This window comes from Paracoccus zeaxanthinifaciens ATCC 21588, assembly GCF_000420145.1.
GTDB classification, from domain to species: domain Bacteria; phylum Pseudomonadota; class Alphaproteobacteria; order Rhodobacterales; family Rhodobacteraceae; genus Paracoccus; species Paracoccus zeaxanthinifaciens.
Genome location: NZ_ATUJ01000002.1, coordinates 1 through 55,673, shown reverse-complemented (window position 1 = coordinate 55,673; position 55,673 = coordinate 1). Strand labels below are relative to the sequence as shown.

General features: G+C 67.1%; 55 protein-coding genes (1 of these 55 running past the window's edge). 36 read left to right on the top strand and 19 right to left on the bottom strand.

Features of this window, described 5'->3' with window-relative positions; translation table 11 throughout:
• The 5 genes from F804_RS0102135 to F804_RS0102115 form a co-directional block, all read left to right on the top strand.
• A protein-coding gene (locus F804_RS0102135) for a Hint domain-containing protein (protein ID WP_022706095.1) crosses the window boundary here: on the top strand, positions 1-200 show its 3' portion. It extends 1,780 nt beyond the left edge of the window; the window shows 200 of its 1,980 coding nt (coding positions 1,781-1,980); the start codon falls outside the window, past its left edge; its stop codon occupies positions 198-200.
• Between the two features lie 89 nt (positions 201-289).
• Complete coding sequence (locus tag F804_RS0102130) at positions 290-805, top strand: YHS domain-containing (seleno)protein (protein WP_022706094.1); 516 nt, start codon at positions 290-292, stop codon at positions 803-805.
• Between the two features lie 68 nt (positions 806-873).
• Positions 874-2,229 carry a tetratricopeptide repeat protein gene (locus tag F804_RS0102125; RefSeq protein ID WP_022706093.1) on the top strand — a complete coding sequence of 452 codons (1,356 nt, stop codon included), beginning with the start codon at positions 874-876 and terminating at the stop codon, positions 2,227-2,229.
• A 22-nt stretch (positions 2,230-2,251) separates the two neighbouring features.
• The gene (locus F804_RS0102120) at positions 2,252-3,454 is read left to right on the top strand and encodes an OpgC family protein (RefSeq protein ID WP_022706092.1); all 1,203 of its coding nucleotides are present in this window, start codon (positions 2,252-2,254) and stop codon (positions 3,452-3,454) included.
• A 4-nt stretch (positions 3,455-3,458) separates the two neighbouring features.
• Positions 3,459-4,979: an OpgD/OpgG family glucan biosynthesis protein gene (locus F804_RS0102115; RefSeq protein WP_022706091.1), complete on the top strand. Its 1,521-nt coding sequence runs from the start codon at positions 3,459-3,461 to the stop codon at positions 4,977-4,979.
• Here F804_RS0102115 and F804_RS0102110 read toward each other — a convergent pair.
• On the bottom strand, positions 4,976-6,175 hold the full coding sequence (locus F804_RS0102110; protein WP_022706090.1) for a CaiB/BaiF CoA transferase family protein: 1,200 nt from the start codon (positions 6,173-6,175) through the stop codon (positions 4,976-4,978). The genes F804_RS0102115 and F804_RS0102110 overlap by 4 nt on opposite strands.
• 1 nt (position 6,176) lies before the next feature.
• The gene (locus F804_RS0102105) at positions 6,177-7,799 is read right to left on the bottom strand and encodes a thiamine pyrophosphate-binding protein (protein ID WP_028725515.1); all 1,623 of its coding nucleotides are present in this window, start codon (positions 7,797-7,799) and stop codon (positions 6,177-6,179) included.
• Between the two features lie 178 nt (positions 7,800-7,977).
• Between F804_RS0102105 and F804_RS15360 the strand changes: the two genes are divergently transcribed.
• Positions 7,978-8,466: a DUF6789 family protein gene (locus tag F804_RS15360; RefSeq protein WP_022706088.1), complete on the top strand. Its 489-nt coding sequence runs from the start codon at positions 7,978-7,980 to the stop codon at positions 8,464-8,466.
• Between the two features lie 9 nt (positions 8,467-8,475).
• On the opposite strand, the gene F804_RS0102095 is transcribed toward F804_RS15360, so the two are convergent.
• Positions 8,476-8,844, bottom strand: a complete 369-nt coding sequence (locus tag F804_RS0102095) for a hypothetical protein (RefSeq protein WP_040595600.1) — start codon at positions 8,842-8,844, stop codon at positions 8,476-8,478.
• Between the two features lie 88 nt (positions 8,845-8,932).
• Positions 8,933-9,853: a LysR family transcriptional regulator gene (locus tag F804_RS0102090; RefSeq protein ID WP_028725513.1), complete on the bottom strand. Its 921-nt coding sequence runs from the start codon at positions 9,851-9,853 to the stop codon at positions 8,933-8,935.
• Positions 9,854-9,969: 116 nt separating this feature from the next.
• Between F804_RS0102090 and F804_RS0102085 the strand changes: the two genes are divergently transcribed.
• The 6 genes from F804_RS0102085 to cydX all read left to right on the top strand — a co-directional run bounded on the left by F804_RS0102085 (position 9,970) and on the right by cydX (position 18,055).
• Positions 9,970-11,631 carry a GMC family oxidoreductase gene (locus F804_RS0102085; RefSeq protein WP_022706085.1) on the top strand — a complete coding sequence of 554 codons (1,662 nt, stop codon included), beginning with the start codon at positions 9,970-9,972 and terminating at the stop codon, positions 11,629-11,631.
• A 150-nt stretch (positions 11,632-11,781) separates the two neighbouring features.
• A complete protein-coding gene (locus F804_RS0102080; protein ID WP_040595598.1) occupies positions 11,782-13,428 on the top strand; it encodes an ABC transporter ATP-binding protein/permease in 1,647 nt (548 codons plus the stop codon).
• A gap of 5 nt (positions 13,429-13,433) precedes the next feature.
• Positions 13,434-15,026 carry an amino acid ABC transporter ATP-binding/permease protein gene (locus tag F804_RS0102075; RefSeq protein WP_245540295.1) on the top strand — a complete coding sequence of 531 codons (1,593 nt, stop codon included), beginning with the start codon at positions 13,434-13,436 and terminating at the stop codon, positions 15,024-15,026.
• A gap of 99 nt (positions 15,027-15,125) precedes the next feature.
• Entirely contained in the window at positions 15,126-16,730 is a 1,605-nt protein-coding gene (locus F804_RS0102070) for a cytochrome ubiquinol oxidase subunit I (RefSeq protein WP_022706082.1), read from the top strand.
• 5 nt (positions 16,731-16,735) lie between these two features.
• Positions 16,736-17,899 (top strand): cytochrome d ubiquinol oxidase subunit II, encoded by a 1,164-nt coding sequence (gene cydB, locus F804_RS0102065; protein ID WP_022706081.1) that lies wholly within the window; start codon positions 16,736-16,738, stop codon positions 17,897-17,899.
• An 18-nt stretch (positions 17,900-17,917) separates the two neighbouring features.
• Positions 17,918-18,055, top strand: coding sequence for a cytochrome bd-I oxidase subunit CydX (gene cydX, locus F804_RS15355; protein ID WP_022706080.1), 138 nt, complete (start codon positions 17,918-17,920; stop codon positions 18,053-18,055).
• A 59-nt stretch (positions 18,056-18,114) separates the two neighbouring features.
• Here the strand turns inward: cydX and F804_RS0102055 are convergent, their stop codons facing one another.
• The 3 genes from F804_RS0102055 to F804_RS0102045 all read right to left on the bottom strand — a co-directional run bounded on the left by F804_RS0102055 (position 18,115) and on the right by F804_RS0102045 (position 21,039).
• Positions 18,115-18,903, bottom strand: coding sequence for an ATP-binding cassette domain-containing protein (locus F804_RS0102055; protein WP_022706079.1), 789 nt, complete (start codon positions 18,901-18,903; stop codon positions 18,115-18,117).
• A gap of 2 nt (positions 18,904-18,905) precedes the next feature.
• Positions 18,906-20,030: an ABC transporter permease gene (locus tag F804_RS0102050; RefSeq protein ID WP_022706078.1), complete on the bottom strand. Its 1,125-nt coding sequence runs from the start codon at positions 20,028-20,030 to the stop codon at positions 18,906-18,908.
• Between the two features lie 70 nt (positions 20,031-20,100).
• Positions 20,101-21,039 (bottom strand): sugar ABC transporter substrate-binding protein, encoded by a 939-nt coding sequence (locus tag F804_RS0102045; RefSeq protein WP_022706077.1) that lies wholly within the window; start codon positions 21,037-21,039, stop codon positions 20,101-20,103.
• 166 nt (positions 21,040-21,205) lie between these two features.
• Here F804_RS0102045 and F804_RS0102040 point away from each other — a divergent pair, with 166 nt between their 5' ends.
• Entirely contained in the window at positions 21,206-22,204 is a 999-nt protein-coding gene (locus F804_RS0102040) for a LacI family DNA-binding transcriptional regulator (protein ID WP_022706076.1), read from the top strand.
• Positions 22,205-22,241: 37 nt separating this feature from the next.
• Here the strand turns inward: F804_RS0102040 and F804_RS0102035 are convergent, their stop codons facing one another.
• The 3 genes from F804_RS0102035 to F804_RS0102025 are packed head-to-tail and all read right to left on the bottom strand — an operon-like array spanning position 22,242 to position 25,400.
• The gene (locus tag F804_RS0102035; protein ID WP_022706075.1) at positions 22,242-23,375 is read right to left on the bottom strand and encodes a Gfo/Idh/MocA family protein; all 1,134 of its coding nucleotides are present in this window, start codon (positions 23,373-23,375) and stop codon (positions 22,242-22,244) included.
• Positions 23,376-23,385: 10 nt separating this feature from the next.
• Positions 23,386-24,279, bottom strand: coding sequence for a sugar phosphate isomerase/epimerase family protein (locus F804_RS0102030; RefSeq protein ID WP_022706074.1), 894 nt, complete (start codon positions 24,277-24,279; stop codon positions 23,386-23,388).
• Positions 24,280-24,296: 17 nt separating this feature from the next.
• On the bottom strand, positions 24,297-25,400 hold the full coding sequence (locus F804_RS0102025) for a Gfo/Idh/MocA family protein (RefSeq protein WP_022706073.1): 1,104 nt from the start codon (positions 25,398-25,400) through the stop codon (positions 24,297-24,299).
• 116 nt (positions 25,401-25,516) lie between these two features.
• Here F804_RS0102025 and iolD point away from each other — a divergent pair, with 116 nt between their 5' ends.
• From iolD to F804_RS0102005, 4 genes are read left to right on the top strand one after another with little or no spacing between them, the layout of a single operon-like run.
• Positions 25,517-27,382, top strand: a complete 1,866-nt coding sequence (gene iolD / locus F804_RS0102020; RefSeq protein ID WP_022706072.1) for a 3D-(3,5/4)-trihydroxycyclohexane-1,2-dione acylhydrolase (decyclizing) — start codon at positions 25,517-25,519, stop codon at positions 27,380-27,382.
• Positions 27,382-28,362, top strand: a complete 981-nt coding sequence (gene iolC, locus F804_RS0102015) for a 5-dehydro-2-deoxygluconokinase (RefSeq protein WP_022706071.1) — start codon at positions 27,382-27,384, stop codon at positions 28,360-28,362. Before iolD ends, iolC begins: the two co-directional genes overlap by 1 nt.
• Before the next feature lie 11 nt (positions 28,363-28,373).
• The gene (locus F804_RS0102010) at positions 28,374-29,231 is read left to right on the top strand and encodes a 5-deoxy-glucuronate isomerase (RefSeq protein WP_022706070.1); all 858 of its coding nucleotides are present in this window, start codon (positions 28,374-28,376) and stop codon (positions 29,229-29,231) included.
• The gene (locus F804_RS0102005) at positions 29,228-30,058 is read left to right on the top strand and encodes a class II fructose-bisphosphate aldolase (protein WP_022706069.1); all 831 of its coding nucleotides are present in this window, start codon (positions 29,228-29,230) and stop codon (positions 30,056-30,058) included. The genes F804_RS0102010 and F804_RS0102005 overlap by 4 nt, the downstream gene beginning before the upstream one ends.
• Here F804_RS0102005 and F804_RS0102000 read toward each other — a convergent pair whose 3' ends face one another.
• Positions 30,059-30,886: an aldo/keto reductase gene (locus F804_RS0102000; protein ID WP_022706068.1), complete on the bottom strand. Its 828-nt coding sequence runs from the start codon at positions 30,884-30,886 to the stop codon at positions 30,059-30,061. It abuts the gene before it with no gap.
• 94 nt (positions 30,887-30,980) lie between these two features.
• On the opposite strand from F804_RS0102000, the gene F804_RS0101995 reads away from it, so the two are divergent.
• The gene (locus tag F804_RS0101995; RefSeq protein ID WP_022706067.1) at positions 30,981-31,886 is read left to right on the top strand and encodes a LysR family transcriptional regulator; all 906 of its coding nucleotides are present in this window, start codon (positions 30,981-30,983) and stop codon (positions 31,884-31,886) included.
• Here F804_RS0101995 and F804_RS0101990 read toward each other — a convergent pair.
• From F804_RS0101990 to F804_RS0101980, 3 genes are all read right to left on the bottom strand, one after another.
• Positions 31,871-32,167: a DUF6525 family protein gene (locus tag F804_RS0101990; protein ID WP_022706066.1), complete on the bottom strand. Its 297-nt coding sequence runs from the start codon at positions 32,165-32,167 to the stop codon at positions 31,871-31,873. The two genes, F804_RS0101995 and F804_RS0101990, sit on opposite strands and share 16 nt — an antisense overlap.
• Complete coding sequence (locus F804_RS0101985) at positions 32,152-33,357, bottom strand: GTP-binding protein (RefSeq protein ID WP_022706065.1); 1,206 nt, start codon at positions 33,355-33,357, stop codon at positions 32,152-32,154. The genes F804_RS0101990 and F804_RS0101985 overlap by 16 nt, the downstream gene beginning before the upstream one ends.
• A gap of 141 nt (positions 33,358-33,498) precedes the next feature.
• Positions 33,499-33,750, bottom strand: coding sequence for a hypothetical protein (locus F804_RS0101980; RefSeq protein ID WP_022706064.1), 252 nt, complete (start codon positions 33,748-33,750; stop codon positions 33,499-33,501).
• Between the two features lie 229 nt (positions 33,751-33,979).
• Here F804_RS0101980 and F804_RS0101975 point away from each other — a divergent pair, with 229 nt between their 5' ends.
• Complete coding sequence (locus F804_RS0101975; protein WP_022706063.1) at positions 33,980-35,008, top strand: sulfotransferase family protein; 1,029 nt, start codon at positions 33,980-33,982, stop codon at positions 35,006-35,008.
• Positions 35,009-35,017: 9 nt separating this feature from the next.
• Here the strand turns inward: F804_RS0101975 and F804_RS0101970 are convergent, their stop codons facing one another.
• The 3 genes from F804_RS0101970 to F804_RS0101960 form a co-directional block, all read right to left on the bottom strand.
• Positions 35,018-35,506 (bottom strand): cell wall hydrolase, encoded by a 489-nt coding sequence (locus tag F804_RS0101970; protein WP_022706062.1) that lies wholly within the window; start codon positions 35,504-35,506, stop codon positions 35,018-35,020.
• 156 nt (positions 35,507-35,662) lie between these two features.
• Positions 35,663-36,970, bottom strand: coding sequence for a dicarboxylate/amino acid:cation symporter (locus F804_RS15350; RefSeq protein ID WP_022706061.1), 1,308 nt, complete (start codon positions 36,968-36,970; stop codon positions 35,663-35,665).
• 251 nt (positions 36,971-37,221) lie between these two features.
• Positions 37,222-38,034 (bottom strand): IclR family transcriptional regulator domain-containing protein, encoded by an 813-nt coding sequence (locus tag F804_RS0101960; RefSeq protein ID WP_022706060.1) that lies wholly within the window; start codon positions 38,032-38,034, stop codon positions 37,222-37,224.
• 265 nt (positions 38,035-38,299) lie between these two features.
• On the opposite strand from F804_RS0101960, the gene kduI reads away from it, so the two are divergent.
• From kduI to F804_RS0101895, 12 genes are all read left to right on the top strand, one after another.
• Positions 38,300-39,124: a 5-dehydro-4-deoxy-D-glucuronate isomerase gene (gene kduI, locus F804_RS0101955; RefSeq protein ID WP_022706059.1), complete on the top strand. Its 825-nt coding sequence runs from the start codon at positions 38,300-38,302 to the stop codon at positions 39,122-39,124.
• Positions 39,121-39,864: a 2-dehydro-3-deoxy-D-gluconate 5-dehydrogenase KduD gene (gene kduD, locus F804_RS0101950; protein ID WP_022706058.1), complete on the top strand. Its 744-nt coding sequence runs from the start codon at positions 39,121-39,123 to the stop codon at positions 39,862-39,864. The genes kduI and kduD overlap by 4 nt, the downstream gene beginning before the upstream one ends.
• Positions 39,865-39,891: 27 nt before the next feature.
• Entirely contained in the window at positions 39,892-40,221 is a 330-nt protein-coding gene (locus tag F804_RS0101945) for a cupin domain-containing protein (RefSeq protein ID WP_022706057.1), read from the top strand.
• A 57-nt stretch (positions 40,222-40,278) separates the two neighbouring features.
• Positions 40,279-41,022 (top strand): SDR family NAD(P)-dependent oxidoreductase, encoded by a 744-nt coding sequence (locus F804_RS0101940; protein WP_022706056.1) that lies wholly within the window; start codon positions 40,279-40,281, stop codon positions 41,020-41,022.
• Between the two features lie 740 nt (positions 41,023-41,762).
• Positions 41,763-42,671 carry an L-threonate dehydrogenase gene (gene ltnD, locus F804_RS0101930; RefSeq protein ID WP_022706054.1) on the top strand — a complete coding sequence of 303 codons (909 nt, stop codon included), beginning with the start codon at positions 41,763-41,765 and terminating at the stop codon, positions 42,669-42,671.
• Positions 42,672-42,674: 3 nt separating this feature from the next.
• Positions 42,675-43,976 (top strand): 3-oxo-tetronate kinase, encoded by a 1,302-nt coding sequence (gene otnK / locus F804_RS0101925; RefSeq protein WP_022706053.1) that lies wholly within the window; start codon positions 42,675-42,677, stop codon positions 43,974-43,976.
• A complete protein-coding gene (gene otnC, locus F804_RS0101920) occupies positions 43,973-44,608 on the top strand; it encodes a 3-oxo-tetronate 4-phosphate decarboxylase (RefSeq protein ID WP_022706052.1) in 636 nt (211 codons plus the stop codon). Before otnK ends, otnC begins: the two co-directional genes overlap by 4 nt.
• 1 nt (position 44,609) lies before the next feature.
• Positions 44,610-45,401, top strand: a complete 792-nt coding sequence (gene otnI / locus F804_RS0101915) for a 2-oxo-tetronate isomerase (protein WP_022706051.1) — start codon at positions 44,610-44,612, stop codon at positions 45,399-45,401.
• 3 nt (positions 45,402-45,404) lie between these two features.
• Entirely contained in the window at positions 45,405-46,211 is an 807-nt protein-coding gene (locus F804_RS0101910) for a DeoR/GlpR family DNA-binding transcription regulator (protein ID WP_022706050.1), read from the top strand.
• The gene (denD, locus tag F804_RS0101905; RefSeq protein ID WP_022706049.1) at positions 46,208-47,176 is read left to right on the top strand and encodes a D-erythronate dehydrogenase; all 969 of its coding nucleotides are present in this window, start codon (positions 46,208-46,210) and stop codon (positions 47,174-47,176) included. The genes F804_RS0101910 and denD overlap by 4 nt, the downstream gene beginning before the upstream one ends.
• A 127-nt stretch (positions 47,177-47,303) precedes the next feature.
• Entirely contained in the window at positions 47,304-48,701 is a 1,398-nt protein-coding gene (locus tag F804_RS0101900) for a GntP family permease (protein ID WP_022706048.1), read from the top strand.
• Positions 48,702-48,931: 230 nt separating this feature from the next.
• Positions 48,932-50,038 (top strand): TauD/TfdA family dioxygenase, encoded by a 1,107-nt coding sequence (locus tag F804_RS0101895; RefSeq protein WP_022706047.1) that lies wholly within the window; start codon positions 48,932-48,934, stop codon positions 50,036-50,038.
• A 36-nt stretch (positions 50,039-50,074) separates the two neighbouring features.
• Here the strand turns inward: F804_RS0101895 and F804_RS15345 are convergent, their stop codons facing one another.
• On the bottom strand, positions 50,075-50,380 hold the full coding sequence (locus F804_RS15345; protein WP_245540294.1) for an Lrp/AsnC family transcriptional regulator: 306 nt from the start codon (positions 50,378-50,380) through the stop codon (positions 50,075-50,077).
• 243 nt (positions 50,381-50,623) lie between these two features.
• On the opposite strand from F804_RS15345, the gene ctlX reads away from it, so the two are divergent.
• From ctlX to minE, 5 genes are all read left to right on the top strand, one after another.
• Positions 50,624-51,562 (top strand): citrulline utilization hydrolase CtlX, encoded by a 939-nt coding sequence (gene ctlX / locus F804_RS0101885; protein WP_022706046.1) that lies wholly within the window; start codon positions 50,624-50,626, stop codon positions 51,560-51,562.
• 9 nt (positions 51,563-51,571) lie between these two features.
• On the top strand, positions 51,572-52,618 hold the full coding sequence (locus F804_RS0101880) for an ornithine cyclodeaminase (RefSeq protein WP_022706045.1): 1,047 nt from the start codon (positions 51,572-51,574) through the stop codon (positions 52,616-52,618).
• A 216-nt stretch (positions 52,619-52,834) separates the two neighbouring features.
• Positions 52,835-53,545 carry a septum site-determining protein MinC gene (gene minC, locus F804_RS0101875; RefSeq protein ID WP_245540293.1) on the top strand — a complete coding sequence of 237 codons (711 nt, stop codon included), beginning with the start codon at positions 52,835-52,837 and terminating at the stop codon, positions 53,543-53,545.
• Positions 53,542-54,390 (top strand): septum site-determining protein MinD, encoded by an 849-nt coding sequence (gene minD / locus F804_RS0101870; RefSeq protein ID WP_022706043.1) that lies wholly within the window; start codon positions 53,542-53,544, stop codon positions 54,388-54,390. Before minC ends, minD begins: the two co-directional genes overlap by 4 nt.
• Positions 54,387-54,668, top strand: a complete 282-nt coding sequence (minE, locus tag F804_RS0101865; RefSeq protein ID WP_022706042.1) for a cell division topological specificity factor MinE — start codon at positions 54,387-54,389, stop codon at positions 54,666-54,668. The genes minD and minE overlap by 4 nt, the downstream gene beginning before the upstream one ends.
• A gap of 45 nt (positions 54,669-54,713) precedes the next feature.
• Here the strand turns inward: minE and F804_RS16820 are convergent, their stop codons facing one another.
• A complete protein-coding gene (locus F804_RS16820) occupies positions 54,714-55,037 on the bottom strand; it encodes a hypothetical protein (RefSeq protein ID WP_022706041.1) in 324 nt (107 codons plus the stop codon).
• Positions 55,038-55,673: the final 636 nt, after the last annotated feature.

The window sequence follows — 55,673 nt, the reverse complement described above, 5'->3', positions numbered from 1 at the left end:
AGAGCCTGCATACCGGCCCCGAAGCGATGAAGTCCCTGCCGCAGAAATCGCGCCAGGAGATCCTGTCGATCTTCCCGGATCTGCTGGACGTGGACTATTCCTCGATCGCGGCGCGGATGCTGCTGTCGGGCAGGCAGGCGCGGCAGCTTGCAATGCGCCACCAGCGCAATGCCAAGCCGTTGCTGGCGGCGGTGCACTGACGGGCCCCACGATCACGAAGCCGTGATCGGTGTAACATTCCGGCCCTCCGGCACGAACCGCACGTCATGGTTCATGTCGGAGGCTGAAGATGATCCGTTTTCCCTTGAAGGCCGCTGCCCTTTCGCTCGTGATGGCCACGGGCGCATTCGCGGGCGAGCAATATGTCGACCGCACCGGATATGCGGTGTCGGGATATGACGTCGTATCCTATTTCGACCTTCCGCAGGCGGCCCTTGGCCAGCCGCAACCGACGCCCGCCAAGGGGCTGAAGCAGTTCACCGCGACCTATAACGGCGCAAGCTTCGCCTTCGCCTCGGCGGCGAACCGCGACCGGTTCCTGGCCGATCCGGCGGCATTCGCGCCCCAGTATGACGGGCATTGCGCCTATAGCGTGGCCAAGGGTGGCAAGGTTCCGGGCAATCCGAACCTGTGGCGCATCGTCGATGGCAAGCTGTATCTGAACATCACCGACAGGGTAGTAGGCTTCTGGGAAGAGGATATTCCCGGCAACATCACGCTGGCCGAGGGCAAGTGGGGCGGGATCGAGGGTGCCGCCGCATCCCGCGACCGCATTCCGGGTTTCCGCGCCTCGGTCCCCGACTGAGCCTGACGGGCATCCGCGGCAACGACCGGCGGGTGCCCCAAGAACAGACCAACAGGAAGGCCAAGCGAATGAAGACCGACATCTGCGACGGCAGCGTCAGCATCACCGATCCCACCGCGCTGCAGGAATGGAACAGGACCATCCGCGCCTTCCTTGCCCATGGCAGCCAGACGCCCGTGCATCTGGGCGCGGTGCTGGAACGCGAACCGGGCTTTGCGATGGGGCACGCCGCCAAGGGGCTGTTCACCCTAATGCTGGGCCGGCGCGAACTGATCGCCGCCGCGCAGGATGCGCTGGACGTGGCCCGATCCGCGCTGCGCCAGGGTCAGCCCGCGCTGCGCGAAAGGCTGTGGTGCCGCGCGCTGTCCGCATGGCTTGCGGGCCGTCCCTCGGGCGCGATCGCCGCCATGGAAGAGGCGCTGCTGGACAATCCGCGTGACACGCTGTCGGCCAAGGTCTCGCACGCGATCCGCTTCATCCTGGGTGACCATCACGGGATGCGGCGGTCCATCGAGCGGGTGCTGCCCGCGCATGGCCCCAACCACCCGCTGCGCGGCTTCGTGCTGGGCTGTCACGCCTTCACGCTGGAGGAGACCGGCGATTACCGCGCTGCCGAGGCGGCGGGGCTGGAAGGGCTGCGTCACGCCTCGGATGATGCCTGGGGGCTGCACGCGGTCGCGCATGTCTATGACATGACCCACCAGCCGGATCGCGGCATTTCCCTGATCGAGGAAAACTGCGGAAGCTGGCTGCATTGCAACAATTTCCGCTATCACGTGTGGTGGCACAAGGCGCTGCTGCATCTGGACCGGGGCGAGTTGGACAAGGTGGTCGAGCTGTATGACACCGAGGTCCGCCACGACCGCACCGACGATTACCGCGATTTTTCGAATGCCAGCTCGCTGCTGATGCGGCTGGAGCTTGAGGGCGTGTCGGTCGGCGACCGCTGGAACGAGCTTGCCGACCTGGCCGAGACCCGCGCCAACGATGCCTGCGTGGCCTTCGCGGATCTGCATTACATGATGGCGCTCAGCCAGCAGGGGCGGCAGAAGGCCACGCAGGCCATGCTGGAACGGTTCCACCGCGACGCCGCCGCCCCCGAGGCCGAGACGCTGCGCATCATCGCCGATCCCGGCCTGACCGCTGCCGAGGGGCTGGCCGCCTATGGCGAGGGGCGCTATGCCGCCGCCTTCCGCAACCTTGCGCAGGCCCAGCCCCGCATGCAGACCGTCGGCGGCAGCCACGCGCAGCGCGACGTGTTCGAACGCATCACCATCGACGCAGGGATGCGGGCGGGCTATCTGTCGGAAACCGAGGCCCTGATCCGCAAGCGCACCGCGCTGCGTGGCGGGGTCGAGGATGCCTTTGCCGCCGCCCGCATGCAGCAACTCTCTGCCGCGATGCGGCTTGCCGCCTCTGCCTGAGACTGAAAGAGCACCGACCCGCATGACCATGGTCCAAAACATTTCCGATGCCGGTCGCGCCCCCGCCGCGACCGTCTCGGCCCCTGCTGCGCGCGTGCGCGATCCACGACTGGATTTCTTTCGCGGGATCAACATGTTCATCATCCTGATCGCGCATGTGCCGTCGAACTGGCTGACGCTGTGGATCCCGGCGCGGTTCGGCTTTTCCGACGCGACCGAGGCTTTCGTCTTCTGTTCGGGCGCGGCCTCGGCCATCGCCTTCGGCAAGCTGTTCGAACAGCGGGGCATGGCGCTTGGGACGGCGCGGGTGGGCTTCCGCATCTGGCAGGTCTACTGGGCGCATATCGGGCTGTTCATGGCGATCGCCGCGACCATGGCGATGCTGAACGGGCTGGGCAGCTTCGAGAAGGACTATGTCGGGTCGCTGAACCTGCATCCGTTCTTCAATGATCCGTTGACGAATCTGCCCGCGCTGATGGGGCTGTTCTATGTCCCGAACTATTTCGACATCCTGCCGATGTACCTGGTGCTGCTGGCGCTGATGCCGGTGATGATCTGGCTGGCGGGCATTTCGCGGCTGCTGGCGCTGGCGCTGGTCGCGGGGCTGTGGCTGACCGCGAATATCGGCGACGTGAACTTCCCGGCCGAGCCGTGGTCGGACCGCCAGTGGTTCTTCAACCCGCTTGGCTGGCAGCTGATCTTCTTTACCGGCTTCGCCTTCTCGGCGGGCTGGATCCCGAAGCCGCCGGTCGATTGGCGACTGGCGGTGATCGCGGCGGCGGTGGTGCTGCTGACCGTGCCCTTCGCCTATTTCCGCATCATCAACGCCATCCCCGAGATCGGCGCATGGCGGTCCGACTGGCGTTTCCTGATCCAGAAGAGCGATTTCGGCATCCTGCGCTATGTCCATTTCCTGGCCGTCGCCTATCTGGCCTGGATCGCGGCGGGCGAGGCCGGGCACCGCCTGCTTCCGCCGGGTGGGCAGGGGGCCGTCACCCGCATCTGGCGTGCCTGCCTTGCGATGATCATGAAGGTCGGGCAACAGTCGCTGGCGGTGTTCATCGCCTCGATGTTCATGGCGCGGCTGATGGGCGTGGCGCTGGATCAGGCCGGTCGCAGCAACTGGACGATGTTCTGGGTCAACCTGACGGGCGCGGCGCTGCTGGTCACGGTGGCCTATGTCGCGGGCTGGTTCAAATCCCACCCCTGGCGCAAAAGGGCCTGAGCCGATGCAGCGTCGCTCCGTCCTTGCCGGTCTGATGGCCGCAGCCCTTGCCCCCCGCGCGACATGGGCCGAGGAACCGGGCCTGACCCTTGGCGATGCCCAGCCCTTCACGGTCGAGGGCCTGATCGACCGCGCGCGCCGCATGGCCGGCGCCCCTCATCGCCCGCGCCCGCAGATCCCGCAGGCATGGCACGAGATCAGCTATGACCAGTACCGGATGATCTGGTTCGACGGGCGCAACGCGCTGTGGCGCGGCGGGCAGGCCCCGCTGCAGGTGGACCTGTTCCCGCCGGGGCTGTTCTATCGCCGTCCGGTCGGCATCTCGGTGGTCGAGGATGGGAAGACCCGTCCCGTCCTGTTCGATCTGGGCGTCTTCGACACGACCGACCGCTTTCCCGATCTGCCTGTGGACGACACGCTCGGCTATTCCGGGCTGCGCCTGCGCGCCGAGATCGAGAAGCCCGGCATCTTCCAGGAATTCGCCGTATTCCAGGGCGCCAGCTATTTCCGGGGGATCGGCACGGGGCAGATCTATGGCCTGTCGGCCCGTGGCCTTGCCATCGACACCGCCGAACCAGGCGGCGAAGAGTTCCCCGAATTCACCGATTTCTGGATCGAACGTCCGGCGAACGGCGCGCGCGAAACCGTCATCCACGCGTTGCTGGACAGCCCGCGCGCGACCGGCCTCTACAGTTTCCGCATCCGCCCCGGCGCGGTTCTGGAGATGGACGTTACCGCGCATCTGTTCGCGCGCCAGCCCCTGTCGCATGTCGGTCTGGGGCCGCTGACCTCGATGTTCCTGTTCGACGAGACCATCCGCGACCGGTTCTCGGATTTCCGGCCCGCCGTCCATGACAGCGACGGGCTGCTGATCCATAACGGCGCGGGCGAGACGATCTGGCGGCCCCTGTCCAATCCGCGACAGCTGCAGATCTCGGCCTTCGTCGATGACGGTCCGCAGGGCTTCGGCCTGATGCAGCGGGCGCGGGGCTTCAGCGATTTCGCCGATCTCGAGGCGCTGTACCATCGCCGTCCCAGCCTGTGGGTCACGCCCGATGCCGATTGGGGGCGCGGGGCCGTCACGCTGGTCGAGATTCCCGCCGATCGGGAGATCTTCGACAATATCGTCGCTTATTGGCGCCCGTCCGAACCGGTCCTGCCCGGTGCTGAGCATCGTTTCGGATACCGCCTGTCATGGGGCAATGATCCGGCGCCCCCGCGCGGGCTGGCGCAGGTTACGAATACGCGGATGGGCCGCCACATGCAGACGCAGGACTGGATCATCACGGTCGATTTCGCGCCGCATCCCGATCTGGAGGGCGATCTGTCGACGGTCGAGTTCATGACCCGCAGCAGCGCGGGGCAGGTCAGCGGCGGCGTGCTGCAGCGCAACCCCGATACCGGGGGCGCGCGCCTTGCTGTCACCTTCACCCCCGGTGCCGCGACCCTGGCCGAACTGCGCGTCCAGCTGCGCGCCCCCGACCGCCCCCTGTCCGAGGTCTGGCTGTATCGCTGGACGGCCTAGTCGCCGTCCAGCCCCAGATCCCGCCTGATGCGGTCGGTATCGGCCCCGAAACGCGGCGGTGCGCTGCGATAGGTGACCGGCGTGCGCGACAATTTCAGCGGATTGCCCAGCAGCCGCACCTGACCCGTTTCCGTCTCGGGGGCGTCCATCGCGACGGTCATCTGCCGGGCCTGCGCCTGTTCCGAATTCAGCGCCTGATCCAGATCGTTGATCGGCCCGACGGGGACCTTCACGGCCTCCAGCCGCTGGACGATCCAGGCGACCGGATGGGCGGTCAGCAGCGGGCGCAGTTGCGGTATCAGCGCGTCTCGGTTCGCCAGCCGCGCAGGGTTCGTCGCATAATCCGGGTCGGCCGCCAGATGCGCGGCGCCGAACACGTCGCAGAACCGCGCGAACTGCGCGTCATTGCCGACCGCGACGATCACATGCCCGTCCGCTGCCTGGAACACGTCATAGGGCACGATGTTCGGATGGGCATTGCCGCGTCGCTGCGGCAGCTGCCCCGAGGTCAGGAAATTCGTGCCCTCGTTGATCAGCCAGGCCATCTGCGCATCGACCAGCGCAAGGTCGATATGCTGCCCCTCGCCGGTGCGGTCGCGGTGGCGCAGCGCGGCAAGGATGCCGATGGTGGCATACATCCCGCACATCACGTCCGCGATGCCGACGCCCACCTTCATCGGCGGGCCTTCGGGGGCGCCGGTCAGGCTCATGATGCCGCCATAGCCCTGCGCCATCAGGTCGTAGCCGGGCTTGTCACGGTTCGGCCCCGTCTGCCCGAACCCCGAGATCGAGCAGTAGACAAGCCCCGGATGCCGCTTCAGCAGCGTGTCGTGATCCAGCCCGTACTTGACCAGCCCGCCGGGCTTGTAATTCTCGATCACCACATCGGCACGGGCGGCCAGCGCGGCAACCAGATCGCGCCCCGCCTCGGAGCCCAGATCGGCAGCGACCGATTGCTTGTTGCGGTTCGCGGCCATGAAATACGCGCTGAGATCGCCCGTGCTGCCATCCTTTAGCGTCGCATAGGGCGGTCCCCAGCCGCGCGTGTCGTCACCGCCGCTGCGCGGGTTCTCGATCTTGATGACGGTCGCGCCCAGATCGCCCAGGAGCTGCGTCGCGGTCGGTCCGGCCAGGATGCGCGACAGGTCCAGGACGACCAGCCCCTCCAGCGCCATCGGCGTCTTGTCGTTGGTCATGTCACAGCCGCCCGTCATAGGATTTGCGGTCGATCACCGCCGCGATGACGGTAAAGCGGGTCTCGGCCATTGCGGCCTGCAACGCGTCCTGCAGTTCGGCGCGATTGCGCACGGTATGCCCCGCGCCGCCGAAGGCACGCCCGATGGCCGCGATATCCGGCCCCTCGAAATCGACCCCGTTCGAGGACAGCCCCATCTGGCGCTGCTTCAGGTCGATCAGCGCAAGGCTGGCATCGACGAAAACGACGAAGATCGCGGGCGTGCGCAGTTCCGCCGCCGTGGCAAGTTCGCCCGCGACCATCAGGAACCCCGCATCCCCGGAAAACGACACCACGTGGCGTTCGGGCGCGGCCAGCGCCGCGCCGATGGCCAGCGGCACCGCGCAGCCCATCGTGCACAGCCCCGAGGATTGCATCAGGCCGCGCGGCTCGGTGCAGCGCCACATCTGCGACAGAAGGATGCGATGCGCGCCGCTGTCGGCGGTGGCCAGCGTGCCTTCGGGCAGGGCGGTCATGCAGGTGTCGATGACGGCGGCGGGGCCCCAGTCCTCGTCGCGCGGAAAGGCCGCGGCCAGTTCGGATTTCAGCCGGGCGATGCGGTCGCCCCATGCGGCGCGGGGCGTCACCCCAAGCGCCAGCGTGGCCAGCGTGGCCCCGCAATCGGCGACGAAGTTCACGCCCGCCTGGTGCATGTAGTGGTGGTTCGGCGCGGCGGTGATGTCGATGACGGGCACGGTCGCGGCGTCCCACGGGTCGCGCCAGCCCACGCGCATCTCGATCGGGTCATAGCCCGCGCAGATGATCAGGTCGGCCTCGGCCAGCAGGGGCAGCAGCAGCCGGTCGGCCTTGGGCGACAGGCCTGCCGCGCCAAGCGACAGGGGGTGATCTTCGGGGATGAGACCCTTGGCCTTGTAGGTCGAGATGACGGGTGCGCCGAAGCTTTCGGCGAAATCGCGGATCGCGGCACCGGCATTTTGGTTCATGGCGTCCAGCCCCATGACGATCACGGGACGTTCCGCCGCCGCCAGCCATCGCCGCGCCTGCGCCAGATCGCCCCCCTCGGCGGGTTGCAGGGGCGCCGCATCCCTGCGGTCGAAGGCGGGACGGGCGGCCACGGGCGCCGAGGCGACCGAGATCGGGACGTCGATATGGACCGGACCGGGGCGGCCTTCGGTCGCGATGGCGACAGCCTTGTCGGCAATCGCCGCCGCCGCGCCTGCGTCGAAAGTGAAGCTGGCTTTGGTGACGGGGCGGAACACCTCGCGCTGGTCCAGCACCTGGTGGGTATAGGTCGCGGCCTCGGACGGGTCGATCGCGCCCGACAGCACGATCATCGGCACGCGGTCCTGTCGCGCGTTCTCGACCACATTGACGGCGTTCAGGGCGCCCGGCCCGACGGTCGTGACCAGAAGCGCGGGCGCGCCGGTGCGGTGAAAGACCCCTTCGGCCATGAAGCCCGCGGCGTTTTCGTGTTTCGACAGCACGAATTCGATCCCCGCGCGGGCCAGCGCGTCGATCAGGGCCAGCACCTCTCCGCCCGGCATGCCGAAGGCGAAGCGCACCCCCGCCCGGTACAGCCGCTGCGCAAGGATGTCCGCCGCCGTCATCTGCCTCGTATCCGTCATCAGATCGTCCACTTTCCTGTCCAAGCTTGTCCTCGCCTCTTCCATTCGTCGCGGAACCCGGTTCTCTTTCACGGACGAGGTAACAAGCGCGTGATCGCGCGCCTGCCTTGGTAACTTTCCAGCAGTTCGGACGGAATTGGAACAACAACAAACGACCAACAGAGAACGGAGAGAAAGAATGACCCAGACCCGCACCAACACCCCGCCCCTGAATGCCGATACCGTGACCGCGATGGTCATCGCGGGATCTGTCGCCACCGTCGCCTTCGACCTGTGGGGGCAGGCGATCAGCCCGATGCTGGGCTTTGCGAACCTTGCACCGGTGGGGCTGGCGCGGTCGCTTCTGGGCACGTTCGGGCTGCCGAATGCCGCATGGGCGGGCAATTTCATGCACCTGTTCCTCGTGGGGCTGATCGCCTATCCGGTGGGGTGGCTGTACATCTTCCGCCCGCTGCAGCAGAAATTCGCGCCGGGCATGCCGATGCTGCTGTCCTCGGCCATCTACGGGTTCGGGCTGTGGATCTTCGCGATCGGCGGGATCACCTCGGTCGCGGGGCTGAAGTTCTTCCTGGGCTTCACGGGCATCACCTGGGTCGCGCTGGTGGGGCATGTGCTCTATGGCATCGTCGCCGCGATCACCTTCGACTACCTCGCCCGCCGTCGCTGAGCCTGTGCCTCAGCGCCCCGGCAGGTCGAACCGGACCGTGCCCTCGTTCCAGCCGTCCACAAGGCAGCGCGCGCGGATCAGCACATGGTCCGCGTCCTGCGGGACGGCGATCCCCGACAGGCTGCGCGTGAAGGGTTGTTCGTCCACATGCGGATGCGCCAGCTCCCGCGTCCCGAGGACCGAGCCGTCCGGCGCAAGCACCTGCCAGCCATCGGCATAATGGTCCCACCCGGTATCGGGGTGGCGCAGCGTGACGTCGAAGCGCCAGCCATTCGCGCCCTCGCTGGCGCGGACATCCTCGATCGTGACCGGGTCGGCCAGCGCGGGACCGGTCAGCAGCGTCAGCGCCAGCAGCAGCGAACCCACCCGCGCGGGCATGACATGGCCTGTGCCGTTCATCGCGATCCCCCCTTGGCGTTTCGCCAAGCGTCGCGCATCGGGCGGCGCTTTGCAATGCGGCCCGCGCTCAGCGGTCCTGCCAGATGCGGGCGATGGTGTCGCCCGCCAGCGCGATGCGCGGGTCGGTCGCGCGGGCGCCGGGGGTCACGAAATGCAGCGCCGTACGAAGATGCAGGTCGGGCACGATCGCCAGGCCATGCGCGTGGCTTTCGTGCAGCGCCACGGCCTCGCGGCACAGGCACAGCCCGATCCCCGCGCGCACCAGTTCCAGCATCGAGTTTTCCTGATCCGCCAGCGTCACGATGTTCTGCTGCAGGTCCAGCGGCCCGAGGACACCGGACAGCAGCCGCGAATGCACCGATTCCACGGGCGTCCCGATCCAGGGCAGCGCGGCAAGCCCCGCCCAGTCCAGCCCGCGCAGCCGCCCCTCCCACCCGCGCGGGGCCACCACGCGATAGCTGAGGTCGGTCAGCCTGCGAAAGGCCAGGTCCTGCGCGGGATCGTCGATCAGCGCGGCAAGATCCGCAGCCTCGCCCAGGAAATAGCCCACGTCCAGCTGGTCGCGGGCGATCCGGCGCAGGATGTCCCCGCTTGTGCCATGGGTCAGCTCGGGGCGCAGCTCGGGGGCCTGTCCGACCAGCCCTTGCAGGAAATCGCCAAGCCGGATGAATTCCGGATCGATGATGGTGCCGATGCGCAGCGTGCCCCGAACGGACCGGGTAAGCTGCCGCGCATGCAGCTCGAATTCGTCCATCTGGGCGCAGACGCGCTGCGCCTTCAGCAGAAGGGCCTCCCCATCGGGCGTCAGGTCCAGCCCGTGCGGGCTGCGGGTGAACAGCTCCAGCCCGGTTTCCCTGGCCAGCCGCCGCAATTGCAGGCTGACGGCCGGCTGCGTCAGGCACAGCGCCTCGGCCGCACGCGAGACGCTGCCCTCGCGCGCGACGGTGACGAAGGCCGTCAGGATCTTCAGGTCCACCCTCGGTCTCATATCAGCAGGATTTATATCGCCCCGCGCGATTAGTCATTAGCCTTCTGCCCCCGCACCCCGCTAGATCTGGTCCCGAGGGATCGCCCCCGCGCAAGGGGACCGAGGGAGGAGCTGCCATGCCGGAAGACCGGTTCGACTATATCGTGATCGGGGCCGGATCGGCGGGGTGCCTGCTGGCGAACCGGCTCAGCGCGGACCCCGAGAAACGCGTCCTGCTGCTGGAGGCGGGCAAGCGCGACAACTATGCCTGGATCCACATTCCGGTCGGATACCTGTATTGCATCGGCAATCCGCGCACCGACTGGCTGTATCATACCGAACCGGACAAGGGGCTGAACGGGCGCACGCTGCGCTATCCCCGGGGCAAGACGCTTGGCGGCTGTTCGTCGATCAACGGCATGATCTACATGCGCGGGCAGGCGCGCGACTATGACGGCTGGGCCGCGCTGACGGGCGATGACGACTGGTCGTGGGAAAACAGCCTGCCCGATTTCAAGGCGCACGAAGACCATTACCGGCTGGATGGCGGGGCGGATCCCGCGACGGGCAGCAACAGCCGGTTTTCGGACATGCACGGGCATGGCGGCGAATGGCGGATCGAGAAGCAGCGCCTGCGGTGGGACGTGCTGGAGGATTTCACCCAAGCCATGGTCCAGGCGGGCTTCGAGCGAAACGAGGATTTCAACACCGGCGACAATGCGGGCGTCGGCTATTTCGAGGTGAACCAGCGGTCCGGCTGGCGCTGGAACACCGCCAAGGCGTTCCTTAAACCCGCGCGCCGCCGCCCGAACCTGACCGTCTGGACCGAGGCCACGGTCCAGCATCTGCGGATCGAGACCGGCCCCGACGGTGCCAGGCGCTGCACCGGCGCGACAGTGCGGCGGGGTCCCGAGACGCTGACCGTCCATGCCCGGTCCGAGGTGATCCTGTCGGCGGGCGCGATCAATTCGCCCCAGATCCTGCAGCTCTCGGGGATCGGTCCGGCGGAGCATCTGCGCGATCACGGGATCGAGGTCGCGGCGGACCTGCCGGGCGTCGGGGCCAACCTGCAGGATCATCTGCAGATCCGCGCCGTCTACAAGGTCACGGGCGCGAAGACGCTGAACACGCTTGCCGGAAACGGGTTGGGCAAGATGCGGATCGGGCTGGAATACATGCTGCGGCGGTCCGGTCCCATGAGCATGGCCCCCAGCCAGCTGGGCGCGTTCACCCGCTCGGACCCGGCCCGCGCGCATGCGAACATCCAGTACCATGTCCAGCCGCTCAGCCTCGAAGCCTTTGGCGAGGGGCTGCATCCTTTCCCCGCGATCACGGCCAGCGTGTGCAACCTGAACCCGACCAGTCGCGGCCATGTCCGTCTGCGGTCGGGCCGCGCGGGCGATGCGCCGCTGATCGCGCCCGGCTATCTGTCGACCGACGAGGATCGGCTGGTCGCGGCCCAGAGCCTGCGCCAGGTCCGCAAGGTCGTGTCCCAGCCCGCCTTCGCAAAATACCGGCCCGAGGAATGGAAGCCCGGCCCGCAGTTTTCCACCGACGAGGATCTGGCACGGGTGGCGGGCGACATCGCGACGACGATCTTCCACCCCGTCGGCACCGCGAAGATGGGCCGCGCCGACGATCCGGACGCCGTCGTGGATTCCCGGCTGCGCGTCCGCGGCATCAAGGGCCTGCGCGTGGTCGATGCCAGCATCATGCCCCGCATCACCAGCGGCAACACGAACGCCCCCACCCTGATGATCGCCGAGAAGGCCGCCCGCTTCATCCGCGAAGACGCCTGAGTCGAGTGACTTGACCGGTAGGTGGCGCAATTGGTGCCCCTGACACTTCCCATGGCCATTTGCCGCATTGTCGACAGCTCGCCTACGGTAGAGTAGCGATCGGCATCGTAAGGGCGGCGAATGGTGAACGATATGCGCAAAGCGGCAGGAATGCGGTCACCGCGCGCGATGGCGCGGGACCGGATCATCGCGCCGGTCGATGGCCTGCTGCGGCGCGCGGGCATGCTGTCGGTCGCGGCGGGGCTGGTCTGGCCGGTGCAGGCGGCGGCGATCGCATGGGCCGTTGCCGGTTGGGTCGGGGGTGATGCCGACGCGGCACGGACGCTGACCGCCGCCGGGATCATCGCGGCGGGGGGCATCCTGCGCGCGGCCCTGGATCACCGTGCCGGTGCGCTTCTGTTCCGTGCCGCCGATGCGACCGTCGCCCGCGAACGCCGCGCGCTGATCGGGCGCGAGGCCCGCGCAGTCACCGGCGCAGGCTCGGCCGCCATCGCCTCGCTGGCGGTCCAGAAGCTGCCGCTGCTGCAGCCCTGGATCACGCGCTATCACGTCGCGATGACGCGGGTCTCGGTGTTGCCGCCCGTGCTTCTGGTGCTTGCCTTCTGCCTGTCATGGGTCGTGGGCCTGACGCTGCTGGTCGCGGGGCCGCTGATCCCGCTGTTCATGGCGCTGGTCGGAATGGCCGCCGAGCAGGCATCTCGCCGCCAGATGTCCGAGATCGGCACCATGAACGAGATGCTGATGGACCAGCTGGCCGCGCTGTCCGACATCCGCCTTCTGGGCGCGACCGAACGCGCGGCGACGGGCTTTGCCGACCGCGCCGAGGGTTTGCGCCAGCGGACCATGGCGGTGCTTCGGATCGCATTCCTCTCCTCTACCGTGCTCGAGCTGTTCTCGGCCCTGGGGGTGGCGATGGTCGCGGTCTTCGTGGGCTTCACCCTGCTGGGAGAGATCGGCTTCGGCAGCTGGGGCACGCCCCTGACCCTGGCCGAGGGGCTGTTCCTGCTGCTGATCGCCCCCGAGTTCTTCCAGCCCCTGCGCGATCTTTCGGCGGCCTGGCACGACCGCGCCGCGGGCTTTGCCGTCGTCGAGGAGCTGGAGGCGCTGGACGCGGCCGAGCGTGTCTCGATGATCGGCGATGGCCGGGATGCCGTGCCGCTGCCGGGGGCCTTTGCGCTGCGGCTGTCCGGTGCCGTGGCCGCGCTGCCCGGACGTCGCGTCCGCCTGCCCGATCTGGAGGTCGCGGTCGGCGGGATCGTCGCGGTCACCGGCCCAAGCGGCGCGGGCAAGAGCACGACGCTTGCGGCCATCGCGGGGCTCGTGCCGCTGGATGCGGGGCGGATCGCGGTCTGCGGCACCGATCTGACGCCCGATACGGCGGATGCCTGGCGCGCGCGGCTGGCCTTCGTCCCGCAGCGCCCGCATTTCCCGGACCTGCCGCTGCGTGCCTGGCTGGACCCGCGCGGCACGGGGGCCGATCCTTGGCCCGCTTTGCGCATGGCCGATGCCTGCCGCATCGTCGAACGCCTGCCCGCGGGGCTGGACACCCGACTGGGCGAAAGCGGCGGCGGCGTATCAGGGGGCGAGGCGCGGCGGCTGATGCTGGCGCGGGCGGTCATGGCGGGCGGCGACCTGATCCTTGCCGACGAGCCGACCGCCGACCTGGACGGGGCGACCGCCGCGCGCATCATCGCATCGCTGCGGCGCATCGCGCAGGCGGGCCGCGCGGTGGTGGTCGCGACCCACGATCCCGCGCTGATCGCGGCAGCCGACGCCCGCGCGAGGGTGTCGGGATGACCCGGATGCTTCGTCTTGTCCGCCTGCTGATCGGCGCCGCCCCCGGCGCGATGATGCGCGGGGCTGCGCTGTCGGTGATCGTCCTGCTGATGGGCGCCGCGCTGCTGGGGCTGTCGGGGTGGTTCATCACCGCGACCGGCGTGGCGGGGCTGGCGGGCATCGGCATCGCCTTCGACGTCTTCCGACCCTCGGCGGGGGTGCGGTTCCTTGCGCTTGGCCGAACGGCGGCGCGTTACGGCGAACGGCTGCTGACACATGACGCGATCCTGCACGCGCTTGCGGCGCTGCGCGTGGCGATCCTGCGGCGGCATGCGGGCCTTGACGCCCGCGCCCTTGCCCGACTGCGCGGAGAGACGATCCTGACGCGGATGATCGCGGATGTGGATGCGCTGGACGGGCTGATCCTGCGGCTGGTCCTGCCCGTCGCGGCGGGGCTGGTCACGCAGCTTGCGGCCCTGGCCGCGCTGTGGTGGCTGGTCGGGCCGTCGGTGGCGCTGACGGTCGCGGCGGTCCTGCTGCCGGGTGCGGTCATCGTGCTGACCTGGCTGGCGCGGCGCACGCTGCGGCCCGCCGACATGGCCGAGCGTGGCGCGCAGGCGTTGCGGCGCGGCATGATCGACATGATCCGCGACCGCGAGGCCCTGATCCTTGCCGGTCGCCTTCCGGCCCGCGAAACTGCGCTGACCGAGATCGACGATGCGGCCCGCCGCGATGCCGCGACCCTCGACCGGGTCGAGCGTCGGGCAGGGCTGGTCATGTCGGCCCTTGTGGCGCTGGCCGTCGCGGGGGCGCTGGTCGCGGGCGGGGCGCTGGTCGAGAACGTGGGGCCCGCCCGTGCGGCGATCGGTCTGTTCGTGGCGCTGGCCCTGGCCGAAACGCTGCTGCCCCTGCGGCGCGGCCTTGCCGAGATCGGTCGCCTTGCGGGCGCTGCCCGCCGCATCGGTCCCGACCGGGGGCGACCTGCCCCCGACGCGCGCCCCGAACTGCCCGACCGGCCCGATCTGGCGGTGTCCCGCCCCGATATCGCCTTCACGCTTGGGCCCGGGCAGGCCCTTGCGCTGACCGGCCCGAGCGGCGCGGGCAAGAGCACGCTTCTGCTGGCCGTCGCGGCCATGCTGCCGGGTGACGGCATCCGCATTGCGGGGCGGCCGCCCTGCGAGTGGAACGAGGCATCGCTGCGCGCGCGCGTCGTGATGCTGCCTCAGCGCAGCGCCCTGATCGGCGGCACCATCCGCGAGAACCTGACCCTTGCGGGGGATTTCGACGACGATGCCCTGTGGGCCGTGCTGGATGTCGTGGCCCTGACGCCCGCCATCCGCGAACGCGGGGGGCTGGATGCGCGGCTGGCCGAGGGGGGCGCGGGCCTCTCGGGCGGGCAGGCCAAGCGGCTGGCCCTTGCGCGCAGCCTGCTGCCCCGCCCGCAGATCCTGCTGCTGGACGAACCGACCGAGGGGCTGGACCCCGACACCGCGGATGCCGTGCTGTCGAACATCCGCGCCTTCCTGCCCGATGCCGCGATCCTGACGGCCATGCACCGGGGGCAGGACCATCCCGTCTTCGATGCCTGCGTCGCGCTGTCGCAACCCGGAAGCCGCTGAAACGCCGCGCGATTTGCGCCAGATCAAATCGCGCGGTCGGCAGGGCTGCTAGAAGATGCGCGCCGCCCCGGCGGCACAGCATCGAAGGAGCCTGCCGCAATGGAACTCGACGTGGTCGAGCTGTCACGCCTGCAATTCGCGATGACGGCGATGTATCATTTCCTCTTCGTGCCGCTGACACTGGGTCTGTCGATCCTGGTCGCGATCATGGAGACCGTCTATGTCATGACGGGCCGCCCGATCTGGCGGCAGATGACGAAATTCTGGGGAACGCTGTTCGGGATCAACTTTGCCCTGGGCGTGGCCACGGGCATCACCATGGAATTCCAGTTCGGCATGAACTGGAGCTATTACAGCCACTATGTCGGGGACATCTTCGGGGCGCCGCTGGCGATCGAGGGGCTGATGGCCTTCTTCCTCGAGGCGACCTTCGTGGGGCTGTTCTTCTTCGGCTGGGACAAGCTGAGCCGCGTGGCCCATCTGGCGGTCGCGTGGCTGGTGGCCATCGGGTCGAACTTCTCGGCGCTGTGGATCCTGATCGCGAACGGCTGGATGCAGAACCCGGTGGGCGCGTCCTTCAACCCCGACACCATGCGGATGGAGATGGACGATTTCTTCGCCGTCCTCTTCAACGAGGTGGCACAGGCCAAGTTCGTGCATACCGTGTCGGCGGGCTACGTCACGGCATCCGTCTTCGTGCTGGGCGTGTCCGCGTGGTACCTGCTGAAGGGCCGCCACACCGCGCTGGCGCGGCGCTCGATCACGGTCGCGGCGTCCTTCGGGCTTGCGGCGTCGCTGTCCGTGGTCGTGCTGGGCGACGAGAGCGGCTATGCCGCCAGCCACACGCAGCGCATGAAGCTGGCCGCGATGGAGGGCATGTGGGAGACCCACGAGGCCCCCGCGCCCTTCACCGCCTTCGGCATCCCCGACATCGAGGCGCGCGAGACCCATTACGCGGTCGAGATCCCCTTCGTCATGGGGCTGATCGGCACCCGGTCCCTGGGGACCGAGATCCCGGGCATCAACGACCTGGTGGCCGAGGCCGAGGACCGGATCGAGAGCGGGATCCTCGCCTATGACGCGCTGATGTCGATCCGCGAGATGCGCGATGCGACCCCGCCCGCGATCCGCGACACGTTCGAACGGCACTCGGGCAACCTGGGCTTCGCCTTCCTGCTGCTGCGTTACATGGACGACCCGCGCGACGCGACGCCCGAACAGATCGCGATGACCGCCAACGACACCATTCCGGGCGTGCTGCCGCTGTTCTGGTCCTTCCGCTTCATGGTCGCGCTCGGGTTCCTGTTCATCGGGGTGATGGCCTATTTCTTCTGGCGGTCGTCCTTCCGTCAGCAAAGCTATCCGCGGTGGGCGCTGCGGGTCGCGGTGGCGATCATCCCCGCGCCCTGGATCGCGGCCGAGCTGGGCTGGTTCGTGGCCGAATACGGTCGCCAACCCTGGACGGTGGACGGCGTGCTGCCGACCGCGCTGTCCGTCAGCCACCTGAGCGTGCAGGACCTTCTGCTGACGCTGGCGGGCTTCGTCACCTTCTACACCATCCTCTTCGTCGTCGAGATGGGCCTGATGCTGAAATACATCCGCAAGGGCCCCTTCCAGGACATCGACGAGACCGAAGCCTGGGAGGCCCGCCACGAGACGCGCCTGCGCGGCGGTGCCGCCCCCGTTCCGACCCCTGCGGAGTGAGCAAGATGATCCTTCACGAACTGATATCCTATGACGTGCTGCGCGTGACCTGGTGGCTTCTGCTGGGGGTCCTGCTGATCGGCTTCGCGCTGACGGACGGCTTCGACATGGGGGTCGGCGCGCTGCTGCCCTTCGTCGGGCGCACCGACACCGAACGGCGCATCGCCATCAATACCGTCGGCCCCGTATCGGAGGGGAACCAGGTCTGGTTCATCCTGGGCGGCGGCGCGATCTTCGCGGCCTGGCCGCCGCTCTATGCGGTCAGCTTCTCGGGGTTCTACCTTGCGATGTTCGCGGTCCTCTGCGCGCTGATCCTGCGGCCCGTCGCGTTCAAGTACCGCTCCAAGCGGCCGTCGCCCGCCTGGCGGAACGGCTGGGACTGGGCGCTGTTCGCGGGGGGCGCCGTGCCGGCGCTGGTCTTCGGGGTCGCGGTCGGCAACGTGCTGCAGGGCGTCCCGTTCGAGCTGACGCCCGATTTGTTCTCGCGCTACGAGGGCAGCTATTTCGGCAAGTTCCTGGGGCTGCTGAACCCCTTCGCGCTGCTGACCGGCGTGGTGTCGCTGGCGATGCTGGTGACGCATGGGGCGGCGTGGCTGTCGCTCAAGGCCGAGGGCGTGGTCGCCGATCGCGCCCGCCGCATCGGCGGTGTGACGGGCGTCGTGACCATAGCGGGCTATGTCCTGGCGGGGCTGTGGCTGGCCTTCGGGATCGAGGGTTACGGCATCATCGGCGAGGTGGTGACCGACGGGCCGTCGAACCCGCTCTACTCCGAGGTCGCGCGGACGGACAGCTGGCTTGCGGCCTATGTCGCGCGGCCCTGGATCGTGGTGGCGCCGGTGATGGCGCTGGCGGGCATGTCGCTGGCCGTGGCGGGCCTGCGCGCGGGCCGCGAGGTCTCGACCCTTGTCTGGTCCAAGCTGGGAATTTTCGGGGCCATTGCAAGCGTGGGGCTGACGATGTTCCCGTTCATCCTGCCGTCGTCGCTGCATCCGCGTTCGTCGCTGACGGTCTGGGACAGCTCGTCCTCGCATCTGACGCTGTTCATCATGCTGGTCGCGACGGTGATCTTCATGCCGATCATCCTGGCCTATACGGCCTGGGTCTATCGCGTGCTGTGGGGCAAGGTCGGCGAGGCCGACGTGACCGCCAATTCCGACAGCCTGTACTGAGGGAAAGGGAAAGCAACGATGTGGTATTTCGCCTGGCTTCTGGGGCTGCCGCTGGCCGCGATCTTCGCGGTGATGAACGCGATGTGGCTGGAAATGCAGCGCGACCGCGTGCTGGCCGACGAACATGACGACCGCCCGCCCGCGGTCCGTGACTGAGATGCGACGCGGCCCCGGCATCGCTGCCGGGGCCGCGTTGGTTTCGGGGCAGGGGGCCGTCAGACGGTCCCGCCCAGGCTTCCCTCGAGCGCGGCGAGTTCCTGGCCGCCCGCCATCATGTCCTGCAGTTCCTCGGGGGTGATTTGCCCGCGCTGCGCGGTGCCAAGCGTCTGGCCCCGGTTCAGCACCGTGAAGCGGTCGCCCACCGCCATCGCGTGGCGCACGTTGTGGGTGATGAACACGACCGCGATGCCCTGCTTGCGCACCTTGTCGATGGTCGCCAGCACATTCGCCGTCTGGCGTACGCCAAGCGCGCTTGTCGGCTCGTCCAGGATCAGCACCTTCGCGCCGAAATGGACGGCGCGCGCGATGGCGACGGTCTGACGCTCGCCGCCCGACAGGGTGCCCACCGCCTGATCGGGGCTGCGCAGGTTGATGCCCATCTTGCGCATCTCCTCCATCGTCACGCGGTTGGCGTAATCGTGGTCGAAGAACCTGAACGGGCCGACCTTCTTCTCGGGCTCGTTGCCCATGAAGAAGTTGCGGCTGACCGACATCAGCGGGATCATCGCCAGATGCTGGTGGACGGTGGCGATCCCCGCGGCGATGGCGTCGCGCGGATCGTTGAAATGCATCGGGCGGCCTTCGAACAGGATCTGGCCGTGGGTCGGCTTGTGGACCCCCGACATGGTCTTGATGAAGGTCGATTTGCCCGCGCCGTTATCGCCCAGAAGGCAATGGCATTCGCCGGGAAAGATGTCGACCGAGACGCCGGCCAGCGCGATCACGCTGCCGAAATGCTTCTCGATATCGGTCATCTGGATAATCGGAGCGTTCCCGTTGGTCATGATCAGCGCTCTCCGGTGATGATGCGGCGGATATTGGTGTTCAGGATCACGGCGCCCAGCAGGATCACCCCCAGGAACACCCGGAACAGCGAGCTTTCGACATCCGCGAAGAACAGGCCCTGCTGGACGACGCCGAAGATCAGCGCCCCAAGCGCAGCACCGATGACCGAGCCGTAGCCGCCCGTCAGCAACGCGCCGCCGATGACGACCGCGATGATGGCCTCGAACTCCTTCAGAAGCCCGCGATCGGCGCCTGCGGATCCGAACTCCATCACCTGGCAGACGGCAAAGACCGTCGCGCAGAAGGCGGTGAACATGAACATCAGGATCTTGACCTTGTTGACGGGCACGCCGGAATTGCGCGCGGCCTCGGCATCGCCGCCTGCGGCGAAGATCCAGTTGCCGAATTTCGTGCGCGTCAGCAGCACATGGCCGAAGACGATCAGGACCAGCGCCCAGACGATCAGCATGGGGATGCCGTCGACCACCGGCTGACCCGCGCGGGTGCCGCGATCGAACACCGAGATCAGCCCCATGTCGCCCAGCCAGACGAACAGCCCGCCCAGGATCTTGCCGCCGAACGCCGCGGCCAGCCAGTCACCCTGCGCCGCGTCGCGGATGCCGCCGATGATGGTCTTCCGCTCGATCATCTGGGGCAGGAAGATGGTGAAGCCGCGCAGGATGAACAGGAAGGCCAGCGTCACGATGAAGCTGGGCAGGCCCGTGCGCACCACGATCCAGCCGTTCAGCGCCCCGATCGCCATGCAGAGCGCGAAGGTCGCAAGGATCGCCATCCACATCGGCCAGCCAAGCGTGACGCCCAGGATCGCGATGATCATGCCCGCGAAGCCGATCATCGAGCCGACCGACAGGTCGAATTCGCCCGCGATCATCAGCAGGCAGGCGCCGACCGCGATGATCATGAACTGTGCCGAGACGACGGCCCAGTTCATCACGCCCTGGCTGCTGAACATGCCGCTGTCGAATGCGAACAGCAGGAAGAAGGTGAAGACCGCGACCGTGCCGACCATGCCGCCCAGTTCGGGCCGGATCAGCGCGCGGCGCAGGGCCGATATTTCCTTGATCCGCTCGTCCTGCGACGGCGAAGTTGAAGCTGCGTCGCCCATCAGCGCGCTCCTGTCGATGTTGCTTGTGGGGAAGGGGCGCCCGATGGCCGGGCGCCCGGATCGTCGCGGCTCAGCGATACTCGCCGGCGAACTGCTCGATCTTCTCGAGGCCCTCTGCGGTCACGAAGCCCGGACCCGCATTGATGTTGTTGCCCGGAAGCACGCCATAGCGGTGATAGTTGGTCATGATCACGACCGGCAGATAGGCCTGCAGGAAGGGCTGCTGGTCGATGCCCCATTCGATGACGCCGGACTTGATCGCCTTCACGATTTCCTCGCCCAGGTCGAAGGTGCCGAAATAGATGTCGCCCGCCATGCCGTTTTCCTCCAGCGCCAGCAGGGTCGGATCGGCCGAGACGGGCCCGAGCGTCAGGATCGCGTCGGTGTCGGGATTTGCGGACAGGTAGGCCTGCACGCGGTTCTTGATTTCCGCGGGGTCGGCGCCGCTGTCCAGCATCGAGGTGCCCAGCTCGATCCCCAGCCCGTCGGCAAAGCCCTGGCAGCGTTCGGCCAGGGTCGGCTGCTGGATGGCGTGGTTCACGCAGAGGAAGCTTTCGATCCCGTCGCCCTTGGCGCGCTGCCCGGCGGCAAAGCCCGCGTCGTATTCGGGCTGGCCCACATACATCAGGGCGCCGACCTCGCGGGCCTGATCGCCGCTGCCGGTGTTCATGATGATCACGTCCACGCCCGAGGCCACGGCATCCATGATCGGCTGCTTCAGCACGTCGTAATCGGCCAGCGTGGTGATGATGCCGTTCGGCCCCGAGGCTGCGGCCTGTTCGATGATGCGCGCCATGTCCGCGATGTCGCCGGTGGGCGGGTTGCGGTATTCGACCTCGACATCCAGCTGCTCGCCGGCCAGGGCGATGCCGTTCTTGATGGTGTTCCACCAGCTGTCGCTGTCGGGGGCGTGGCTGACAAGGATGTATTTCTCGCCCTCGGCCATGGCGGCAACGGGGGCAGGGGCGATCGCGGCGGCGATCAGAAGCGTGCGAACCGTTCTCTTCATTGAACCCTCCCAGATTCGTTCAGGCAGGCCGTTCGGCCCATCCTCCGCAGAAAAGATAACCACACGTCACGTCATATTGCAACCGGTTGCAATATGGACGCGCGAAATCTAATGTCCAAAGCTGCACAGACAGGGTATCGGAATGCCAAATCGCAGCGGAGCCGGCATGGTCGTCACATTGAAAGAGGTCGCGGAACGCGCGGGCGTCAGCCGCTCGGCCGTGTCGCGCGCCTTCACGCCCGGCGCCTCGGTCAGCGACAAGACCCGCCGCAAGGTCGAGAAGGCCGCAAGGGATCTGGGCTACAGCCCGAACGCGCTGGCCTCGTCGCTGACGACGGGGCGGACGCGGATGATCGGGCTGGTGTCGAACAACTTCCACAACCCGATCTTCCTGTCGATCTTCGACCAGTTCACGCGCGGCCTGCAGGCGCGGGGCCTGCGCCCCCTGCTGGTCAACCTGACCGACGAGGTGGAGCCCGCGAACTCGGTCCGGATGCTGCGGCAGTATTCGGTGGATGCGGTGATGGTCGCGTCATCGACCCTGCCGCCCGAATTCTCGCAGGCGTTCCGCGATGCGGGCGTCCCGGTGGTCAACGCCTTCGGGCGATATTCCAGCGCCCCGGACGTGCATGTCGTGGGGATCGACAACGTGGAATGCGGGCGCATGGCGGCGCGGACGCTGATTGCGCGGGGCTATGTCGATCTGGCCTTTCTGGGCGGACCCGAGGCCGCGACCTCGACCCAGGACCGGCAGGCGGGGTTCCTGTCCGAACTGGCGGCGCATCCGGACGTGCGCGTCACCTGCAGCCATGCCCGCGCCTACAGCTTCGAGGCCGGGCGCGAACGGATGCAGCAACTGCTGAAGGATCGGCCCGCGCAGGCCTATTTCTGCGGTGACGACGTACTGTCCATCGGGGCGATCTCGGCCATCGCGGATGCGGGCCTGTCGGTGCCGGACGATATCGGCATCCTGGGCCTGAACGACATGGAGGTCGCGGGCTGGGAAAACATCGCCCTGACGACCATCCGCCAGCCCATCCGCGAGATCGTGAATTCCTCGATCGAGCTGATGGTGGCGACGATGGACGATCCCGACCGCTATCCCGAGGCGCGGCTGTTCCCCTGCAGCATCGTCGAGCGCAAGACCCTGCGCCCGCTGCCGTAACCGGGGTGGGGCGGCCCCGAAGGACCGCCCGCATCGTTCATCGGAAGATCGAGGGGCGGGCCTCGACCCATTCGCCCTGCCGCTTGGCGGATGCCACGGCTGCATGGACCGCCGCCATCGACCGCACGCCATCCGCCGCAAGGGGCAACCCGTCGCGGTCATGGCCCGCGATGGCGTCGGCCAGATCGCAATAGATGTTCGCCACCGCCAGCGGGAAGCCTTCGGGATGGGCGATGGCCACGCGGCTGAGACGCTGCGCATCGGCGTGCAGGCCGCCTTCGCCCTTCTCGATGATCTGCGTGCGACCGCCGACGGGGGTATGGATCAGCTGGTTCGGCTGTTCCGATGCCCAACGCAGCCCGCCGGTTTCGCCGAAGACCTGGATGTCGAAGCCGTGCTGACGCCCGATCGCGACCGAGGATGTCCAGAGACGCCCGACCGTGCCGCCCTCCATCCGGAAGTTGACCATGGCGTCGTCTTCCAGTTCCCGGCTGGGAATGGTCGAGGCGAAATCCGCCGACAGCCGCTCGACCTGATCGTCGGCGATGAAGCTGGCCATGTGCAGCGCGTGGATGCCGCAATCCGCGAACTGCCCCGACACCCCCGCCATCGCCGGGTCATAGCGCCAGCGGACGCGCGGATTGTCCGCATCGGTCGCATCGCCGTGATGGCCGTGGCTGAAGTTCGTGACCACCAGCCGGACCTTGCCGATCTCTCCGTTGCGGACCATCGCGCGGGCCTGCCGGACCATCGGATAGGCCGAGTAGCAGTAGTTCACCGCACAGATCTTGCCCGTGTCGCGGGCGATGCGGACGATCTCTTCGCCCTCCTCGACGGTCATGGTCATCGGCTTTTCGCACAGCACGTTGAAGCCGGCCTGCAGGAACGCCTTGGTGATCTCGAAATGGGTCGAGTTGGGCGTGGCGACGGTCACCAGATCGATGCGGTCGTCGCGGTTGCGCTCACCCTCCAGCATCTCTTGCCAGCCGCCATAGGCGCGGTCGGCGGCGATGCCCAGTCGGGTCGCATATTCGCGCCCGATCTCGGGGCGGTGGTCCAGCGCGCCCGCCACAAAGTCGAAGCGGCTGTCGGCAAGGGCGCCCAGACGGTGCGCCGGGCCGATCTGGCTGCCTTCGCCGCCGCCGATCATGCCCCATTTCAGTTTCGTCATGGCCTGCCCCCTATTTGAAGCCGATTGATTCAAGGTATTCGCGATTGGCGCGGCTGTCCTCCATGGGGGTCACGTCCATGGTCGGATCGCAATCCTGTTCGACCGTGCACCAGCCCTGGAAGCCCGCATCCAGCAGCACCTGCCGGACCGCCGGGAAATCGACATCGCCCTGGCCCAGCCTGCAGAAGATGCCCTGACCGCAGGCGTCGTAGAAGCCGGTGCGGTTCTGGATCACCGAAGCCTTCACTTTCGGATCGATATCCTTGAAATGCATGTAGGAAATGCGATCCATGTGGCGCTTCATGAAGGCGATGGGATCGAAGCCCGCATATGAATGGTGGCCGGTGTCGAAGCAGATCTTCAGGATCTTTTCGTCGACCTCGTCCAGCAGGCGTTCCAGTTCGGGTTCGAAATCCATGAAGCCCGCGGCATGGGCGTGGATGCCGACGGTCAGGCCGTATTCCTCGGTGCCGATGCGGGCGGATTCCGCGATGCGGTCGCGGAAGGACTGCCATTCGGCGCGGTCCATCTGCTCGGCCTCGGAGGCGCGTCCGGCGGTCGGCGCGCGGCGCGGCGAGATGGAATCGATCAGCACCATGTGCTGCGCGCCATGCGCCTTCAGCGCGCGGGCGGTGCGGTGGGTGGCGTCCAGCACCTCGTCCCAGGAAGCGGGGTCGTGATAGGGGCGGAAGACCACGCCGCCGATCAGTTGCAGGTCATGTTCGGCCAGCGCATCGGCAAGCACCGCGGGGTCTTCGGGCATGAAGCCGACGGGGCCAAGCTCGATCCCCTTGTAGCCGGCCTGGGCGCATTCCTTCAGCACCTGCCGCCAGTCGGGATTGCGCGGGTCGCCGGCAAATTCCACACCCCAGCTGCAGGGCGCGTTTCCGATACGAATGCTCATCTGGTGTTCTCCGGTGATCAGATGTCTTGAATGTCGATCCAGCGGCGGTCGCTGGCGGATCGCAGGGCGGCCTGGACGACGCGCGTCACCTCCAGCCCGTCGCGGAAGGTCGGCCAGACGGGGTGCCCCGTCTCGATCGCCTTCAGGAAATCGCGGGCCTCGATGATGATCTGGTCCTGGTATCCGGTGCCGTGACCCGGCCCCAGGCAGAAGGGCTGATAGTCGGGATGCGCGGGGCCGGTCAGGATCTTGGTGAAGCCGCGCATCGCCTCGTCCCCCTCCATCCGGTACAGCCAGATCGCGTTCTGGTCTTCCTGATCGAAGCGGATCGCGCCCTTGGTTCCCGAGATTTCATAGGCATAGCCCATCTTGCGACCCGTCGCGATGCGCGAGAAATACATCTGCCCCATCGCGCCATTGTCGAAGCGCACCATCATCTGGGCGTGGTCGTCATTCGTCACCTCGCCGCCGGGGCGGGTGGGGTGGACGGTCTCGATCTCGGCCATGACGCTGCTGATCGGGCCCAGCAGGGCAAGGGCGCCGTTGATCATGTGCGGGGCCAGATCGCCCATGGTGCCGTTCGCCATGCCCGTCGTGCGCCATGTCGCGGGGGCCTGCGGATCGGCATAGAAATCCTCGGTATGTTCGCCGCGGAACATGGTCACCTGGCCGATGACGCCATCCGCGATAAGCTTGCGCGCATATTGGCTGGCGGGCGTGCGGATATAGTTGAAGCCGACCATGTTGGCCTGGCCGCTGGCCTCGGCGGCGGCGACCATCGCGCAGCTGTCCTCCAGCCCGGCGCCCAGGGGTTTTTCGCAGAAGACCGGCTTGCCAAGGGCAAAGGCGGCCTCGGCGATCTGGCGGTGCGTGTCCTGCGGCGTGGCGATCACGATGGCCTCGACCCGGGGGTCGTTCACCAGTTCGCGCCAATCCGCCGTCGCGCGGGCAAAGCCGTATTCGCGCCGGTATCGTTCCGCGCTCTCCGGGCGCGAGGCGCAGATCATCTCCAGTCGTGGCCGCAGCGTCGTGGCAAAGACCGCGCCCACCGCCGCCATCGCGACAGAATGCGCCTTGCCCATGTAGCCGCCGCCAAGAATTCCAATTCCGATTTCGCGCAACTTTCGTCCCCTCCCCGAAAATCAAATTGCAACCGGTTGCAAAAGTTGTATCGTCAGATTCGACCACCTGCAAGATGCAATCACCCCAAGGCTGCAAGATTAACGAGGCCAGCACCATGACCCAACCGACCATCCGCCTGACCACGGCGCAGGCCATCATCCGCTGGCTGGCGAACCAGTATATCCAGATCGACGGGGCCGAGCATCGCGTCTGCGGCGGCGGTTTCGGCATCTTCGGCCACGGCAATGTAACCTGCCTGGGCGAGGCGCTGAACACCATGCGCGAGGAACTGCCGCTGTATCGCGGCCAGAACGAACAGAGCATGGGCTTTGCCGCCGCAGGCTATGCCAAGCAGTGGCTGCGCCAGCGGTTCATGTTCTGCACGGCATCGGCGGGACCGGGCACTTCGAACCTGCTGACCGCGGCGGCGCTGGCCCATGCCAACCGGCTGCCGATGCTGCTGCTGTGCGGCGACAGCTTCGTGACGCGCCTGCCCGATCCCGTCCTGCAGCAGATGGAGAATTTCAACGACCCCACCTTCGGCGTGAACGACGCCTTCAAGCCGGTGACGCGGTACTGGGACCGGATCGCGCATCCCGCGCAGATCCTGCAATCGCTGCCGAACGCGCTGGCGACGATGCTGGACCCGGCCGATTGCGGGCCCGCCTTCATTGGGCTGCATCAGGATGTGCAGGGCTGGACCTACGATTATCCGGCGGTGTTCTTCGAGAAGAAGGTCCATCGCATCCGCCGCCAGACCCCGGACCAGGCAGAGATCGCGGATGCGATCGCGCTGTTGTCTGGCGCCAAGCGTCCCATGATCATCGCGGGCGGGGGCGTGCAGTATTCCCGCGCGGTGGCCGAACTGACCGCCCTGGCCGAGGCGCACGACATCCCGGTGGTCGAGACCATCGCGGGCCGCGCCAACATGCTGGACGCACACCCGCTGAATATCGGGCCGATCGGGGTCACCGGATCCGACAGCGCCAACGCCATCGCGGCGAAGGCCGACGTGATCCTGGCGGTCGGCACGCGGCTTCAGGACTTCACCACCGGGTCCTGGACGGCTTTCGCGCAGGACGCGCGCTTCGTGTCGGTGAACGCGGCGCGGCACGATGCCAGCAAGCACCTGTCGCTGCCCGTGGTGGGCGATGCGAAGCTGTCGCTGATCGCGCTGCGGGCGGCCCTGGGCGGATACCGCGCCCCGACCGAATGGGTGGAATTTGCCAAGGCCGAACGCGCAAGCTGGAACGATTACGTGGCCGAGAACACCCGCGCGGGGAACGGGCCGAACAGCTATGCCCAGGCCATCGGCGTGGTGAACGCGCTGTGCGACAGCCGCGACCGGATCGTGGCGGCGGCAGGCGGTCTGCCCGCCGAGGTCACGGCCAACTGGCGGACGCTGGACATCGGCACGGTCGATGTCGAATTCGGTTTCAGCTGCATGGGTTATGAAATCGCGGGCGCATGGGGCGCGCGCATCGCGCAGGCGCAGCAGGAACCGGATCAGGACACCATCACCTTCTGCGGCGACGGCTCCTATCTGATGCTGAACTCTGACATCTACAGCTCGGTCCTTAGCGACAAGAAGCTGATCGTGATGCTGTTGGACAATGGCGGCTTCGCGGTCATCAACAAGCTGCAGAACAACACCGGTAATGACAGCTTCAACAACCTGATTGCGGATTGCCCGACCGTGACCCGCCCCTTCGGCGTCGATTTCGCGGCCCATGCCGCGGCGATGGGCGCCACCGCCGAGCGGGTGGAAAACCCCGCCGAACTGGCCGAAGCCTTCAAGCGCGCCAAGGCCAGCGACCGGACCTATGTCATCGTGATGAACGTCGATGCCTACGAGGGTTGGACCAAGCAGGGCCATGCCTGGTGGGAGGTCGGCACCCCTCATGTCACCGACAGCGACAAGGTGCACCAGGCGCATCTGGACTGGGAATCGGGCCGCGCGAACCAGCGGAGGGGCGTCTGATGCAGGCGCTTCTGGACGCCATCGCGAAGCGCAGCTTCGTGGTCTTCGGGCGGGCGGGGATGGACCTGTTCGCCGCAACGCCGGGCGTGAAATCGGAAGATGCCGGGATGTTCCAGGCCGATCTGGGCGGCTCCTCGGCCAATATCTGCGCGGGTCTGGTCAAGCTGGGCTGCCGCGCGGCGCTGGTGACCAGCGTATCGGACGACGCGGTCGGGCGCTTTGCCGTCAACCGGCTGCGGCATTACGGGGTCGACACGACCTATCTGCAGGTGGTGGGGGGCGAATACCGCCTGTCGCTGGCGGTCTATGAAAGCCGGATCGAGGGTTTCCAGAACGTTATCTATCGCAACGGCGCCGTCGATTTCCAGGTGACGCCGCAGGATGTCGAGCGCGTCGACTACGCCGATTTCGGGGCGCTGATCACCGCGGGCACCGTTTTTGCCGCCGACCCCGCGCGCGAGGCGACGTTCCACGCCTTCGACCTGGCCCGTCGGGCCGGGCTGCCGATCATCTTCGACATCGACTATCGCCCCTATTCCTGGCCCTCGCCCGAGGTCGCGGCGCAGGTCCTGTCGCGGGCCGGCGCCGAAAGCGACATGATCGTCGGCAATGACGAGGAATTCGGCTTCATGGCGGGCGGGATCGACAAGGGGCTGGCCAAGGCGCGCGAACTGGCGGCCCAAGGCAAGCTGGTCGTCTACAAGATGGGCCACCAAGGCGCGATCACCTTTGCAGACGGGCAGGAGATCCGCACCGGCATCTTCCCGGTGACCGCGATCAAGCCCAACGGCGCGGGCGACAGCTTCATGGCAGGGCTGCTGGCGGGCATCGCCGATGGCCGCCCCCTGCGCGAGGCCGTGCTGCGCGGTTCGGCCTGCGCCTCGATCGTGGTGTCGCGCCCCGGCTGCGCGCCCGCCATGCCCGACACCCAAGGATTGAACGAATTCCTGGCCGCCCATCCGGGCGCGACGGATTGCTGAAGGAAAGACCCATGCATATCGCCCCCTATGATAACCGGAACGAACCCATCGTCGATGTCGATGACGCGCTGGTTCCGCTGAACTATTTCAACATTGTGAAGCTGACGCAGGGCCAGCATTTCGACTATGCCGTGCCGGGTTACGAGACCTGCGTCGTGCCCGCGACGGGCACCGTCGATGTCGCGGTCGATGGCGCGCATTACCCCGATCTGGGCAACCGGACCGAGGATGTCTGGGACGGAGAGCCCGAGGGCGTCTATGTCCCGGTCGGGGCGAAGGTCCGGCTGAGCTGCAAGTCGCCGCAGGCCGAGATCTTCGTCGCGGGCGCGAAATACGACCGCGTGCTGGAGCCCTTCGACGTCCGCGCCGCCGATCTGGACGTGGTGCAATACGGGTCCGACGACACCAAGACCCACCGCAAGATCAAGCACATCCTGGGGTCGAACCATCATGACCGTGTGGGCCGCCTGCTGGTCTCGGAACTGTTCACTGTGGGCGAGGGGGGCTGGTCCGGCTTTCCCAGCCACAAGCACGACACCGACCGCAAGGCCGACGATGGCAGCATGGCCGAAACGCGCCATGACGAGACTTACAATTTCCGCTTCAAGCCGAATTACGGCTCGGGGGTCCAGATGCTCCAGCGCGAGGACGGCAAGCCGGGCGATGCCTATCACATCGTGGACGGATCGACGATCTGCCTCGACAAGGGCTATCACCCCTGCGCGGTGCTGCCGGGTTACCAGATGTATTACTTCACCATCCTCGGCGGCCTCAGCCAGCGCAGCCTGAAGCAATATTTTCAGCCGACCCATGCGCATCAGTTGCACACGATCCCCGGCATCATGGACATGGTGAGCAAGTTCAAATGAGCCTCGTGACCCTTGCCGACGTGCTGCAACCGGCGCTGCGGGGCGGATATGCGGTCGCGGGCCTCGTGACCCTTGGGTGGGAGGACATGCGCGCCTTCGTCGCCGCCGCCGAGGCCGAGGATTGCCCCGTGATCCTTCAGGCCGGCCCCGGCTGTCGCGCGCATACGCCGCTGCCGGTGCTGGGCGCGATGTTCCGGCACCTTGCGCAGCACGCCTCGGTCCCCGTCGTGGCGCATCTGGATCACGGCTATACCGTCGAGGAATGTCGCGAGGCGATCGCGTGCGGCTTCACCTCGGTCATGTTCGACGGATCGCGCAAACCCCTGGACGAGAACATCGCCCAGACCCGAGAGATCGTGCAGATGGCCCATGCGGCGGGCGTGTCCTGCGAGGGCGAGATCGGCTTTGTCGGCTATTCCGGCGGCGACGATTCCGCCGGGACCGACCCGGACGAGGCCGCGCGCTTTGCCCGGGAAACCGGCGTGGACGCGATGGCCATCTCGGTCGGCAATGTCCATCTGCAGCGGCAGAAGGAGGGCGGCCTGGACGAGGGCCGCATCCGCGCGATCGAGGCCGTGACCGATGTGCCCCTGGTGATCCACGGCGGATCGGGCGTGCCGGTGGCGCAGCGCACCGCCCTGGCGCGGGGTTCGGCCATCTGCAAGTTCAATATCGGGACCGAACTGCGCATGGCCTTCGGTCAATCGCTGCGCGAGGCCGTCACCCGCGATCCCGACCGCTTCGACCGGGTCGAGATCCTGCGCGAGACGCACGACCCGGTCGTGACGGCGGCGCGTGCCGTCCTGAGGGCGATGAAGCCCGCCTGATCAGTCGTCCCAGTCGGGGGCCAGCGTCTCGGGCGCGACGATCCGGCCATCGGGGCCTGCAAGCGCGTCGATGCGCGCGATTTCGTCGGCGGTCAGCACGATTTCGGCGGCACGCAGGTTGCCGGCCAGCCGCGACGCCTTGGCGGTCTTCGGCAGGGCGATCATGCCCGGCTTGGACAGCAGCCACGCGACCGCGATCGCGGCGGCGGTGGTGTCGTGGGCCTCGGCGATGGCGGCCATCGTGTCGTCCTGCATGACGCGCCCCTGCGCCAGCGGGGCATAGGCGGTCAGCGGGATGCCCGCATCCTGCATGAAGGACCGCAGGCGGGTCTGGTCGATGAAGGGATGCATCTCGACCTGGTTCGTGGCGATGGGCGCGCGCATGATCCCCTGTGCCTCGGCCAGCATGGCGGTGGTGAAGTTCGACACGCCGCCGAACCGGACCTTGCCCTCGTCGATCAGCGCGTCCAGCACGGGCAGCGTCTCGGACAGGGGAATGTCCCTGGACGGCCAGTGCAGCAGCAGCAGGTCGATGTGATCGGTCCCAAGTGCGCGCAGGCTTGCCTCGGTCGCCTTGCGGAAATCGGCGGCGGCGAAGTCGCGCGGCAGGATCTTGGTCGTCAGGAAGATCCGGTCGCGCGGGGTGTCGGCGGCGCGGATGCCCTCGCCGACCTCGGCCTCGTTCTCGTAGGCCTGCGCGGTGTCGATATGGCGGTACCCTTCGGCCAGCGCGGCCTTGGTGATCTCGCGCGCCTCGCCCGCATCCATCCTGAAGGTTCCCAGCCCCAGGCTGGGGATCGCGGCGGGGCCGATATTTCGGATCGTCATGTCGTCTGCTCCTTCCAAAGCGTCTTTCGCGGCCAAGATGGATGCGCTAGGTCTTTGCGTGAACGGAAGGTTTGGCAAAGGGGCTTTGCGCCGGATGCACGAATTGCCACAGACGCGCGACCTTGCGGTCTTCGTCGCCGTGGTCGAAGGCGGCGGCTTCGCCGAGGCCGGGCGCAGGCTGGGCGTCGCGCCCTCGACCCTCAGCCGGACGGTCACGCGGCTCGAGGAGTTGCTGCATGTCAGCCTGCTGCGCCGCTCGACCCGCGCGATCGAGCTGACGCCCGAAGGCCGCCAGCTGCTGCAATTGGCGCAGGAGATCGTGCGCCAGACCGAGGCGCTGGCCGATCTGGCGCAGGGCAGCCGGACGCCGCGCGGTCCGCTGCGCGTCAACGCGCCGGTGCCCTTCGTCCTGCACGTGATCGCGCCGCGCCTGGCCGAATTCCACGCCCGCCACCCGCTGGTCGAGGTGACGCTGGACATGACCGACCGAACCGTCGACCTGATCGAGAGCAGGGCCGACATCGCGATCCGCTTCGGCCCCCTTGCCGACAGCGACCTGCTGCATCGCCCGCTTGGCCGCGCGCCGTGGAAGCTGTGCGCCGCGCCGGATTATCTGGACCGGCACGGCTGGCCGCGCGAACCTGCCGATCTGGCGCGCCTGTCGCAGGTGCGTTTCACCGCGCCCGATCACATCAACACGCTGCGTTTTCGCGGGTTGGACGCCCCCGTCGCCGTGCCCGCCGCCGTCAGCGCCGCGAACGGAGAGGCGGTGCGCAGCCTCGTGATCGGGGGCATGGGGATCGCCCGCTTCTCTGATTTCATGGTGGCCCGCGACATCGCCGAGGGGCGCCTGGTCGAGCTGTTCCCCGACCGGCTGGAGGCCGCGCCGCTGGACATCACGGCGCTGTTCCTGACGCGCAGCTCGGGGCTGCGGCGGCTGGCGGTCTTTCTGGACTGGCTGGCCGAGATCCTGCAGGACCGCGATCAAGCCGCGGGGTGATCGCTGCCATAGAGGCCCGCGGTATCGCGGCGCAGCTGCCGGTTCTCGACCTGCGCAAGATAGCTGCGCGCAAGATCGACATCGCCGCGCCCCTCGCGCAGCGCCTTCTGCCACAACCGCAACGCCGAGCGCGGCGACCAGGGCAGCGCCGCATGGGCCAGCCAGTCGCGCAACTGCCCGGGCAGGCGGTCGTATTCCGCCATCGGATCGACGGTCCTGCGGCGTTGGCGCAGCTGGCTACGCGTGTTCCGGTCGGTCGCCTGCATCACGCGATCCTCCATTCCGGGAAGGGGTCGGGCAGGGCGGCCCATTCCTTCGGGCGCAGGCGGTCGACGCCTTGCAGCAATGCGCCGTCCAGCGCCGCCGTGATCGCGGCCCGGTCCATCGCGATGCCGATGAAGACCAGCTCTTGCCGCCGGTCGCCGAAAGGTTCGGACCAATGGCGGTCCAGGTAATCCCGCGCCTGCGCATGGTCCGGCCAGCGGTCGCGTGGCACCGCCGCCCACCACGTCCCCGACGGGCGTATGCTGGCCATCGTCCCTGCCAACGAGAACTCGGCCAGCCAATCGGGCCGCGTCGCGATCCAGAGATGACCCTTGGCGCGGATCACTCCGGGCAGATCGCCCGCAAGAACCTCGTGGATGCGGTTCGGATCGAAGGGCCCGCGCGCGCGATAGGTGAAGCTGTCGATGCCGTATTCGAGGGTCTCTGGGGTGTGATCGGCAAAGCCGTGCAGCTCCTTGGCCCAGGTCGAATGCAGATGCGCGCGGTCGAAATCGAAAAGGCCGGTATCCAGGATGCGGTCCGCCGCCACCTGCCCGTGATCCGCGGCCAGAACCTGCGCATCGGGGTTCAGCGCGCGAACGATGCGCTGCGCAAGGGCCAGCCGATCCGGGCCGGCATCGGTCGCCTTGTTCAGCACGATCACGTCCGCGAACTCGATCTGGTCGACCAGCAGATCGACGATGCTGCGCCGGTCCTGTTCGTCGGCGGCCTCGCCCCGGTCGCGCGCAAGGTCCTGGCTGTCGAAATCGCGGGCCAGCGTGATGGCATCGACGACCGTCACCATCGTGTCCAGCCGCGCCACGTCGGTCAGGCTGTCGCCTTTCTGGTCGCGGAACTCGAATGTCGCGGCGACGGGCAGCGGCTCCGAGATGCCCGTGCTTTCGATCAGCAGGTGGTCGAAGCGCTGTTGATTCGCAAGGCGGCGCACCTCGGTCAGCAGGTCGTCGCGCAGCGTGCAGCAGATGCAGCCATTCGACATCTCGACCAGCGTTTCCTCGGCATGGCTCAGTTCCGCGCCGCCGTTCCGGATCAGATCCGCGTCGATGTTCACATCCGACATGTCGTTGACGATCACGGCGACGCGGCGGCCTTCGCGGTTGTGCAGGACCCGGTTCAGAAGCGTCGTCTTGCCCGCTCCCAGAAAGCCCGAGAGGATCGTGACGGGCAGGCGGTCGTCGAGGGGCATGGGGTCTCCGTTACGTGATACTGTAACGCACATACCGCCGGAGACGAATGGCCGCAAGACCACCGCAGGAATGAAAAGGACCGCCGGCCCCGGTCTGGGGCGGGCGGTCCATCGGTTCGGGGCCGGATCGCGGCGCGGCGATCAGAAGTAGCCGTGGCTCGAATTGTCGACCGGGCCTTCGGGGGCCTGGATCTTGGTCACGGTGACCGTATCGTCGGCGGACAGGCCCGCATCGACCAGTTCGCGGGTGGTCATGACGCTGCCTGCGGCGACCTCGACGGTCGTGGCGGTTTGGGCTTCGCGGTTCGATCCACCGATCGGCCCCGAGCTGCTGGCCTGGGCGACACCGGTGGCAAGGGCGAGGGCGGCGATGGCGTAGGTGACGGTTTTCATTTTATAAACTCCTGGCTTTCTGGTGGCGGGCCGTGTCCGGTCCGTCTTCATGAACAGGAGATAGGTTCCGACCCCGCCCGTGATTACCCGCCGGATTCGATCTTCAGAGTTCGCCCTCGGGAAACAATCGCGGGGTTGAAATTCGGGGGTGCGTGCACTGGCGCTGTCTCGACAGTCATGCATCCAACCGCTAGGCAAGGCGCGATCAGGGGTTCAAGGGGCCGACGCGATGCTCATCGTTCACGCAGGCATGCACAAGACCGGCAGCAGCTCGATCCAGGAAACCTTCTTCGGGCTGCGTCGGAATGGCGTCAGCTACTTCAATCCGGGGCGCAAGAACCACGGCGTGGCCTTCGAGGCGCTGACCAATCCCGACGCCGAGAATAACTTCGCGTTTCGTCAGCTCGGGATATCCGGCGACAGGCTGACGGATATGAAGCGCGAGACATATGAGAAATTCGATGCCTTCCTGCGGGAGCTGAGCGGGATCGGCATTTTTTCTGCCGAGGCGATCAGCCTGCCCCAGGACGACGGTCGGATCATCGCGTTCCGGGATATCCTTGCGCAGTTCGATCTGCCACTGCGGGTGGTCATGTATCTGCGATCACCGCATTCCTTCATGGAAAGCGCCTTCCAGCAGCGGGTGAAGGCGGGCGGCCTCGGTCGGATAGAGCCGTTGGGTCTGTGGCCGCAATATCGCAAGCGGGTCGAGCGTCTCGATCAGGCATTCGGGCAAGACCGGGTCGAGCTTCGGATGTTCGACCCGTCCCGTTTCCCGCAGGGCGATGTCGTGCGCGATTTCGCGGAACTGGTGGGTGTCACGCTGCAGGACCACGAGATCCGGCGGGTCAACGAGGGGCTGAGCGCCGAGGCTGTCGCCCTCATCTACTTCCAGCGAAAATTCGGCGGGGGGCTGGAGACCGAAGGCCCCGGCCGACCGGCGCGGAACGAACGGTGGGTTCAGGCCCTGAACGGGATCGGCAGGCGGAAGCTGGGTCTGTCCGACAACCTTCTTGCGCCCGCGTTCGAGCGTCATCGGGCGGATCTGGACTGGATCGAAGGGCGGATCGGCTCGAAGCTTGTCGATCCGGCCAGCAAGGACCGCGTCGTCATCGACAGCGAGGGCGATCTGCTGGACCTTGCCGCCGACAACCTGAAGCACGTCCAACGCATCCTGGCCGAGCGGCTTCGGGAAACCGAGTTCTCGGATCAAGCCCCGGCGGTCGGCATGCTGGAGCTGCTGCGGACGCTGGCCTGATCTGTGGCCCTATCGCCCGGTGATGCCCTCGAGCGGGGGCAGGGGGCGCGGTTGGGTGACCAGATGCGGCTTGCGGCGTTCATAGAAGGCGTTGCCCCCCGCCGTCACGACATAATGCATGTTGTCATAGCCCGCGCGATAGCTTGCGGCATGGAAGAATTCGGCCCGCCCGACCAGCGGATGGCGTTCCCCGCGCAGGACCGAGGCCGCGGCACCCCGGATCTGGGGGGCGGTGCGCAGGTCCATCCTGCGCGTCATCACCCCGCTTGCGAACTGGTTCTTCTGCCCGACGACGGCGCAGACGCTGTTGGGATATTCGGGCGACCTGACGCGGTTCATCACCACGCTGCCCACGGCGATCATCCCGTCGCGGCTGGAGCGGATGGATTCGAAATACATCGCCCGCTCCATGCATTCCTGCGCGGAGCGTTTCGAGGGCATGCCGCAACCGGCAAGGGCAGCCACGAGGGCCAGTGTCGCGGCGTGGGCGAAGCGCATCCTGTCATCCATTCGCTGGTGTTCGTTGCGCGACACTGCCACGGCTCCCGCGCCCATGCCAGCGGTTCGGAAGAATGCGACGGATCCTCGGCGGTTCCTCACCGGTCGCGGGCTGCGCGGGGCGCGACGGATGCCGCCCCGCGCGGGTCTGCGCGATCAGCCGCGCATTTCCTTCAGCGACGCGCTGTCCAGAACGTGCGGCGTGTCGTATGCGGCCTGGTCCAGCTCGCCCTCGCTTTTGGCGACGAGGACGGTCACGGCGGCATCGCCCGTGACGTTCAGCGCGGTGCGCGCCATGTCCAGGATCCGGTCGATCCCCGCGATGATCGCAACGCCCTCCAGCGGCAGCCCGACCGAGGTCAGCACAAGCGACAGCATGATCAGGCCCGCGCCCGGAACGCCCGCGGTGCCGATCGAGGCCAGCGTCGCCGTCAGGACGATGGTGACGTAATCGCCCATCGCCAGATCGACGTTGAACGCCTGCGCCACGAACAGCGCGCAGACGCCCTGGTACAGCGCGGTCCCGTCCATGTTGATCGTCGCGCCAAGCGGCAGCACGAAGCTGGACACGCCCTTCGACGCCCCGAGGTTGCGCTGCACCGCCGTCATCGAGACCGGCAACGTCCCCGAGCTGGAGGTGCTAGTGAAGGCCACCATCTGCGGCTCCAGCACGCCCTGGAAGAAGCGCACCGGGTTCAGCCCGCCGCCAAGGCGGATCATCCCGCCATAGACGACCAGCGCGTGGATGACGCAGCCCAGATAGACGGCGAAGATCACCGCGCCCAGGGGTAGCAGCAGCTCCAGCCCATAGGTGCCCGCGACCCAGACCATCAGCGCGAAGACGCCATAGGGGGCGAAGCCGATGATGATGCTGGTCAGCTTGTAGATCACCTCGGACAGGCTGTCGAAGAAGTCGCGGACGATCCGCCCCTTCTCGCCCGCCATGTTGATCGCGATGCCGAACAGGATGGCGAAGACGATGATCTGCAGCACGTTCCCCTCGGCCGAGGCCGAGACCGGGTTCGTCGGCACCAGCCCCACGATCGTGTCGATCAGGCTGGGGGCGTCCTTGGCCTCCATCGCGGCGGCGGCCGACATGTCGATGCCCGCGCCCGGCTGGATCACCGCGCCCAGCACCAGCCCGATGGTGATCGCGACGGCGGTCGTCATCAGGTACAGCGCGACCGTCTTCAGCCCGATCCGCCCCATCTTGGACATGTCGTGCATCGAGGTCATGCCGACGACCAGCGACACGAAGATCAGCGGCACGATCAGCATCTTGATCGCGTTGACGAAGATCGTGCCGATGGGCTTGATCGCCTCGGCGGCGGCTTCGTTGCCGGTCTGGTTCAGCACGACGCCGATGACGACGCCCGCCGCCAGCGCCAGGAAGATCTGCTTCCACAAGAGCATGGACCGCCAGCGCCCCCAGAGGCCGCGCGGTGCATCAGATCTGTCGTTCATGTCTCACTCTCTTCTGTTGGTATTTTTCCGGTGCCTGCATCGGGATCGCGCTGCCCGATGTCGGGGTTGCTGCCACGGATGGCTGACGTCCTTGCGATCGGGGCATCGCCCGTCGCTGTCCTTCCTTCCCCCGCCGGGCCGTGTCGAGCCCGGGCATTCCCCTTTGGCCGATGCATGCGCCGGTCTGCCCCCAATAATCCGATCCGGTGACATAATCTATGTGAATTCGGATGGCGCGGGGCGCCGGCCTGCTAGGCGCGCGGCCCCGCCTCGTGGCCCAGGGCCGCCGACACTTCGGCACCCACCGCTAGCAGTTGGGCCAGGTATTCCCGGTGGCGATTCTCGTCGAAGCGGAACAGCGGGAAGGCGATCGAGATCGCGCCGATCGACTTGCCCAGGTGATCGCGCAGCGGCACGGCCATGCAGCGGACGCCTGCCTCGCTCTCCTCGATCTCCTCGGCATAGCCGCGGCTGCGCGTCAGCTCGATCTGTTCGCGCAGGGTCGCGGCATCGGTGATCGTGTTCGGGGCCGAGGCCTCGAAACGCATCGCCGCGATCCTCTCCTCGATCTCGTCGGGGTCGCGAAAGGCCAGCAGCGCCTTGCCAAGAGATGTCGAATGCAGCGGGTTCCGCATTCCCGTCGTGCATTTCATCGACAGGTTGAAGGTCGAGGGATAGCCGTGGACATAGACGACGCGCTGGTCCTGATCGTCGATCACGCCTAGGTTCACCGATTCCCCGAAGGCGCGCGACAGCTTGCCCATGCCGCGATCCGCGACATGCAGCAGGTCGGTGTCCCGCTTCAGCGCCCGCGCGGCGACGGTGAACAGTTTCATCGTCAGGCCGTATTTCTCGGTCTCGGGGTCCTGGGTGACATAGCCCAGATCGACCATCGTCTGCAGCAGGCGGTGGGTCGTGCTTTTGGATGTCATGGCATGCTGTGCGATGGTCGCAAGCCCCGCCTGCCGATCCTCGGCCAGCGTCTCGAGGACGGAAAAGACCTTGAGGACGGATGCCACGCTGTCGGTTTTGGCTGCGTCGGGTTTCTGCGAAGTCGGGGCCATGCGTGCCTGTCCAATCCTTGTGCGGTCCTGCGCGCCCTTTGGGGCGGCCCCCATCATGGCATGCCCGGAAAAAATGGACCAGTGTTCCATTTCGCTTGCGACGGGCGGGCATCCGTGCTTCGATGATTTCGGAACGGCGTTCCGGAAACGGGCGCCCAAGGGGGAATATCGAAGGTGCGCAGCCCTGAAATGGCATCGTGATGCCACGGACGGCGCGTGCCCTAGAAGGATCGCGGAGGAGCCCGCGGGGATCCGAGGAGAGAAGATGCTGAATGTCGAGACACGCCACGCCGTGCATCCCGAACACGCTAGGGGCATGGACACCGACGCGCTGCGCGCGGCCTTCATGGGGCAGGGCCTGTTCGCGCCGGGACAGATCAACCTGATCTATACCCATTACGACCGCTTCGTCCTGGGGGGCGCCGTGCCGGATGGCGGGACCCTGACCCTCGACCGGGTCGAGGAGACGCGCACGCCGTCCTTCCTCGACCGCCGAGAGATGGGCATCGTCAATATCGGCGACACCGGAACGGTCGAGGCCGAGGGCGCGACCCATACGCTGGAACGGGGCGACGTGCTCTATCTGGGGATGGGCAGCGGGGCGGTGAGTTTCGGCGGGCAGGGGCGGTTCTACATCACCTCGGCCCCGGCGCATGCGCGCTTCCCGTCGCGGCTGGTCACGCTGGCCGAATGCAAGCGGGTCGAGCTGGGCGAGACCGCGACCTCGAACAAGCGGGTGATCTACCAGTTCATCCATCCGCAGGTGATGGAAAGCTGCCAGCTGATCCTCGGCTATACCTCGCTGCAGGAAGGGTCGGTCTGGAACACCATGCCCGCCCATGTGCATGACCGCCGGATGGAGGCGTATCTCTATTGGGGGATGTCGCCCGAGGCCCGCGTCCTGCACCTGATGGGCGAACCGCAGCAGACGCGCCACCTGTTCATGGCCAACGAAGAGGCCGTGATCTCGCCGCCCTGGTCGATCCATTCGGGGGCGGGGATCGGGGAATACACCTTCATCTGGGCCATGGCGGGCGACAATGTCGACTTCACCGACATGGACTTCGTCGAACCGGCGGACCTGAAATGAGCGGGCCGTTCCGGCTGGACGGTCGCCGCGCACTGGTGACCGGCGCGAATACCGGCATCGGGCGGGCAATCGCGGTGTCGCTGGCGGCCCAAGGCGCGCGCGTGACCTGTGCGGGCCGGCGCAGCACCGCGCAGACGGTGGACGCCATCCGCGACGCCGGGGGCGAGGCGCAGGAGCTGCTGCTGGACCTGTCGGACCCGATGGCCGCGCGCGATGTCTTCGCGGATGCGGGATACACGATTCTGGTGAACAACGCGGGCATCATCCGCCGCGCCGACAGCGTCGACTTCACCGAGGCCGACTGGGACGAGGTGATGGACGTCAACATGAAGGCGCTGTTCTTCACCTGTCAGGCCTTCGGGCGCGAAGCCATCGCGCGGGGGCAGGGCGGCAGCGTGGTCAACATCGCCTCTCTGCTGTCGTTCCAGGGGGGCATCCGGGTGCCGTCCTATACCGCGTCCAAGCACGGGGTGGCGGGGATCACGCGCATCCTGTGCAACGAATGGGCGGCTCACGGCATCAACGTGAACGCGATCGCCCCCGGCTATATCGCGACGAACAACACCGAGGCCCTGCGCGACGATCCCGACCGCAGCCGCGCGATCCTGGACCGGATCCCCGCCGGACGGTGGGGCAACCCCGAGGATATCGGCGGCACGGCGGCGTTCCTGTGTTCGCCCGCCGCTGCCTATGTGAACGGGGCCGTCATCAACGTGGATGGTGGCTGGCTGGCGCGCTAGGGCGCAGGACCTGACAGGGGGACAGCAATGACGAAGAACCATTTCCCGGCAGCCGAGGGGCAAACCGTCCAGGTGGCACCGGGGCTGCGCAGACGGGTGGGCGCGTTCAACGACAACCTCATGTGCGTCGAGGTGCATTTCGACACCGGCACGGTGGCACCGCTGCACCACCACCCGCACGAGCAGATCACCTATGTCGTGTCGGGCCGGTTCGAATTCACGGTCGGAGACCGGACCCATGTCGTGGGGCCGGGCGACTCTCTCTACAAGCAGCCGGGCATCGTGCATGGCGCGACCTGTCTTCAGGCGGGCACGCTGATCGACATGTTCACCCCCCACCGCGAGGACTTCGTCTGATCGCGGTCTGCACACACGGGGCGCATCGGCGTCCCGCCGACAATCCAGGAGAAAGACATGAAGCTTGAGGGCAAGACCGCGATCATCACGGGCGGCGGACGCGATATCGGGCGGGCCTGCGCCATGCGCCTTGCGGCCGAGGGCGCGAATGTCGCGATCAACTATTTCAGCAGCAGCGCCGGCGCGGACGAGACGGTGGCCGCGATCCACGCCTCGGGCGGGCGCGCCTTCGCCAGGCAGGGCGATCTGAACGATCAGGCCGATGTGGATGCGCTGGTCGCCGCGACCGTGGCAGAGTTCGGCGGCATCGACGTGCTGGTCAACAATTCCGGCGGCCTGATCGCCCGCAAGAGCCTGGCCGACATGTCGATGGACCACTGGCGCGCGGTGATGGACCTGAACCTGACCAGCACCGTCATGATGATCAAGGCCTGCCTGCCGCATATGGGTCAGGGCGCGATCGTGAACATGGCCAGCCAGGCGGGCCGCGATGGCGGCGGCGGCGGTGCCATCGCCTATGCCGCGGCCAAGGGTGCGGTCATGACCCTGACGCGCGGTCTGGCCAAGGAGGTCGGGCCGGATATTCGCGTGAATGCCCTGTGCCCCGGCATGATCGACACCGATTTCCACAACGTCTTCACCAAGGACGAGGCCCGCCGAAACCTGGAGCAGACTGCGCCCGTGCGCCGTCAGGGCACGCCCGACGATGTCGCGAACCTGGTCCTGTTCCTGGCCTGCGGGGATTCCGGCTTCATCACCGGCGCGAATGTCGACATCAACGGAGGGATGTTCTTCAGCTAGCATCGAGGTATCTCGCGCAGATCCCTGCGAGGGACAATGAATATGCCACGCGACCCGGCGCCCATCAGGCGCTTGGTCGCGTGGTCGGGCCTTCGCGAGATGGCCGCGAGGCGGAGCCGAAGCACAAGTTGCGTGCCGGCCCGTCGAGAGAACACCTGCTGGCCCGCGCGGATGCCGCGATTTCGGAGCTGCCAGTAGCCGATCCACAGGTCGTTCCTGCCGCCGAGGCTGGCTGCACTGTTGCAATCTATCCTCGCTGCCGGGTGGCGAGGGGCAGGGCCCGTACCCCTTGCCGGTATCCTGTCCTAGAGCCGCGCGCGGGCATGACTACGATGCCGTGCTTGCCGTCATGGCCCGATCATCTGCCTAAAGTCATTTGGCACCTGCCCTGACCGCCGCATCCTCGACGACATAGCGGATCATCCACACCGTGGGATCGGCGTGGACAGCGACGGTACGCGCGGTAACCGCCAACATCCTTTTGGCTAAGGACATGCCCTGCGCCGCATTGTCGGAGCCTGCGGGCGACGGGCGCATCATGCGCCCAGATCGACCTGTACAGGCATGCATATGGCGACATGTCTGCGGTGCGGGCTAGGACCGGCGTTTGGCAACGCCATTCATGCTCCGATCTTCACATCCAGATTGATCGTATGCGTGATAATTTGTGAAATAAGTTTTGCAAATGTGACGATTTCATGATCTTGGTGCTGCGAATTCAGTCACTGGGGGAATGAATCATGGATGTGGCTTCGGGATATCGCGCCTGTGTCGTCGGCCTCGGATCGATGGGGATGGGGGCCGCGCTGTCCTGCGTCCGCGCCGGAATTCCGACCTCGGGGATCGACCTGTCCGATGCGCGGCGCGACCAGTTCGCGGCTGCGGGGGCCGAAGGTGTCGGTGCCTCGGTCGCGGAGCTGACGGGCGAATTCGACGCGATCCTGGTGCTGGTGGTGAACGCCGCGCAGGCACGCGCGGTCCTGCTGGGCGACGCGGGCGCGGCGACGCGCATCCGCAAGGGCGGTGTCGCCATCGTCAGCTGCACGCAATCCTCGGACGACGCGAAATCGCTGGCTGCCGATCTGGACGCGATGGGCGTCCTGATGCTGGACGCGCCGGTCTCCGGCGGTGCCGCCAAGGCCGAGGCCGGTCAGATGACGGTCATGGCCTCGGGCAGCGAGGCGGCCTTTGCCGCGGCCGGTCCCGTCCTCGATGCCGTCGCGGGCAAGGTCTACAATATCGGGACCGAGATCGGGCAGGGCGCGATGGTCAAGGTCATCCACCAGCTGCTGGCGGGCGTGCATATCGCCGCCGGGGCCGAGGCGATGGCCATGGCCGCGCGTGCGGGCATTCCGCTGGACACCATGTACGACGTCGTCACCAACGCCGCCGGCAATTCCTGGATGTTCGAGAACCGCATGAAGCACGTGGTCGACGGCGACTATACCCCGCTTTCGGCGGTGGACATCTTCGTCAAGGACCTGGGCCTCGTGACCGAGACGGGCCGCAGCCTGAAATTCCCGCTGCCGCTGGCCTCGACCGCATTCGCCATGTTCCAGAACGCGTCGAACATGGGCTTTGGCGGGCAGGACGACAGCGCCGTCATCAAGACCTTCTCGGGGATCGAGCTGCCGGAAAAGGAGGGCTGAGCCATGATGATCGGCGTCATCGCGGATGATTTCACCGGCGCGACCGACATCGCGGGCTTTCTGGTCGCGAACGGCCTTGCCACCACGCAGATGATCGGCGTGCCCCCGGCGGGCACCACGGTCGAGGGCGACGCGGTCGTCGTCTCGCTCAAGTCGCGGTCGAACCCGGCGGACGAGGCCGTGGCCGACAGCCTTGCCGCGCTGGCCTGGCTGCAATCGCTCGGGTGTCGCCAGATCTTCCAGAAATACTGCTCGACCTTCGATTCGACGGCCAGGGGCAATATCGGTCCGGTCACCGATGCGCTGATGGAGGCCATCGGCACCGACATCACCGTCATCTGCCCCGCGCTGCCGGTCAACGGACGCTCGATCTACAAGGGCTATCTGTTCGTGGGTGACCAGCTGCTGCAGGAATCGGGGATGAAGGACCACCCGATCACGCCGATGACGGATTCGAACCTGATGCGCCTGATGGACATGCAGTCCAAAGGCCGCACGGGCGTCGTGACCACCACCACCGTGGAAAAGGGCGCCGATGCCGTCCGCGCCGAGATCGAGCGCCTGCGTGCATCGGGCATGTCCTATGTCGTGCTGGATGCCGTCAACGACGCGCATCTGGACGTGCTGGGGCAGGCCGTGGCCGACATGAAGCTGGTCACCGGCGGTTCGGGCCTGGGCGCGGGGATCGCGCGGGCCGTCGCCACCGGCGACGCAAGCCGGACCGAGGAACTGGGCCGTCAGGCCGCGACTGCGGGCGCGGCCCTGGAAGGGCCGGGGATCGTCATCTCGGGGTCGTGCAGCGTGATGACCAACGCGCAGGTCGCGGCCTATCGCGATCTTGCGCCGGTCTTCGACGTGGACGTGGAGCGCTGCCTTGCCGATCCCGACGCATATGGCGCCGAGATGGCCGCATGGGCGCTGGCGCAACCGCAGGACGGCGACCGCCCGTCGCCCATGATCACCGCCACCGCTTCGCCCGACATCCTGCGCGACGTGCAGGCCCGCCACGGCGCCGCCGCGTCCGAGGCGGTCGAGCATGCCTTCGCCGCCGCCACCCGCAAGCTGGCCGAGGGCGGCATCGTCCGCTTCGTCGTCGCCGGGGGCGAGACCTCGGGTTCGGTGACGCAGGCGCTGGCCGTATCCGGTTTCGCCATCGGTCCGCAGATCGCGCCGGGCGTGCCCTGGGTCCGCGCCGTGGACCGGCCGCTGTCGCTGGCACTGAAATCGGGCAATTTCGGGGCCGAGAGCTTCTTCCTCGACTGCCAGCCCGCCAATGTCCGCGCCGCGATCGGGGGGTCGGCATGAACGATGCAGCCAAGGCGGAACGCATGGTCCTGCTGTGCCGCAGCCTGTTCGACCGGGGATATTCGGTCGGCGGCGCGGGCAACGTGTCCGTCCGCTCGGACGAGGGCGGGTTCCTGGTGACGCCCACGGGCAGCTGCCTCGGGCGGCTGGACGCGGACCGGCTGACGGTGATCGGACCGGACGGGGCGCCCAAGCCCGGTCCCAAGCCCTCGAAGGAATTCGAGTTCCACCGCAAGCTCTATGAGGTGCGGCCGGATGCGGGGGCGATCGTGCACCTGCACTCGACCTATCTGACGGCGCTGAGCTGCCTCGAGGATCTGCCGCGCGAGAACGCGATGCGGCCCTTCACGCCCTATTACGTCATGCGCATCGGCTACATGCCGGTGATCCCCTATTACCGCCCCGGTTCGCCCCGGATCGGCGAGGATCTGGCCGAGGCCGCGCGCCGCCACAAGGTGCAGGCCTTCCTGCTGGCCTCTCATGGCGTGGTCGTGCTGGGCAAGGATATCGACGACGCGGTGAACAACGCCGAGGAGCTGGAGGAGACGGCCAAGCTGCTGTTCCTGCTCAAGGGCGAGAAGCTGCACTACCTGACCGAGGACGAGATCGCCGAACTGGGCGGAGGATACTGAGATGACCAGACTTGCAGCCAACCTGTCGATGCTGTTCGCCGACGCATCCTTTCTCGACCGGTTCGACCGGGCGGGTGCCGCGGGCTTCGAGGCGGTCGAGTTCCTGTTCCCCTATGACCATTCGATTGCCGAGGTGAAGTCGCGGCTGGACCGCAACGGTCTGTCGCTGACGCTGATCAACGCCTTCGCCGGCGATTGGGCGGGCGGAGAGCGCGGCTTCGCGGCCCGTCCCGGCAAGGAGGCCCAGTTCGAGGCATCGCTCGATCAGGCCATCGAATACGCCACCGGCCTCGGCTGTCCGCGCATCCACGTGATGTCGGGCATCACGGCGGGCGAACCCGACGCCAGCGCCTGCGAGACAGCCTGGATTCGCAACATGCGCCTTGCCGCCGACCGCGCCGCGACTGCGGGGCTGCAGGTCTTGATCGAGCCGCTGAACTCGCGCGATGTGCCGGGCTATTTCCTGGCCCATCAGGACCCGACGCTGGAGCTGATCGCGCGGCTGGACCGCCGCAACGTGCTGCTGCAGTTCGACGTCTATCACACGCAGATCATGGACGGCGACATCATCCGCCGGATCGAGCGGCTGAAGGGCGCATACGGTCATGTCCAGATCGCGGGCGTGCCGGACCGCCACGAACCCGACACGGGCGAGCTGAACTATGCCGCGATCTTCGAGGCGTTCGACCGCACGGGCTTCGACGGGTTCCTGGGGTGCGAATACAACCCCCGCGGCCGGACCGAAGAGGGGCTTGGCTGGGCCGCGCCCTTCCTGCCGCGCAAGGCCGCCTGACCCATGATCCCCGCCGAACGCCAGCATTTCATCCTGTCCTGCCTGGTCGAGCGGGACGTGATCAGCATCGCCGAGCTGACCGAGAGGCTGGGCGTGTCCCACATGACCGTTCGCCGCGACATCCAGTCGCTCGAACGGCTGGGCCGCGTCACCTCGGTCTCGGGCGGGGTGCGGCTGAGCAGGCGGCTGGAGGCCGAACTGCCGCATCTGGCGAAAAGCGGGATCAATACCGACCAGAAGGGCGCCATCGGTCGCGCCGCCGCGCGGATGGTCCGCGACGGGATGGTCGTCTATCTGGACGCGGGCACGACCACGCTGGAGATCGCGCATGCCATCGCCGACCGCGAGGGGCTGACCGTGGTGACGAACGATTTCGTCATCTGCGCCTATCTATCGCAGAATGGGCGCTGCACGCTCTATCACTCGGGGGGGCTGGTCGACGGGGACAACCGGTCCTGCGTGGGCGAGATGGCGTCGGGCACGCTCGGGCAGTTCAACTACGACATCGCGTTCATCTCGACCTCGTCCTGGACGATCTCGGGGCTGAGTTCCCCGACCGAGGCCAAGCGCCCGGTCAAGCATGCCGTGATCCAGCGCGCCCGCCGTTCGGTGCTGGTGTCGGATTCCGCGAAATACGGCGTGGTGGCGGCGATCAACATCCTGCCCATGGAGGTCTTCGACGCGGTCGTGACCGACGGGCAGATCGACCCCGGCGTGGCCGGGGAAATCAGGGATATGGGATTGGAGGTCATCCTGGCCGAAGGGCCGCGGACGGATGGCGATCCCGACTGCAAGGGAGAGGAAGAATGAAGATTGTCGTGACGGGCGGCGCAGGGTTCCTGGGAAGCCGCCTCATCGCGCGCCTGCTGGATCAGGGCTTCGGCCCCGACCGCCAGGTCGTGTCGGTCGTGTCGCTGGACCGCGTGGAATGCCCGGTCCGCGATGCGCGCGTGACCAGCGTGGTGGGGTCCATCGACGATGCCGCCGACGTGGCCCGCGCGCTGTCGCAGGGGCCGGATGTCGTCTATCACCTGGCCGCCGTCCTGTCGGGCCAATCCGAGGCCGAGTTCGACACCGGCCTGAACATCAACGTCGATGCCACGCGCCTGCTGCTGGAGGAATGCCGCAAGCTGGCCGTCGCGCCGCGCTTCGTCTTCACCTCGTCGCTGGCCGTCTTCGGCGGAGAGATGCCCGACACCGTCCCCGAGACGATGGCGACCATGCCGCAATCCTCCTATGGCTGCGGCAAGGCCATCGGGGAACTGCTGGTCGGCGAATACAGCCGCAAGGGCTTTGTCGACGGGATTACCTGCCGCCTGCCGACCATCTCGGTGCGTCCGGGCAAGCCCAATTCGGCGGCATCGTCCTTCGTATCCGGCATCCTGCGCGAACCGCTGGCCGGCGAGCCGTCCGAATGCCCCGTGCCGCTGGACACGCGGCTGTGGATCTCGTCGCCGGACGCGGCGATCGCGAACCTGGTGCTGGCGGGGGGCATCGCGGGCGACCGGCTGGGCCTGAACCGCGTGCTGAACCTGCCGGGGATCACCGTGACGCCCGCGCAGATGCTGGACAGCCTGGAACGCCTTGGCGGCGCGGAGGCGCGCGCGCGGGTGTCGCTGACATCCGACAGCCGCGTGATCGACATCGTGTGCAGCTGGCCCGGCGCCTTCGACGTGGCGCGTCCGCTGTCGCTCGGCTTCGTGGCGGACGACGATTTCGACGGCGTGCTGTCGCAATACATGGCCGAGACGTCGCCGCAGGCGGCAAACGCCTGACCCCATCCGAATTCCCGAAGATGCATGACCGGCCGCCCCCGCCACGGGCAGGCCGGCCCTTCGGCAGAAACAACGGCAAACAAATCGAGGGATGCCCCCGAAACGGGGCATGAAATGGAGGAATAACATGGCGGAACCCGGAATGGAGTTCCAGTTGATCGCGGGCCTGGTCGTTGCCATCGCCCTGCTGATCTTCCTGGTCGTCAAGACGAAGGTCCACGCGGTCGTGGCCCTGGTCATCGCAGCGTCGCTTGCAGGTCTGATCGGGGGCATGCTGCCCGCCGACGTGATCTCGGCGATCACCACGGGCTTCGGCAGCACGCTGTCGACCATCGGCCTTGTCATCGGCTTCGGCGTGATGATGGGCCGCGTGCTGGAAATCTCGGGCGCGGCAGAACAGATGGCCTATTCGCTGATCCGTTGGGTCGGCAAGAAGCGCGAGGACTGGGCCATGGTCCTGACGGGCTATGTCGTGTCGATCCCGATCTTCTGCGACAGCGCCTTCGTCATCCTGACGCCGCTGATCAAGGCGCTGGCCCGTTCGACCGGCAAGTCGATCCTGACGCTTGGCATCAGCCTTGCGGGCGGCCTGATGCTGACCCACCATGCCGTGCCGCCCACCCCGGGCCCGCTTGGCGTGGCGGGGATCTATGGCATCGATATCGGCCTGATGATCTTCTGGGGCGTGATCTTCACGCTGCCGGGCATGGCGGTCCTGGTCTTCTATGGCCGCTTCATGGGCCCGCGGCTGGAGAAGATGATCCTGGACGACACGGGCGAGGATATCGGCGCGGCCTATCGCCAGTTCGAGGAAGCCGCGACCGAGCGCCAGAAGGAGCTGCCGTCGCTGTTCCTGTCGATCCTGCCGCTGATCCTGCCGATCGCGCTGATCTTCCTGAACACGCTGGCGACCTTCGTGGTCAAGACCTCGGGCGATGCCGAGCTTGCGAACTCGTTCCTGGTGCAGCTGTTCTCGTTCATCGGGAACCCGGTCATCGCCGTGGGCCTGGGCCTTCTGGTCGCGGTCTACACGCTGATCCCGACCGTGCCGCGGACCGACGCCATCGCCTATATGGAGCAGGGCGTCGAAAGCGCGGGCATCATCCTGCTGGTCACCGGTGCGGGCGGCGCGCTTGGCGCGGTGCTGCGGGCCTCGGGTGCGGGCGATGTCATCGGCGAGGCCGTGGCCGGCCTGCCGATCCCCGCGATCCTGATCCCGTTCCTGATCTCGTCTTTGGTGCGGATGATCCAGGGGTCGGGGACCGTCGCAATGATCACGGGGGCGTCGATCTCGGCCCCGATCCTGATGGCGATGCCGGACGTGAACATGGTGTTCGCGGCGCAGGCCGCGGCCATCGGCTCGATGGTGTTCGGGTATTTCAACGACAGCTATTTCTGGGTGATCAACCGCATGCTGGGCGTGAAGAACGCGAAGCACCAGATGCTGCTGTGGTCGGTGCCCACCACGCTGGCATGGATGTCGGCGCTGGTCATGCTGCTGATCTGCAACGCGCTGTTCGGCTGATCCACCGCGATCGCCGCGATTGCAGGGCCGTCCCTTCGGGGGCGGCCCTTTTCGCATCCGGCGGCCACGATCCGCTTGCAAGGCGCGGGCCCCCCGTGGTTTCCTGCCGCCAATGTGCATCGTCCTTGGAAGAAGTCCGGGCCATCCCCATGCAAAGGCCCACGAATGGTGGCCGCCCCCCGGCGCGCGGCCCTGACCGCCATTCTGACATTCCATCGCCGGAGAGACACATGACCGCCACCCTTGCCACCGGGGCCGAGGGCCTCGACATCCGTTGGGCCGACGGCACCACCGGAAGCTTTCCCTTCATCTGGCTGCGCGACACCGATCCGTCGGGCTTTCACCCCCAGACGGGCGAGCGGACATTCGACCTGACCGCCGTGCCGCTGGACATCGCGCCCGCCCATGCCGAGATCGCGGGCAACGAGCTGCTGCTGACATGGCAGGATGCCGACGCGCCCAGCCGCTTCGATCTGGACTGGATCAAGGCGAACCGTCCGGGCATCGCGCGCTACGATCCCGCCGACATTCCGCTGAATCCGTGGCGGGCCGAACTGGGCGCGGGCGGCGTGCCGCGCCATGATGCGGCGGCGATCGCCGGGACCGATCGCGGGCTGGCGGACTGGCTGGCCGACACCAAGCGCTTCGGCCTCTCCATCGTCACCGGGCTGGCCGACACGACCGAGGCAGGCGTCGTGATCGCCCGCCGCGTCGGCCACCTGCGAGAGACGAATTTCGGCCTGACCTTCGAGGTGATGTCGAAGCCCGATCCGAACAACCTGGCCTATACCTCGGACGCGCTGCCGCTGCATACCGACCTGACCAACCAGGAGCTGCCGCCCGGATACCAGTTCCTGCACTGCCTTGCGAACGAGGCGCAGGGCGGCGGGTCCACCTTCTGCGACGGGCTGGCCGTCGCACGCGACCTGCGCGACCGCGACCCCGAGGCGTTCCGCATCCTGTCGACCGTCACGGTGCCCTTCCGTTTCCACGACCGCGATACCGATATCCAGTCGCGCAAGGCGGTGATCACGCTGGACGATGTGGGCGAGATCTCCGAGGTCTGCTTCAACGCGCATATCGCGGATATCCTCGATCTGGATCCGGCGGTGATGGGGGGCTTCTATCGCGCCTATCAGCTGTTCATGCGGATGACTCGCGATCCGGCCTATGGCATCGCCCTGCGCCTGTCGGCGGGCGAGATGGTCGTCTTCGACAACCGCCGCGTGATGCATGGCCGCGAGGCGTTCGACCCCTCGACCGGGTTCCGGCACCTGCACGGCTGCTATGTCGATCGCGGGGAATGGGACAGCCGCATCCGCGTTCTGGCGCGCTGATCCGCGCGGGTCGGGGGCATTCCGTCCCCGACCCCCTCAGACGGAACTGAGCAGGATCGAGGTTTCGCTGTTCGTGATGCCGGGGATGTTGCGGACCTCGCGCAGGACGCGGTCGAAATCGGCAAGGCTCTCGGCGCTGAGATGGGCCACCAGGTCCCAGTTGCCATTGGTCGAATGCAGCTGATGCAGCGCCGCGATGCCGCGCAGGCTGCGGATGACCTGCGTGGTGGACTGGCCCGACACCTCGATCATCATGATTGCGCGCACGCCCTGCGGGCCGCTGTCCTCGCGCGCGCGGATGGTGAAGCCAAGCACCGCGCCGCTGTCCAGCAGCCGATCCATCCGCGCCTGCACCGTGGCCCGCGACACCCCCAGAAGCTGCGCCAGCTTGGAGACCGGGGCGCGCCCATCCTCGCGCAGGATGCGCGATCAGGTTCCGGTCCAGTTCATCATAGACATGCATGGCAAAACTTACATCCGGTGCTGGCAATATGCGCAATCTGGGTTGCCAGATCTATCACCATGGCCATGCAATCCGTCAAGCACTGCAGCTATTCTGACAGGAACGTCCCAAAGGAGGCATCCATGCCCCGTTCCTCGCTTCAGGCCCCGGCCTCGGTCGTCATGATCCGGCCGCATCACTTCACCCCCAATGCTGCCACCGCGCAGGACAACCATTTCCAGACCAGCGCCGGCAGCGACCCCGCGACCATCGCCCGCATGGCCCATGCCGAGGTGACACGCGCGGCGGCCGCGCTGACGGGTGCAGGCATCCGCGTCCACCTGTTCGAGGACGAAGGCAGCGACACCCCGGATTCGGTCTTTCCCAACAACTGGTTCTCGACCCATTCGGGCGGGCATGTCGCGGTCTATCCGATGTATTCGCAGAACCGCCGCGCCGAACGGCGGCAGGACGTGCTGGACATGCTGAAGCACGGCTACCGGGTGCAGGACATCATCGACTATTCCGGTCTGGAACAGGACGATCTGTTCCTGGAAGGCACCGGCGCGATGGTCATCGACCATCTGGAACGCGTGGCCTATGCCGCCCGGTCGAAACGCACCAGCGAGATCCTGCTGGAACGGTTCTGCACGCATTTCAACTATGAGCCCATCGTCTTCGACGCGGTCGATGCGCAGGGCAAGTCGATCTATCACACCAATGTCCTGATGTGCATCGGCACCGATTTCGCGATGATCGGGCTGGACGCGATCCCCGACGCCCCGCGCCGCCGCGAGGTGGCCGAGCGCCTGCGCCGCGGCGAACGCGACATCGTCGAACTGACCCACGCCCAGATCGCCGATTTCGCGGGCAACGCGATCGAATTGCAGGGCCGCGACGGGCTGGTCCTTGCGCTGTCCTCGCGCGCGTTGCGGTCGCTGGATGCCACGCAGCGCGCGGTTCTGGAACGCCATGTCGCGCTGCTGCCGCTGGACATTCCCACCATCGAACATGCGGGCGGCTCGGTCCGCTGCATGATCGCCGGGCTGCATCTGTCGGCCCGTTCCCCCATTCCCGCATAAGAGGTTCCCATGGCTCCGCTTCCCTCGAAACTCGCCTATGTTCCCTTCGTCTCGGTCGAGAACATGATGCGCCTTGTCCACCATATCGGGATCGAGAAGGTGCTGACCGATCTAGCCGACCAGATCGAGGCCGATTTCCGCCGCTGGCCGCTGTTCGACAAGACCCCCCGCGTCGCCAGCCATTCCGATGTCGGAGTGATCGAGCTGATGCCGACCTCGGACGGCGAGACCTACGGCTTCAAATACGTGAACGGCCACCCCAAGAACATGGCCGAGGGGTTGCAGACCGTGACCGCCTTCGGCCTGCTGGCCGACGTGAACAGCGGCTATCCCAAGCTGCTGAGCGAGATGACCCTGCTGACCGCGCTGCGCACCGCCGCCACCAGTGCGATGGCCGCCCGGCATCTGGCACCCAAGGGCGCGCGCACCATGGCGATGATCGGCAATGGTGCGCAGTCCGAATTCCAGTGCCTGGCCTTCAAGGCGGTCTGCGGGATCGACAGCGTGCGCCTGTACGACATCGACCCGGCGGCCACGGAACGCTGCGCCAAGAACCTTGCCGGCAGCGGGCTGACGGTGGTCGAATGCCGTTCCTCGCAAGAGGCGATCGAAGGGGCCCAGATCATCACCACCTGCACCGCCGACAAGCAATATGCGACCATCCTGACCGACAACATGGTCGGCAGCGGCGTCCATATCAACGCCATCGGCGGCGACTGCCCGGGCAAGACCGAACTGCATCGCGACATCCTGCTGCGCTCGCGGATCTTCGTGGAATACCCGCCCCAGACCCGCATCGAGGGCGAGATCCAGCAGCTCGACCCCGACCATGCCGTGACCGAGCTGTGGCAGGTGATCGCGGGCGATGTTCCGGGGCGCGCGGATGACCGCCAGATCACCCTGTTCGACAGCGTGGGCTTCGCCATCGAGGATTTCAGCGCCCTGCGATATGTCGCGCAGGCGATCGAAGGCACGCCCTTCTTCACGGCCTTGGACATGATCGCGGACCCCGACGACCCGCGCGATCTGTTCGGGATGTTCCAGCGCGCCGGCTGACCCCCGCCGAAAGCCGCCCTGCAGGCAGGTTCCTGCGCAATTTTGCGCGGGACGCCTTCCGTCCGCCGTCAGTTCGTGAAAAGGGGGAATGCAAGAAGAGCAGCGCGGCAGCCCCTGCCGTGATCTGCCGCAAAGCAGGAGCAGAGTGTCGAATTGTCCGATCGATCAGTCCGGGCCCGGCGCGACCAAGGGCCGGCAACCGTCATGCCATTTCAGGTGCGCGGGCGCTTTCTGACCGCGCTGTCGCTGCGCATCGTGTCCGATGTCGCGGATGACGCCTTCTATGCGCAGCTGGACGATCAGTTGCTGCGCACGCCGCAATTCTTCGCGGGCGCGCCGATGGTGCTGGACCTTGCGCAGGCACCCGGCTTCGCGGACCCCGCGGCGCTTGGCGATCTGGTCGCGAACCTGCGCAACCGAGAGTTCCGCGTCTTCGGCGTCGAGAATGCGGGCGCGCTGGACCGCGCAGCGCTGCAGGGCATGGGCCTGATCCCGGTCGAGGGAGGCCGCGACGCGCCCCTGCCGCGCGAACCCCGGCCCGCACGCGCGACCCCGCAGGCCCCCACGCAACCGCAGGCGACCCCCGCGCCCCAGGCCCCGCTGAACAAGGTCGTGCGCACGCCCGTACGTTCGGGCCAGATGATCGTCGCCGAACAGGGCGACCTGACGGTGATCGGATCGGTCGCCTCGGGGGCGGAACTGGTCGCGGCGGGCAACATCCATGTCTATGGCAACCTGCGCGGCCGCGCGATGGCGGGATGCCACGGCGACGAGGGTGCGCATATCTTCTGCCAGAGCCTCAATGCCGAACTGGTCGCGATCGCCGGCCTCTACCAGACCAACGAGAACCTGGAAGAGGCCGCCCGCCAGCGCTGCACGCACATATTCCTTGAGAATGAGAAACTACGGATGGAGGTGATCGCGTGACGACTGAATCCAAGGACACCGCGCCGCTCGGGCGGGTGATCGTCGTGACTTCCGGCAAGGGGGGCGTCGGCAAGACGACATCTTCCGCGGCCATTTCGGCGGGGCTGGCCAAGCAGGGCTTCCGCACGGTCGTGATCGACTTCGACGTCGGGCTGCGCAACCTGGACATGACCATGGGCTGCGAGCGTCGCGTCGTCTTCGACTTCATCAACGTCATCCAGGGCGATGCCAAGCTGAAGCAGGCGCTGATCAAGGACAAGCGGGTCGAGACGCTGTCGATCCTGCCCACCTCGCAGACGCGGGACAAGGACGCGCTGACCAAGGACGGCGTCGAGAAGGTCCTGAACGAGCTGAAGCAGGAATTCGACTATATCATCTGCGACAGCCCCGCAGGGATCGAGCACGGCGCCCAGATGGCGATGCATTTCGCCGACGAGGCCGTGGTCGTGACCAACCCCGAGGTGTCCTCGGTCCGCGACAGCGACCGGGTGCTGGGCCTTCTCAGCAGCCAGACCAAGCGCGCCGAGACCGACGGCGCCGACGCGATCAAGGCGCAGGTGCTGATCACCCGCTACGATCCCGATCGCGTCAATACCGGCGAGATGATGACCGTCGAGGACGTGCTGGAGATCCTGGCCGTGCCGCTTCTGGGCGTCGTGCCCGAAAGCAAGGCGATCCTGAAGGCTTCGAATGTCGGCACCCCGGTGACGCTGGACGGACCCTCGGCCGCGTCGCAGGCCTACGAGGACGCGGTGGCCCGCCTGACCGGCAAGGATGTCGAGATGCGCATGGAAGGTGAACGTCGGCCCGGCCTGCTGCAGCGGCTGTTCGGACGTGCCTCATGAGCTTCTTCGGTTTTGCACGCAGGAAGCACCCGCCCAAGAGCGCGCAGACAGCCAAGGACCGCCTGCAGATCCTGCTGGCCCATGAACGCAGCAGCAGCGGCGTGGCCGAGGCCGATTACCTGCCGATGCTGCAGCGCGACATCGTCGCGGCGATCCGCAAGCATGTCCCGATCAACGACAAGGATGTCGAGGTCCGGATGGATCGCGGCGACAACATGTCCAGCCTCGAGATCAATATCGAGCTGCCGACCGCCGCTGCGGGCGACAAGAAGGACTGAGATGGCAGGTCCGCGCGGGCACGACCCCGCGCGGATCGCCACGGCCTACAGGTCCGCGGGCAGAATGGCCTCGGGGATGTCCGACTTGCCGGTAATCTTTTGGATCATCGAGAAGTGCCGGGATGCATGCCGCAGGCTGCGATTGCGGCGGCGATCACCCCGCGGCGGTGCTGGGATGGGCGCCGTGACCCCTGAGCACCGCGGGCAGCCTGCGACGGCGTCCCCGCCCGCGATCGAGAGTGCCAGCGGAAAACTCGTCGCACCGAAGACCGCGACAGGGCCGATGGGGCGTTGGATCATCCGCAGGACGGGGTGAGGTAGCGGCTGACGGCCGGATAGCGTGGCGTCGCGGATATAGGTGTCGAACATGCGCAGCGGCCCCGTGGTCCAGCCGCGCTTTGGGCAAGCTGGCTTCCCGGTGCCGATCCAGTTGATCCGTGCGCTGCGTGCGTCGATCTTGTCCTCGATGCGTTTCCAAGGGCCCGCGCGTTCATCGTGTCTGGAATAGCGATAGGTCCAGAGGCGTCCTCGGTGGCGCGGTCTACCGGTTCGGACTCGCCCGCACAGAAGTTTAAGGTGTCGTGATGGCCCTTCTCGGAAAAGACTGCCGTGTTCAGGCGAGCCATTCGCCTGCGATCGATTTCACAGCGCTGAGCCGCCGCCGGTGGTTGCAACACGGATAGGCCCAGCAGCGTCAGCGCGGAATACGCAAGCGGCCCGAATTCTCAAGCCCAAACGGGCTATCGGCAGTACCGCGAAAATCAGGACGACCTTCGGCACCACGTTTCTGATCGGCCGAGGCATGTTTGACGTTGCCTACATGCGTCAGCCCATGGCTGAGTGTTCGATCCCTATGCGCTGCAAGGTAAATGCCATGGCCTCTTGCCCACCGCATTTGGGCATCTGTGACCATAGGGTCAGGACCCATTAATTTTCTTGATGCCGTCCTGTCGGCGTGATTCACGCTCCCAAACAGGTGGGGGCATCATGAGTAATCTTTTCTGG

Excerpts from the sequence above, each read along its gene's own strand:
- F804_RS0102130 (WP_022706094.1), top strand. The coding sequence starts at position 290 with ATGATCCGTTTTCCCTTGAAGGCCGCTGCCCTTTCGCTCGTGATGGCC.
- F804_RS0102125 (WP_022706093.1), top strand. The coding sequence starts at position 874 with ATGAAGACCGACATCTGCGACGGCAGCGTCAGCATCACCGATCCCACC.
- F804_RS0102120 (WP_022706092.1), top strand. The coding sequence starts at position 2,252 with ATGACCATGGTCCAAAACATTTCCGATGCCGGTCGCGCCCCCGCCGCG.
- F804_RS0102115 (WP_022706091.1), top strand. The coding sequence starts at position 3,459 with ATGCAGCGTCGCTCCGTCCTTGCCGGTCTGATGGCCGCAGCCCTTGCC.
- F804_RS0102110 (WP_022706090.1), bottom strand. The coding sequence starts at position 6,175 with ATGACCAACGACAAGACGCCGATGGCGCTGGAGGGGCTGGTCGTCCTG.
- F804_RS0102105 (WP_028725515.1), bottom strand. The coding sequence starts at position 7,799 with ATGACGGATACGAGGCAGATGACGGCGGCGGACATCCTTGCGCAGCGG.
- F804_RS15360 (WP_022706088.1), top strand. The coding sequence starts at position 7,978 with ATGACCCAGACCCGCACCAACACCCCGCCCCTGAATGCCGATACCGTG.
- F804_RS0102095 (WP_040595600.1), bottom strand. The coding sequence starts at position 8,844 with ATGCCCGCGCGGGTGGGTTCGCTGCTGCTGGCGCTGACGCTGCTGACC.
- F804_RS0102090 (WP_028725513.1), bottom strand. The coding sequence starts at position 9,853 with ATGAGACCGAGGGTGGACCTGAAGATCCTGACGGCCTTCGTCACCGTC.
- F804_RS0102085 (WP_022706085.1), top strand. The coding sequence starts at position 9,970 with ATGCCGGAAGACCGGTTCGACTATATCGTGATCGGGGCCGGATCGGCG.
- F804_RS0102080 (WP_040595598.1), top strand. The coding sequence starts at position 11,782 with ATGCGGTCACCGCGCGCGATGGCGCGGGACCGGATCATCGCGCCGGTC.
- F804_RS0102075 (WP_245540295.1), top strand. The coding sequence starts at position 13,434 with ATGCTTCGTCTTGTCCGCCTGCTGATCGGCGCCGCCCCCGGCGCGATG.
- F804_RS0102070 (WP_022706082.1), top strand. The coding sequence starts at position 15,126 with ATGGAACTCGACGTGGTCGAGCTGTCACGCCTGCAATTCGCGATGACG.
- cydB (WP_022706081.1), top strand. The coding sequence starts at position 16,736 with ATGATCCTTCACGAACTGATATCCTATGACGTGCTGCGCGTGACCTGG.
- cydX (WP_022706080.1), top strand. The coding sequence starts at position 17,918 with ATGTGGTATTTCGCCTGGCTTCTGGGGCTGCCGCTGGCCGCGATCTTC.
- F804_RS0102055 (WP_022706079.1), bottom strand. The coding sequence starts at position 18,903 with ATGACCAACGGGAACGCTCCGATTATCCAGATGACCGATATCGAGAAG.
- F804_RS0102050 (WP_022706078.1), bottom strand. The coding sequence starts at position 20,030 with ATGGGCGACGCAGCTTCAACTTCGCCGTCGCAGGACGAGCGGATCAAG.
- F804_RS0102045 (WP_022706077.1), bottom strand. The coding sequence starts at position 21,039 with ATGAAGAGAACGGTTCGCACGCTTCTGATCGCCGCCGCGATCGCCCCT.
- F804_RS0102040 (WP_022706076.1), top strand. The coding sequence starts at position 21,206 with ATGGTCGTCACATTGAAAGAGGTCGCGGAACGCGCGGGCGTCAGCCGC.
- F804_RS0102035 (WP_022706075.1), bottom strand. The coding sequence starts at position 23,375 with ATGACGAAACTGAAATGGGGCATGATCGGCGGCGGCGAAGGCAGCCAG.
- F804_RS0102030 (WP_022706074.1), bottom strand. The coding sequence starts at position 24,279 with ATGAGCATTCGTATCGGAAACGCGCCCTGCAGCTGGGGTGTGGAATTT.
- iolD (WP_022706072.1), top strand. The coding sequence starts at position 25,517 with ATGACCCAACCGACCATCCGCCTGACCACGGCGCAGGCCATCATCCGC.
- iolC (WP_022706071.1), top strand. The coding sequence starts at position 27,382 with ATGCAGGCGCTTCTGGACGCCATCGCGAAGCGCAGCTTCGTGGTCTTC.
- F804_RS0102010 (WP_022706070.1), top strand. The coding sequence starts at position 28,374 with ATGCATATCGCCCCCTATGATAACCGGAACGAACCCATCGTCGATGTC.
- F804_RS0102005 (WP_022706069.1), top strand. The coding sequence starts at position 29,228 with ATGAGCCTCGTGACCCTTGCCGACGTGCTGCAACCGGCGCTGCGGGGC.
- F804_RS0102000 (WP_022706068.1), bottom strand. The coding sequence starts at position 30,886 with ATGACGATCCGAAATATCGGCCCCGCCGCGATCCCCAGCCTGGGGCTG.
- F804_RS0101995 (WP_022706067.1), top strand. The coding sequence starts at position 30,981 with ATGCACGAATTGCCACAGACGCGCGACCTTGCGGTCTTCGTCGCCGTG.
- F804_RS0101990 (WP_022706066.1), bottom strand. The coding sequence starts at position 32,167 with ATGGAGGATCGCGTGATGCAGGCGACCGACCGGAACACGCGTAGCCAG.
- F804_RS0101985 (WP_022706065.1), bottom strand. The coding sequence starts at position 33,357 with ATGCCCCTCGACGACCGCCTGCCCGTCACGATCCTCTCGGGCTTTCTG.
- F804_RS0101980 (WP_022706064.1), bottom strand. The coding sequence starts at position 33,750 with ATGAAAACCGTCACCTACGCCATCGCCGCCCTCGCCCTTGCCACCGGT.
- F804_RS0101975 (WP_022706063.1), top strand. The coding sequence starts at position 33,980 with ATGCTCATCGTTCACGCAGGCATGCACAAGACCGGCAGCAGCTCGATC.
- F804_RS0101970 (WP_022706062.1), bottom strand. The coding sequence starts at position 35,506 with ATGCGCTTCGCCCACGCCGCGACACTGGCCCTCGTGGCTGCCCTTGCC.
- F804_RS15350 (WP_022706061.1), bottom strand. The coding sequence starts at position 36,970 with ATGAACGACAGATCTGATGCACCGCGCGGCCTCTGGGGGCGCTGGCGG.
- F804_RS0101960 (WP_022706060.1), bottom strand. The coding sequence starts at position 38,034 with ATGGCCCCGACTTCGCAGAAACCCGACGCAGCCAAAACCGACAGCGTG.
- kduI (WP_022706059.1), top strand. The coding sequence starts at position 38,300 with ATGCTGAATGTCGAGACACGCCACGCCGTGCATCCCGAACACGCTAGG.
- kduD (WP_022706058.1), top strand. The coding sequence starts at position 39,121 with ATGAGCGGGCCGTTCCGGCTGGACGGTCGCCGCGCACTGGTGACCGGC.
- F804_RS0101945 (WP_022706057.1), top strand. The coding sequence starts at position 39,892 with ATGACGAAGAACCATTTCCCGGCAGCCGAGGGGCAAACCGTCCAGGTG.
- F804_RS0101940 (WP_022706056.1), top strand. The coding sequence starts at position 40,279 with ATGAAGCTTGAGGGCAAGACCGCGATCATCACGGGCGGCGGACGCGAT.
- ltnD (WP_022706054.1), top strand. The coding sequence starts at position 41,763 with ATGGATGTGGCTTCGGGATATCGCGCCTGTGTCGTCGGCCTCGGATCG.
- otnK (WP_022706053.1), top strand. The coding sequence starts at position 42,675 with ATGATGATCGGCGTCATCGCGGATGATTTCACCGGCGCGACCGACATC.
- otnC (WP_022706052.1), top strand. The coding sequence starts at position 43,973 with ATGAACGATGCAGCCAAGGCGGAACGCATGGTCCTGCTGTGCCGCAGC.
- otnI (WP_022706051.1), top strand. The coding sequence starts at position 44,610 with ATGACCAGACTTGCAGCCAACCTGTCGATGCTGTTCGCCGACGCATCC.
- F804_RS0101910 (WP_022706050.1), top strand. The coding sequence starts at position 45,405 with ATGATCCCCGCCGAACGCCAGCATTTCATCCTGTCCTGCCTGGTCGAG.
- denD (WP_022706049.1), top strand. The coding sequence starts at position 46,208 with ATGAAGATTGTCGTGACGGGCGGCGCAGGGTTCCTGGGAAGCCGCCTC.
- F804_RS0101900 (WP_022706048.1), top strand. The coding sequence starts at position 47,304 with ATGGCGGAACCCGGAATGGAGTTCCAGTTGATCGCGGGCCTGGTCGTT.
- F804_RS0101895 (WP_022706047.1), top strand. The coding sequence starts at position 48,932 with ATGACCGCCACCCTTGCCACCGGGGCCGAGGGCCTCGACATCCGTTGG.
- F804_RS15345 (WP_245540294.1), bottom strand. The coding sequence starts at position 50,380 with ATGGATCGGCTGCTGGACAGCGGCGCGGTGCTTGGCTTCACCATCCGC.
- ctlX (WP_022706046.1), top strand. The coding sequence starts at position 50,624 with ATGCCCCGTTCCTCGCTTCAGGCCCCGGCCTCGGTCGTCATGATCCGG.
- F804_RS0101880 (WP_022706045.1), top strand. The coding sequence starts at position 51,572 with ATGGCTCCGCTTCCCTCGAAACTCGCCTATGTTCCCTTCGTCTCGGTC.
- minE (WP_022706042.1), top strand. The coding sequence starts at position 54,387 with ATGAGCTTCTTCGGTTTTGCACGCAGGAAGCACCCGCCCAAGAGCGCG.
- F804_RS16820 (WP_022706041.1), bottom strand. The coding sequence starts at position 55,037 with ATGTTCGACACCTATATCCGCGACGCCACGCTATCCGGCCGTCAGCCG.